The sequence below is a fragment of the Streptomyces sp. NPDC053750 genome (assembly GCF_044544295.1).
In the GTDB taxonomy this organism is placed as follows: domain Bacteria; phylum Actinomycetota; class Actinomycetes; order Streptomycetales; family Streptomycetaceae; genus Streptomyces.
Window position 1 is genome coordinate 1 of sequence record NZ_JBITXB010000013.1, and the last position, 57671, is coordinate 57671.

Here is a 57671-nt window from a genome sequence, read left to right on the forward strand (position 1 = left end):
GAACCGATCAGGTCGGGGTATCAACATATCTGGCGTTGACTTTTGGCACGCTGTTGAGTTCTCAAGGAACGGACGCTTCCTTTGTACTCACCCGACCTCTCGGGCTTTCCTCCGGGCGCTTCCCTTCGGTCTTGCTTTTCCGACTCTATCAGATCCTTTTCCGATCCGATTTCCTCGGTGCTTTCCAGGTTCCCGCCTTCGCGTTTCCCTTTCCGGCGGTTCCGACTTTATCAGAGATTCTGAGTCGGAATTTCCACCCCCCGGGGCCGACTCCGAACCACGATGTGGTCGGGTGCCCGTCCGAGCGGAGATGTAAACGTACTGGAGCGGGGCGCCCCGATGCAAATCGAGGCGCCCCGCTCCGGTTTGGCGCTGCCGCAGGCCCGACGGGTCGTCAGACCTCCACCACCACAGGGAGGATCATCGGCCGACGCCGGTAGGTGTCCGAGACCCACTTGCCGATGGTCCGGCGCACCAGCTGCTGGAGCTGGTGGGGTTCGACGACCCCGTCCTGGGCCGAGCGTTCCAGTGCTTCGACGACCTTGGGGAGCACCGCGGCGAAGGCCGAGTCCTCGATGCCCGAGCCCCGGGCCTGGACATGGGGCCCGCCGGTGATCTTGCCGGTGGAGGAGTCGATGACCACGAAGACCGAGATGATGCCCTCGTCACCGAGGATCTTGCGGTCCTTGAGGGCCGGCTCGCCCACGTCGCCGACGGAGAGGCCGTCGACATAGACGTAGCCCGCCTGGACCTTGCCGGAGATCTTGGCCTTGCCCTCGACGAGGTCGACGACGACGCCGTCCTCGGCGATGACGATGCGGTCGTGCGGGACTCCGGTCAGGGCGCCCAGTTCGGCGTTGGCGCGCAGGTGGCGCCATTCGCCGTGGACCGGCATCAGGTTCCTGGGCCGGCAGATGTTGTAGAAGTACAGCAGTTCGCCGGCCGAGGCGTGGCCCGAGACGTGGACCTTGGCGTTGCCCTTGTGGACGACGTTCGCGCCCCAGCGGGTCAGGCCGTTGATCACGCGGTACACCGCGTTCTCGTTGCCCGGGATGAGGGACGAGGCCAGGATCACCGTGTCGCCGTCGACGATGCGGATCTGGTGGTCCCGGTTGGCCATGCGGGACAGGGCGGCCATCGGTTCGCCCTGGGAGCCCGTGCAGACCAGGACCACTTCGCTGTCCGGCAGGTCGTCGAGCGTCTTGACGTCCACGACGAGGCCCGGCGGGACCTTGAGGTAGCCCAGGTCACGCGCGATGCCCATGTTGCGGACCATGGAGCGGCCGACGAAGGCGACCCGGCGGCCGTACTCGTGGGCCGCGTCCAGGATCTGCTGGATGCGGTGGACGTGGCTGGCGAAGCTCGCCACGATGATCCGCTTGCGGGCGCCGGCGAAGACCTGCCGCAGGACGTTGGAGATGTCCCGCTCCGGCGGAACGAAGCCCGGGACCTCTGCGTTCGTCGAGTCGGCGAGGAGCAGGTCGATGCCCTCCTCGCTGAGCCGCGCGAAGGCGTGGAGGTCCGTGAGGCGGTTGTCCAGCGGAAGCTGGTCCATCTTGAAGTCGCCCGTGTGGACGGCCATGCCCGCGGGGGTGCGGATGGCGACGGCCAGCGCGTCCGGGATGGAGTGGTTGACCGCGATGAACTCGCAGTCGAAGGGGCCGATGCGTTCTCGGTTCCCCTCCGCCACCTCGAGGGTGTACGGACGGATGCGGTGCTCCTGGAGCTTGGCCTCGATGAGCGCGAGGGTCAGCTTGGAGCCGATCAGCGGGATGTCCGGCTTCTCGCGGAGGAGGAAGGGGACGCCACCGATGTGGTCCTCGTGGCCATGGGTGAGGACGATGCCCTCGATGTCGTCGAGGCGGTCCCGGATGGACGAGAAGTCCGGCAGGATCAGGTCGATTCCGGGCTGCTCCTCCTCGGGGAAGAGCACTCCGCAGTCGACGATCAGCAGGCGGCCGCCGTACTCGAAGACCGTCATGTTGCGGCCGATTTCGCCCAGGCCGCCGAGGGGGGTGACCCGGAGGCCGCCCTTGGGGAGCGCCGGGGGCCGGCCCAGTTCAGGATGCGGATGACTCAAAAGACTCTCCTCACCACACACGCCACGTACCGGTGGGCACGTGGCGCGCGTGACGTTCGTGCAGAAGCAGTTGTCGTAGTGGGGTGCGGGCACCGGTGGCCCGCGTATTCAGTTGTGAAGTCCGGTCGCGCGGTGGTGCGGTCGTGCGAAGTCTGTTGTCAGAGCTGTACCCCGCCGGCGGCAAGATCGATCTTGAGCTGCTCGGTTTCCTCGGGCGTGAGGCCGACCATGGGCGCGCGCAGCGGTCCGGCGGGCAGTCCCTGGAGGGCGAGCGCGGCCTTGGTGGTCATGACGCCCTGGGTGCGGAACATGCCGGTGAAGACCGGGAGCAGCTTCTGGTGGATCTCCAACGCCTTCTGTACGTCACCGGCGACGTGCGCGTCGACCATGGCGCGCAGCTCGGGGGTGACGACATGGCCGACGACGGAGACGAAGCCGACCGCGCCCACGGAGAGCAGCGGCAGGTTCAGCATGTCGTCGCCCGAGTACCAGGCGAGTCCGGAACGCGCGATGGCCCAGCTCGCGCGGCCGAGGTCGCCCTTGGCGTCCTTGTTGGCGACGATCCGCGGGTGCTCGGCGAGGCGGACCAGCGTCTCGGTGTTGATCGGGACGCCGCTGCGGCCGGGGATGTCGTAGAGCATGACCGGCAGCTCGGCGGCGTCGGCGATGGCCGTGAAGTGCTGGTACAGGCCCTCCTGCGGGGGCTTGTTGTAGTACGGCGTGACGAGCAGCAGGCCGTGCGCGCCGGTGCGTTCGGCGGCGCGGGCCAGCTCGATGCTGTGCTGCGTGTTGTTCGTGCCGACTCCCGCGACGACATGGGCCCGGTCGCCGACGGCCTCCAGGACGGCTCGTACGAGGTCCGCTTTCTCCGCGTCGCTGGTGGTGGGGGACTCGCCGGTGGTGCCGTTGATGATCAGGCCGTCGTTGCCTGCGTCCACCAGGTGGGCGGCGAGCCGCTGCGCGCCGTCGAGGTCGAGTGCGCCGTCCGCCCGGAAGGGCGTGACCATGGCGGTGAGGACCCGCCCGAAGGGGGTCTGCGGAGTGGAGGTCGGAGCCATGGGTTACACGCTACTCGTTGCTCAGGGCGGGGTCTGCCCTCGGGGGAGGCGGCAGACCGGGAGAAGGGTGGAGCCCGGCACTGCCTGCTCGGGGGTTCAAGCAGTGCCGGGTCCCTTTGATCAGGCTAGATGAAGTTCACAGAACGCCGCAATCCGGACACTTCGGGCGGTGGATGCGCACATCTGTGCCGGGCCGGGCGCCATGGACGCCCTACGGCGCCACGCGTCCGTTCGCGTTGAAGGCGGCGTAGGTGAGCGGCATGAGCTCGGCCCAGGCGGCCTCCATCTTCTCGCCGACCATTTCGATCTCGCGCTGCGGGAAGGAGGGGACCTTGGCCAGCTCGTGCTGGGTGCGCAGGCCGAGGAAGTGCATCAGAGAGCGGGCGTTGCAGGTGGCGTACATCGAGGAGTACAGGCCGACGGGGAGCACCGCGCGGGCCACCTCGCGGGCGACGCCTGCGGCGAGCATCTCGCGGTACGTCGCGTACGCCTGGCGGTAGGAGTCCTCCATGGCGCCGCCCACCAGCGCGTACTGGTCCGGGGTGCCCTCGACGAAGACGTACTTGCCGGGCCGGCCCTGCTGGACCAGCTTGCGGGAGGTGTCCGGCACGTAGAAGACCGGCTGGAGCTCCCGGTAGCGGCCCGATTCCTCGTTGTAGGACCAGCCGACGCGGTGCCGCATGAACTCGCGGAAGACGAAGATCGGCGCGCTGATGAAGAAGGTCATCGAGTTGTGTTCGAACGGGCTGCCGTGCCGGTCCCGCATGAGGTAGTTGATCAGGCCCTTGGAGCGCTCCGGGTCCTTCTTCAGCTCGTCCAGGGACTGCTCCCCCACGGTCGAGACGCGGGCGGCGAACAGCACGTCGGAGTCGGTTGCGCTGCTCTTGACCAGCTCGACGGTGACGTCGCTGCGGAGGTCGATCTTGAAATCGTCGGCGGGGGTGTCGGTCACGGTGTGGTGGGCCTTCCCATCTCGTCACTTGGCGGAGCCACTCTACGGCCGCCGGGTCACGGCCCGCCGAATCGGGCGATCGGGGCGGTGCCGCAATGAAGACGGCGAAACAGGGCACCTGGAGGGGCGTTCGTTCGTCTGTATGAGTAACAGCACTTCATTCCAGTCCCTGAAGGGAGACGCAGTCCCTATGATCCGCCGGCGTGAACCCGTACCGTTCGCCTTCGTCGCCGAGGCCGACAGGTTCCGCAGCAATGTCGCACCCCCGCCCCGCGAGCGGGCGTCCTTCGGCCAGTTGGCCGGACGCTGGCTGCTGGGCCTCACCGTCGTCGCAGGACTCGTGGGCTCCCTGGTGATCGGGATGCCCGCCCTGTCGGCCGACCAGCCCTCCTCGCACAAGCAGCCGTCACAGGCCTCCGAGGGGCACTAGGCGCGTCGGGCACGGTCGGCCCGACTCCGTCCGGACCCCCGAGGGTGGTGACCGGAGACACAGGTCGGTAGCCTCACCGGGCACAGCACATGCCATGGAACGAGTGAGGACCAGCCGTGCCCCTGCCCTTCCTGACGGCCGACCGCGCCTTCGACGCCACCGACGACGTCGCGCTGCCGTACGACGATCGCGACCTCTGGCGCCGGCCCTACCGACCGGGGCCGTGGCGCGTGGGGGTGGCGGCGCTCTTGCTGCTGCTCGCCTCGTTCGTCCTGTTCGCGGCCGTCATCATCGCGGCGACGGACTCGCTGTCCGCCGCCGGTGTGGTCTTCGGCGTGGCGCTGGTCGTGATCGTGTGCGCCTTGCGGCTGCTGCGCATGGGCGCGTGGGTGAGCGCGCACGGGGTCCGGCAGGTGAGCTTCCTCAGCACGCGCACGGTGGACTGGCAGCAGGTCGCCAGCGTGCGGACGGTGCAGCAGCCGGTGCGTTGGCTCGGGCTGCCGCGGACGGTGCAGGGGCAGGCGCTGCTCCTCGTCCGGCAGGGGCGGTCCGCCGAGGGCATGCCTCCGCTGCTGACCACCCACAACGCCGACTTCCTCGCCAGGGAGGACGCCTTCGACCGGGCGGCCGACGCCGTGGAGGCGTGGGCCGGCGAGTACCGGCGGGGCTGAGCGCCGTGGGCAGACGCCGGGGCCCGGACCGCAGTGCGGTCCGGGCCCCGGCGTTTCGGTCTGTGGCGTCTCGGTCAGTTCAGGCGGCCTCGACGTGCTTGCCGTCGTGCAGGGCGATCGCCCGCTGCATCGCCTTGCGGGCGCGCGGCGTGTCGCGGGCGTCGTGGTAGGCGACGGCGAGGCGGAACCAGCTGCGCCAGTCGCCGGGGGCGTCCTCCGTCTCGGCCTTGCGCAGGGCGAAGACCGCGTCGGCCGAGTCCCGGTCGACCCGGCCGCTCGGGGTGCGCTTCAGCTCGTCGATGGGCAGCCCGCCCTCGGCGTCGAGTTCGGCGGCGAGCTGGTTGGCCCTGCGGACGAACTGGGTGTTCTTCCAGAGGAACCACACGCCGATCACCGGCAGGATCAGCACCGCGACGCCGAAGGTGACGGTGAGAAGTGTGCCGGTCTTGATGAGCAGCACGCCGCGGCTGCCGACCAGGGCGAAGTAGAAGACCAGGACGGCGGCCGTGACGGCGTAGGAGATTTTCGCGCGCATGAGGGTCAGGGGCTCGGTTCGAGTCTCGGTGCCGGGCTCAGTTCAGGTCCAGGAAGTGTTCCAGGCCGAAGGTGAGGCCCGGGGTGCTCACCACCCGGCGGGCGCCCAGCAGGATGCCCGGCATGAAGCTGCTGTGGTGCAGGGAGTCGTGCCGGACGGTGAGGGTCTCGCCCTCGCCGCCCAGCAGGACCTCCTGGTGGGCGAGCAGGCCGCGCAGGCGGATCGCGTGGACCGGGATCCCGTCGACGTTCGCGCCGCGGGCGCCGTCCAGGGCGGTGGCAGTGGCGTCGGGCGCCGGAGCGGAGCCTGCCTTCTGCCGGGCCTGGGCGATCAGCTGGGCGGTGCGGGTGGCGGTGCCGCTGGGGGCGTCGACCTTGTTCGGGTGGTGCAGCTCGACGACCTCGACGGACTCGAAGTACGGGGCAGCGATCTGCGCGAACTTCATGGTCAGTACGGCGCCGATGGAGAAGTTGGGCGCGATGAGCACGCCCGTCTCCGGCGACTTCGCGAGCCAGCCGGTCAGCTGCGCGAGGCGCTCCTCGGTCCAGCCGGTGGTGCCGACGACGGCGTGGATGCCGTGGCCCACGCAGTAGTCGAGGTTGTCCATCACCGAGTCGGGGGTGGTCAGCTCGACGGCGACCTGGGCGCCGGACCCGGCCAGCACCTCCAGGCTGTCGCCCCGGCCGAGGGCGGCGACCAGCTCCATGTCCTCGGCGGCCTCGACCGCCCGTACCGCCTCGGAGCCGATCCGGCCCTTGGCACCGAGGACGGCCACGCGCAGCTTGCTCATGTTCTTCGCTTCCTTACCGGGAGGGTTAGGCGACGGCGTCGTGCAGCCGGGACGCCTGCTTGTCCTTCAGCGGGCCGATGACCGACAGGGACGGTCGTCGGCCGAGGACGTCGCGGGCGACCGCGCGGACGTCGTCCGGCGTGACCGAGGCTATCCGGGCCAGCATGTCGTCGACGGACATCTGCTCGCCCCAGCACAGCTCGCTCTTGCCGATACGGTTCATCAGCGCGCCGGTGTCCTCCAGGCCGAGGACCGTGGAGCCCTGGAGCTGGCCGACGGCGCGGCCGATCTCTTCGTCGCTCAGGCCGTGCTCGGCGACGTGGTCGAGCTCGTCGCGGCAGATCTTCAGCACGTCGTGCACCTGGGAGGGCCTGCAGCCCGCGTAGACGCCGAAGAGGCCGCAGTCGGCGAAGCCCGAGGTGTACGAGTACACGCTGTAGGCCAGGCCGCGCTTCTCCCGGACCTCCTGGAACAGGCGCGAGGACATGCCGCCGCCGAGTGCGGTGTTGAGGACGCCCATCGCCCAGCGCCGCTCGTCGGTGCGGGCCAGGCCCGGCATGCCGAGGATGACGTGGGCCTGCTCGGTCTTGCGGCCGATCAGCTCGACGCGGCCGGCGGCGCGGATGGTGCGCCGTCCGTCGCGCGGGGCGATGGGCGCGGCCACCGGGTCCCGGAAGGCGCCGGCCTTCTCGAAGGCGGCGCGGACCTGGCGTACGACCTTGTTGTGGTCGACGTTGCCGGCGGCGGCGACCACCAGGTGCGTGGGGTCGTAGTGCTTCCTGTAGAAGCGACGGATGCGGTCGGCGGTGAGGGCGTTGACCGTGTCGACCGTGCCGAGGACGGGGCGGCCCAGCGCGTTGTCGCCGAACATGGTGTGCGCGAAGAGGTCGTGCACGCAGTCGCCGGCGTCGTCCTCGGTCATCGCGATCTCTTCGAGGATCGCGCCGCGCTCGACGTCCACGTCCTCCTCGCGGATGAGCGAGCCGGTCAGCATGTCGCAGACGACGTCGATGGCGAGCGGCAGGTCGGTGTCGAGCACGCGCGCGTAGTAGCACGTGTACTCCTTCGCCGTGAACGCGTTCATCTCGCCGCCGACCGCGTCGATGGCGGAGGAGATGTCCAGGGCGCTGCGCCTGCGGGTGCCCTTGAAGAGCAGGTGCTCCAGGTAGTGGGTGGCGCCGTTCAGGGCCGGGGTCTCGTCGCGGGAGCCGACGTGCGCCCAGATGCCGAAGGTCGCCGAGCGGACCGAGGGCAGGGTCTCGGTGACGATGCGCAGGCCGCCCGGGAGGGTCGTCTTGCGCACCGTGCCGATGCCGTGCTCGCCCTTGATCAGGGTTTGGGTACGGGCGACGGCCCGCGCCTCCGAGGAGGTGCGGGCCGTCGCCTTGGAGCTACGGGACGTCACTGGTCGGCGTCGTCCTTCTTCTCTTCGCTGCCCTCTTCGCCCTCGACCACGGGGATCAGGGAGAGCTTGCCGCGGGAGTCGATCTCGGCGATCTCGACCTGGACCTTCTGGCCCACACCGAGGACGTCCTCGACGTTCTCCACGCGCTTGCCGCCGGCGAGCTTGCGGATCTGCGAGATGTGCAGCAGACCGTCCTTGCCGGGCAGCAGGGAGACGAACGCGCCGAAGGTGGTCGTCTTGACGACCGTACCCAGGTAGCGCTCGCCGACCTCGGGCATGGTCGGGTTGGCGATGCCGTTGATCGTGGCGCGGGCGGCCTCGGCGGCCGGGCCGTCGGCGGCACCGATGTAGATGGTGCCGTCGTCCTCGATCGTGATGTCGGCGCCCGTGTCCTCCTGGATCTGGTTGATCATCTTGCCCTTGGGGCCGATGACCTCACCGATCTTGTCGACGGGGATCTTCACGGTGATGATCCGCGGCGCGTTCGGGGACATCTCGTCCGGCGTGTCGATCGCTTCCATCATCACGTCGAGGATGTGGAGGCGGGCGTCACGGGCCTGCTTGAGGGCCGCGGCCAGGACGGAGGCGGGAATGCCGTCCAGCTTGGTGTCGAGCTGGAGGGCGGTCACGAACTCCTTGGTGCCGGCGACCTTGAAGTCCATGTCGCCGAAGGCGTCCTCCGCACCGAGGATGTCGGTGAGGGCGACGTAGTGCGTCTCGCCGTTGATCTCCTGGGAGATCAGGCCCATGGCGATACCGGCGACGGGGGCCTTCAGCGGCACACCGGCGTTCAGCAGCGACATGGTGGAGGCGCAGACGGAGCCCATCGAGGTCGAGCCGTTGGAGCCGAGGGCCTCGGACACCTGACGGATCGCGTACGGGAACTCCTCGCGCGTCGGCAGCACCGGCACGATGGCGCGCTCGGCGAGGGCGCCGTGGCCGATCTCGCGGCGCTTCGGGGAGCCGACGCGGCCGGTCTCACCGACGGAGTACGGCGGGAAGTTGTAGTTGTGCATGTAGCGCTTGCGGGTCACCGGGGAGAGGGTGTCCAGCTGCTGCTCCATGCGGAGCATGTTGAGGGTGGTGACGCCCAGGATCTGGGTCTCGCCACGCTCGAACAGCGCGGAACCGTGCACGCGCGGGATGGCCTCGACCTCGGCGGCCAGGGTGCGGATGTCGGTGACACCGCGGCCGTCGATGCGCTTCTTCTCCTTGATGACGCGCTCACGGACCAGGGACTTGGTCAGCGAACGGTACGCGGCGGAGATCTCCTTCTCGCGGCCCTCGAACTCCGGCAGGAGCTTCTCGGCGGCGAGCGCCTTGACGCGGTCCAGCTCGGCCTCGCGCTCCTGCTTGCCGGCGATGGTGAGCGCCTGGCTGAGCTCGGGGCGGACGGCGGCGCTGAGCGCCTCGAGGACGTCGTCCTGGTGGTCCAGGAAGATCGGGAACTCGCCGGTCGGCTTGGCGGCCTTCGCGGCGAGGTCGGCCTGGGCGCGGCACAGCACCTTGATGAAGGGCTTCGCGGCCTCCAGACCGGCGGCAACGACCTCCTCGGTGGGCGCCTCGGCGCCGCCCTCGACCAGCTTGACGGTCTTCTCGGTGGCCTCGGCCTCGACCATCATGATCGCGACGTCGCCGTCCTCCAGGACGCGGCCCGCGACGACCATGTCGAAGACGGCGTCCTCGAGCTCGGTGTGCGTCGGGAAGGCCACCCACTGGCCGCGGATCAGCGCGACGCGGACGCCGCCGATCGGGCCGGAGAAGGGCAGGCCGGCCAGCTGCGTGGACGCGGAGGCGGCGTTGATCGCCACGACGTCGTACAGGTGGTCGGGGTTGAGGGCCATGACCGTCGCGACGACCTGGATCTCGTTGCGCAGGCCCTTCTTGAAGGACGGGCGCAGCGGGCGGTCGATCAGGCGGCAGGTGAGGACGGCGTCCTCGGAGGGCCGGCCCTCACGGCGGAAGAAGCTGCCGGGGATCTTGCCGGCGGCGTACATCCGCTCCTCGACGTCCACCGTCAGCGGGAAGAAGTCGAGCTGGTCCTTGGGGTTCTTGGAGGCGCTCGTGGCCGACAGCACCATGGTGTCGTCGTCCAGGTACGCCACGGCGGAACCGGCGGCCTGACGGGCCAGGCGGCCCGTCTCGAAGCGGATGGTGCGGGTACCGAAGGCGCCGTTGTCGATGACGGCCTCGGCGTAGTGGGTCTCGTTCTCCACTAGCGTTTTCTCCATTGCTTGTCGTCTTTTGTCCCTCCTCGCCCGTGTGGCGGGGGGACGGGGGTGGAGAAGCGCTGCGTCCTGTGCGGGCCGGTCTTCGATCGAAGCACCCGGGATCCTCTCCCGGGGGCCACTACCGAGGACCGGCGGCGAGGCGCGCTCCTCCTCGTTCGTCTGTGTGCGTCTGTTTCGTTCGGTTTTGTGCGTCGTGCTTCTCGTGTTCGGTTACCACACTACAAAGGGGTGGCGACACCGCGCACGTACAGCAAAGGGAGCGGCCCCCGAACGATGGGAACCGCTCCCTTCACGGCGTCTTACTTGGCGCCCGCCGCACCGCGGCGGATGCCGAGGCGCTCGACCAGCGCACGGAAGCGCTGGATGTCCTTCTTGGCGAGGTACTGCAGCAGCCGGCGGCGCTGACCGACCAGGATCAGCAGACCACGACGGGAGTGGTGGTCGTGCTTGTGGGTCTTGAGGTGCTCGGTCAGGTCGGAGATCCGACGGGACAGCAGCGCGACCTGGACCTCGGGGGAACCGGTGTCGCCCTCCTTGGTACCGAACTCGGAGATGATCTGCTTCTTCACTGCGGCGTCGAGCGACACGCGTACTCCTCTTGGTCTGTGAGTGGCCACCGAGTGCCCCCGGTCTACGTCTCGGGGGATCTTCCTTGACTCGGAAGGCGGGGATCCGCTGGGCGCGGCCACCAGAGCTCCAGGCTCCGGGGGCGCGTACACATACGGCCGTCACACAGAGTACCAGCCGGGCCGGACGGCCCCGTGCGCAGGCCGGAGACCGGACCGTCACTCCTGCCGGTCACGGACATCGGCAAACCGCTGAGCAGGGAGAACCCCGGCCAGTAGGGTGGCCGCACAGATCGCCCGCAGCACAGGAAGGACCGAGCCACGATGGCCGATGCCGAGGACCTGGAACTCAAGGCCCGTAAGGAACGGGAGCGAGACGAGCTCTACTCCCTCGACATCTCCGGCGTCGAATGGCACAGCGCGCCCGGCACCGAGGAGCACGAGGAGCGGGTCGAGATCGCCTACCTTCCCGCGGGTGCCGTGGCCATGCGGTCGTCGCTCGACCCGGACACCGTGCTGCGGTACACGGAGGCGGAGTGGCGGGCCTTCGTGCTGGGCGCCCGGGACGGGGAGTTCGACCTGGAGCCGGCGCCGGGCGGCGGGGGGAACAAGGCGGGATGACGCGGAAGGGGCGGCAGCGCCTGTCGGCCTGCCGCCCCGGACCGTGCCCAGGAGGGCCGGCGGTCAGTCGCCCGTCATCGACCGTGCCGAGGCATAGACGTCGAACACCGCGAGTGCCAGAGGGATCAGGGTCAGGAGAACGAAGGCTTCGGCGATCTCCATGAAGCGGCCCCAGAAAGGCGTGACGCCACGCCGGGAGGTGATCAGGCCGATCGCCGTGACCAGGACGACAGCCGCGGCCACGGCCGCCGCCAGCCACACGCTGCGGATGTCGAGGGCCGCGGTGTCACCCTGGAGGGCGTCACGCCAGTACTCCGTCGGCGGGTTCATGGCGAGCCCGAGTCCGAGGAAGACGAGCGAGCCGAGTCCGGCCGCCAGCGTCGCGGCGACCTGGACGGTGTAGCGGAACAGGTGGGCCCGCATCAGCATGGCGATCCCGGTGGCCAGCGCGAGGAGCTGGGCCCACACGTTGGTGGAGAAGCTGAGGACGATCGCCGCACCGACGGAGACGAGCCCGCAGCCGCCGACCAGTCCTGCGAGGAGTTCGTGACCGCGGCGCGCCTGGGCGGCGACGCGCTCCGCGTCGACGGGCTCCGAGGAGACCGTCTCGTCCGTCGTGTAGGAACCGCGCGAGCCGTTGGGCAGTTCGAAGCCGATGGGCAGTCGGGCGAAGCGCACGGACAGACCGGGCAGGAAGGCCAGGGCGCACACCGAAAGAGGCGCGCAGATCGCGGCCGTCTCCATGGGCTGCAGATGCGTCAGCATCGCGATGAACGTCGTGATCAGGCCGATCGTGGCGGCGAAGACGAACGCCACGAAGGGGCTGTCGCCGCCCGGTGACACCAGCATCAACAGCACGGAGGCGACCAGCACCGCCGCGCAGGCGAGGAGGAACTGAAGCCGTCCGATGCCCTGGCCGTCGGCGAGCGGCACCAGCCCCGAGCCCGCCACGGCGATGTTCGGGAGAGCTCCCAGCCCCAGGGCGATCGCCGCGCCGCGGTCGTCGTACACGCGGGCGCGGACGCAGGCGAACGTGGTGAGCAGGACGCCGGCGACCGCGGCGATGATGCCCTGGAGGCCGTGCATGTCGTGGCGGACCTGGGAACTCCAGGCCACGAACGCGAGCAGCACCGGGAGGACGCCCGCACCGATCAGACCGGCGGTGCGCGTGAGCTCGCCGTCCCACAGGGAGCGGTCGCGGGTGACGGCCGAGGCGACCGCCTCCGAGACGTCGTCGATCACGGCGGGGGGCAGTGATGCCGCGAAGGGCCGCAGCGTGAGCAGTTCCCCGTCGAGGATGCGCTGGGCCGCGAAGGACCGGGCGCTGTCGAGTACGGTGCCGTCGCGGCGCACGAGGTGGTAGCCGACCGGCGCGCCCTCCGCGGGGCTCTGCTGGGAGAACCGCAGGATCTCCGGGTAGAGGTCGGCGACCGGTACGTCGTCGGGCAGTGCCACGTCGATGCGGCTGTCGGGTGCCACGATGGTGACCCGGCTAAAGCCGAGCCCCGCACCTGGCCCCGCCGGGACTGTGCTGCCCGGTCCACCGGCCGCGCCGGCCGGCGCGGAGGCCGTCATGCTCACCTGCTGTTCCCCCTCGTCGGTAATGCGGGCAGGGCACGGTACCGTTGCGCCTCGCCCTCCGGTAGCCGTCGTGTCCGGCCGTTCCGCGACGCCCGCACTCCCCGGCCGATTCGCAACTGTTCACACGTCTTACGGGCACCCTATCGTCCGCCGTCGGCAGGTGGAGTCAGTAGGATCGCCCTTCGCGATCGACGTGCGCCGGACACGGGGCGGCGGACGGAACGGATCGGCCGGGCAAGGGAATTGGTGCGAAGTGAGCCACATCGTCGTCAAGCGCCCACCGCGGGCACTGCCGAAGGACGTGCCCACGCAAGAAGTCGTGCTGCAGCCACCGCCCGAACTTCCGCGGGGGCAGCAGGAAGGCGCCTTGATGCAACTCCTGCCCATGCTCGGCATGGGCGGGTCCGTGGTCTTCTTCTTCAATCCCCAGGCCCAGCCGTTCATGAAGATCATGGGCATGGTGATGGTGGCCTCGACGATCGCCATGGGCATCGCGATGCTGATCCGCTACCGCCGGGGCAACCAGGGGCAGATGGCCGACATGCGCCGGGACTACCTGCGCTACCTGTCCCAGACCCGGCGATCCGCCCAGAAGACCGCACAGGCCCAGCGCGACGCGCAGTACTACCTCCATCCTTCACCGGAGCAACTGTGGGCGTTGGTCGCCGAGGGCAGCCGGGTCTGGGAACGGCGCAGCGGCGACGACGACTTCGGTCAGGTACGAGTGGGCCTCGGCCCGCAGGCCCTCGCCACGCCCCTGATTCCGCCGGAGACGGCTCCGGTCGACCAGTTGGAGCCGCTGACCACCGGCGCCATGCAGCGCTTCCTTGCCACGCACAGCGCCCTCGACGGCCTGCCGATGGCGATCTCGCTGCGTGCCTTCTACCACGTGACCGTCAGCGGTGAACCCGGCACCGTGCGCGCCACCGCCCGCGCCGTCACCGCCTCGCTCGCCTCACTGCACTCCCCCGACGACCTGGTCATCGCCGTCGCCACCGGCCGCGACTCCGCGCAGGAATGGGAGTGGAGCAAGTGGCTGCCGCACGTCCAGTCCCGGGGCGCCGCGGACGGTGCGGGCAGCATCCGGCTGATCACGAACGATCCGGTGGAACTGGAGGACCTGCTCGGCGACCGGCTGCAGGGGCGTCCCCGCTTCCACCCCGACGGCCAGCCCGTGCCCGACCAGCCGCATCTGGTCGTCGTACTCGACGGGATCTCCCTGCCGCCGACGTCGCTGCTGGCGAGCCCGGAGGGCCTGCAGGGTGTCACGGTGCTGGAGGTCATGCCCGGAAACCTCACCAGCGGGCGCGGCGACCTCTCGGTCGTCGTTCACCCGAAGGAGCTGCGGCTGGAATCGGCCCACGGCATGGTGTACGAGGGCACGCCGGACGGCCTGTCGTACGAGGCCGCCGAGGCCCTGGCGCGGCAACTGGCGCCGCTGCGGATGGCGTCGGGCGGGGACGACGACGAGCCGCTGCTCGCCAACCTGGAGTTCACCGATCTGCTGAACCTCGGGGACGCTGCGTCCGTGGACACGAGGCGCACCTGGCGGCCCCGTTCGCAGTCGGAGCGGCTGCGGGTGCCGATCGGTGTCGGCGAGGACGGCCGGCCGGTGATGCTCGACCTGAAGGAGGCGGCACAGGAGGGCATGGGCCCGCACGGCCTGTGCGTCGGTGCGACCGGTTCCGGTAAGTCGGAGCTGCTGCGCACACTGGTCCTCGGCCTCGCTGTCACGCACTCCTCCGAAACCCTCAACTTCGTGCTGGCCGACTTCAAGGGCGGTGCCACCTTCGCGGGCATGGCCCAGATGCCCCACGTGGCGGCCGTCATCACCAACCTCGCGGACGACCTGACCCTGGTCGACCGGATGGGCGACTCGATCCGCGGCGAGCTCAACCGCCGCCAGGAGATGCTCCGCGACGCGGGCAACTACGCCAACATCCACGCCTACGAGAAGGCCCGCGCCGCCGGTGCCGCGCTGCAGCCGATCCCGTCCCTCGTGCTGGTGATCGACGAGTTCAGCGAACTGCTCACGGCGAAGCCCGACTTCATCGAGATGTTCGTGCAGATCGGCCGTATCGGCCGATCGCTGGGCGTGCACCTGCTCCTCGCCTCGCAGCGACTGGAGGAGGGCCGCCTGCGCGGCCTCGAGACCTACCTGTCGTACCGGATCGGTCTGCGCACCTTCTCGGCGGCGGAGTCGCGGGCCGCGCTCGGTGTCCCCGACGCCTACGAACTGCCGAACGTCCCCGGCTCCGGTTTCCTGAAGTTCGGTACCGACGAGATGCTCCGCTTCAAGGCGGCGTACGTGTCGGGTGTGTACCGTACGAGCGCCCAGCGGACGGCGTCCTACGGCGGTCCTCTTCCCGTCGACCGCCGACCCGTGCTGTTCACCGCTGCCCAGGTCCCGGTGCAGTACCTGGCGGTCCCCGCACAGCGCTCGGAGGCAGGGGACGACGCGCCCGACGACGCACTCGCCGACACCGTCCTCGACGTCATCGTGCGGCGCCTGGAGGCACAGGGGCCGGCCGCCCACCAGGTATGGCTGCCGCCGCTGGACAGCCCTCCGTCGCTCGACACGCTCCTGCCGGGCCTCGCGGAGGTGCCGGGCCGTGGCCTGACCCAGCCCGGTTACGAGGGCGCGGGCCGGCTGGTGGTGCCCGTCGGTCTCGTCGACAAGCCGTACGAGCAGCGTCGTGACCCCCTGTGGGTGGACTTCAGCGGCGCGGCGGGTCACATGCAGATCCTCGGTGGACCGCAGTCCGGCAAGTCGACGCTGCTCCGCTCGATCATCGCGTCCTTCGCCCTCACCCACACCCCGCACGAAGTGCAGTTCTACGGGCTGGACTTCGGCGGTGGCGGCCTGTCGGCCGTGGCGGGCCTTCCGCACGTGGGAGGCGTGGCCTCACGCCTCGACCCCGAACAGGTACGGCGCACGGCTGCCGAGGTGTACGGCGTCATGACGCGCCGCGAGGAGTACTTCCGCACCGCCGGCATCTCCTCCGTCGCGGAGTTCCGCAGCCGCCGCGCGCGGGGCGACATCTCCGTGACCGATCAGCCCTGGGGTGACGTCTTCCTGGTCATCGACGGCTGGGGCAGTTTCCGTACGGACTACGACGCCCTGGAGCCGTACGTCCTCGACATCGCGGCGCGCGGTCTCGGCTACGGCATCCACCTGATCATCACGGCGTCCCGCTCCATGGAGGTTCGCAGCAACCTCAAGGACCAGCTGATGAACCGCCTCGAACTGCGGCTCGGCGACCACATGGACTCCGAGTTCGACCGCAAGGTCGCGGCCAACGTCCCGACGGGCGTGCCCGGCCGTGGCCAGACCCCGCAGAAGCAGCACTTCATGGCGGCGGTGCCGCGCATCGACGGCCTGTCCTCCGACACGGACCTGGCGGAGGCGACGCAGGCACTCGGCACCGAGGTGTCCCGGCACTGGCAGCAGCCCGGTGCCCCCGCAGTACGCCTGCTGCCGAGGGAGTTCCCGGCGCACCAGCTTCCGCCCGGCGACCGGTTCCCCCGCCGCGGGGTCTCCTTCGCGCTCGACGAGGACAACCTCGAGCCGGTGTTCGTGGACTTCGAACAGGACCCGTTCCTCCTGGTGTTCGGCGAGAGCGAGTCCGGCAAGTCGAATCTGCTGAAGCTGCTCATCCAGCGCATCACCGAGCGCTATGACGGGGACAACTGCAAGCTGTTCGTCGTCGACAACCGGCGCTCGCTGCTGGGCGTGACACCGTCCTCGCACCTGGCGGAGTACGTTCCGATGTCGAACCAGATGCAGCACCACATGGACGCCCTCGCCGAACTGATGCAACGCCGCACCCCGACGGCCGACGTCACGCCGGAGCAGTTGCGCAACCGCAGTTGGTGGAACGGCCCGACGATCTACATCGTCATCGACGACTACGACCTGGTGGCCACGTCGAGCGGCAATCCCCTGGCGGTGCTGACGGAAATGCTGCCCTTCGCCCGGGACGTCGGCGTGCGCTTCATCATCGCCCGCTCCACCGCGGGCGCGGGCCGGTCCGGATACGAGGCCTTCATGCAGCGCATCAAGGAACTCGGCGCCCAGGGCATCGTCCTCAGCGGCGACCCGGCCGAGGGCGACCTGATCGGCGGGGTACGTCCACGCCAGATGCCGCCGGGGCGGGGCGTGTTCGTGTCGCGGCGCCGGGGGAAGCCGCTGGTTCAGGTGGGGTTGGTGGAGGACGGCAGCGGGCGGTGACCGCCTGAAAAACAAAGGAGGGTGGGCGTCTCCCGCGCACGCCCACCCTCGTCACCGCGCCGGCTCCTGCCGCATGCGGTTGCTACAGCTACAACACCTGCGACTACTGCAGGTACCTGGACGCAGCCAGGTCACCCTCCATGTACGTACCGCCGGAGGAGCCGACGACATGTCCGATGCCCATGAGGGCCTGGTGGATGTCGCTGGTTTCCTTGCGCCAGGCCTCCAGCTTCAGCGCGAAGGCGCCCTGGGCCTTGCCCTCCCAGTACTGCCTGCTGCCTTCCACCATCTTGGTGAGGTGCTGAATGTCCTCGTCGAGCAGCTTCGCCTCGTTGGCGAGGTTGGTCGCCGCGAAGTCGAGTCCGTCGTACGTTACCTGCAGACCGTCCGCGTTACGGCTCATCCCTGCCTACCTCGTCTCTTCCGCCTGTGATTGATGTTCGCGCATCGACGCCCTCGTGTCTCATGTCCGCCAGGCCCGTCGACACCACGGATTCCGTTATGGATTCCGTTCAGGTCATCGAGCTGAACGGCGACGACTGCACCGTGGGGGCACCATCGTTGACGTTGATCTTGTTCACGGCCGCGCGGATTTCGTCTTCCTTGCTGTCCTTGATGTTGCGCGTCGAGGTCATCGCATCGACGACGTCAGCGAGGATGCGGCCCATGTTCTGCAGCGAAGTGTTGATCTCGTGCTGCTTGGTGTCGAACGCGGCACGGCCGATGCCCTGCCACTGGCCCTCGAGGCTGTCGATCACACCCTGCAGGTTGTGCACCCGCTTCCGAATGCTCTCGAACTTCTCGTACATGTCCTTCTGCAGCTTGATTACTGCTGCATCTTCGAGCTTCTGGTCGACGGCCATGTTCCGCCTGCCCTCCCTCTTTCCGTTCTGGGGTCCAACTGTGCGGCTCAACGCCCTACAGCGGTGAGCACGTTCTCCATGCCCTGGCCGCGCAGCGCGGGCTCAGGCGGCCGACGTCACGTGGCGCGGCGCGATCGCAGCAGGGCGAAGGCGCCGCCTCCGAGCACGACCACTGCCGCGGCAGCGCCGAGCGCGATCCACAGCGTGCTGTTGTCGTCGCTCGACGACGCCGCTGCCGCCTTCTCCGACTTCTCTGCCTTCGATCCTGCTGCCGCCTTGTCGACGCCAGAAGAGTCTTCCGGGGCTTGTGACGAGGCTGATGCAGAGGGGGAGGCAGCAGAGGCGGGAGGAATCTCCGTCACCAGCTTCTTCCCCTCTTCCTTGTTCCACTTGGCGAGGGGGTCGGAGTAGGGGGCGCCGGCGTCGTAATTCGGGTCCTCAAGCACCGTGCGGGGCCGGACAGTCCCGTAGCCGGCGTACTGGGTCGGCTCGTCCTTCGGCCACTTGCGGCTCGCGGTGTCGATCAGCGCCCGGGTGACCTGGTTCGCCGTCCAGTCGGGGTGGGCGGACCAGATGAGGGCTGCGGAGGCGGAGGCTATTGCAGTGGAAGCGCTTGTTCCCTCAAGGCCAGGGCAGTACGAGTCAAAACTGGGTTGACAGTAGCCAGGGATGTCCTCGCCCGGTGCCACCAGGTCGACGTAGTTCCCGTGCGACGAGAACTTGGAGATGTTGTTGTCCTTGTCCATCGACGAAACACCCAGCACGTACGGAGCCGAAGCCGGGTATCCGATGACGTCTTTGCCGGTGTTTCCTACACCTGCGATCAGCATCTTGCCCTTCGACGCGGCATAGATGACCGCTTCCTCTACATCCAGGTCAAGGTACGGAATACTGAAAGACATGCTTATGATCTTGGCGTCGGTGTCAGCCGCAGCTTTGATCGCCTCGGCAGGCTCGGCCGTCCTCTTCTTGGCCTCAGCCCCTGTCAAGCCGTTCAGGGAAATGCGGTAGGGGACGATCTTCGCGCCAGGTGCGAGCCCCTGCACGCCGCCGTTTGCCCCAGTACCTGCGATGAGCTCGGCCATGCTCGTGCCATGGCCTGTGTAATCGTTCGCAGCTCCGTAAGCAACAGCCTTGGGAACCTCGTCCACCAGAACCTGGCCCTCAAGGGAAGCGGTGTGGGGATTCACGCCCGTGTCGATAACAGCGACTTTAACGCCTTTGCCCGTGCTCTGCTTCCACATCTGCTCTGCCTGCATCGGCTGCAGATACCACTGTTCCGACTGAGCATCGAACGCCGCAGCCTGCGGAGCGAACCCCACGCTCACAGCTGCCAAGGCGCCGACCCCCGCGCTCACGGCACGCACTCGTCGCCTGCAACGTGTCTTGCGGAGGGCGCTCCGCTCGGCAGGACGGCTGGTCCCTGGCTCCATGGCGTTGTGAGTCCTCGCTAGCGCTTAGTTGACGACCGGCGGCACGCCGCGTCGCTGCTGAGTGGGCAGGTGGGTCTCTTCGTCTTCGGTCATGTGGGTGGCCCGCGGTGTCTCTTCCCTGTCCGAAGCCCTCTCCGGCTTTCTGCGGCTGCCAGGCCCACGCACAAGCCCGGCACCTCCGCGGGTCATGCCGTTACGCTCTGCACTGGATGCGGAGTTACGTGCGGCGGGGCTGCCGGTGATGGACGCGGGCGTCCCCGGGCCGACACGAGGCCTGTTGGGCGCGGGAGCGGATTTACCGGCGGCCGGTCCGCCAAATACACCGCTCTGACCAGGTCGCCGCTCGGCCGGCCGGGAACCGCCTGTGGCCTCGGCACCAACCACTGTGCCACGAGGAACCTTCGGCCCGTTCTTCGCGGGCGTTGCACCCATCATGGGTCGCCCTCCCACCACGCCGTTCGCTTGCCCGGCGCCGGTTACTCCGCCACCGCGCGGCCTTGCCACGGACGCGCCGGTCGGCCTTGCCGTACCGCCTGTCACTCCAGGGCCCATGGGCAAGGACTTCGCTCCGGAAGAAAGGCCCTTGGCGACCGTTTGCCCGGTCGCCGCCGTGCGCCCCATCGGACCAACGGGTCCATTTCCAGTGCGCCCCGAGCCCCCACCGGCAACGTCGGCCGCGCGTGCTCGACCTGGGGTGGACACGGGGCCCCGGAGACCACTTGACCTGGCCGTACCTTTGCTCGAGCCCATGTTGGTGACCGGCGTTCCATAGCCGCTCCCGAACCCGTTGTTGGCACCACCGTTTCCGCCGGGAACTCCGGCGGTTGGGGCGATTTCTCCGGGAGTGGGTGACACCAGGGGTGGCAGAGTACCGACGCTGTCGATCGCCGTTCCGACCTCGACATCGGGCTCCACAGGGGGTAGCGCGGTGTCCACGGTGCGCAATCGAGCATCACTGGAGCCGCGCATTTCGAACTGTCCCGCTGGGGTGTCCGTCGGCTGCTGACTCGTCATGTCTGTCGCAGTACTTGTCCGGTGCGCAGCCGACGTGCCACTACCCTGGGTCCAAATCGGGTCGCCAGTGCTTAGCACAGGCTTGGGAACCCCTACGTCCGGCATGGTCTCGAACTTCGGAGGCTCCAGCGCGATGAGTTGCTCGTTGGCCACCGCGTAGTAGGACGACAACCGGTTCATCTGGTTGATCGCCTCCTGACGGTCCTTCTCCACGCGGACCGCTTCGGCGTACTCGGCGTTGCCCTCGACCTGCTTGGGCGTTGGAAGCTTATCGGGCTTCAACGCCTGACTTTCCGGCCTCGTGTCGCGGGGCGGCATGGCCTTGCGCACAGCTGCCAGGCCCACGGCGGCAGCGGTGATCTGGTCCCCCGCCCCACCGGCGAAGTCACTCAGTCCGTACGTGCTGGTGACGAGCGAACGACCCCACTTACGAAAAGCCTCGCCCGACTCTCCGACCCAGTGAACGTTCTCGATGTGGCCGTCCAGTTCCTTGGCGGCCTCGGTGATGGCGTCCCGTGCGTCCCACAGGGCCTTGCCCGACGACTCGAGGTCCTCCGGGTTGGTCTGCTCGACCAGGTCGATCATGTCGTTCAGACGGTGGTTGTCGAAGTCCGTGCGACCGTGAACCCCTCGCGCGTACGGCGTCCCCTCTGCCGCCGAACGCACCATGCTGTCGATGGCTCCGCGGAGGAAGCCACCGCTCGGGTGCTCCTCGGCATGCCGCGTGAGATCCGTGAACATGTTCTGCCCAGAGACCCGCTCCAGGTCCTGCTCATGCTGCTTGTCGGTCATCACAGGCCCCCGGTGGTGTTGTCGCCCTGAGCGCGCTGCTTGCCTTCTCCTGCGTCCTGAATGCCCTTGATCTGCATCTGGATCGCATAGAAGCGACGCCGCTGCTCCTCTTCGAGGTTGTCGAAGCCCACATGCGCGCCCCGGACGGCGATGCCGATCGCCTCGATCTGCAGGTGCAGGGTCTTGGAAAGAGAGGTGAGCTTCTCGTGCACCTGGTTGTACTGCAAGTACAGGGCATGCGCCTCGGGAAAGGCGGACGGGTTCCCTGCCAGCGACCCCGGCGTGATCGTCTGGGCCCCGACGCGCGTCGGGTTGCCGGGTGACTTCTCCAGTCCCGTCAGGACACCGTCCACACGCTTCACGAACGCGCTCAGCGCCTCACCGGTAACCTCCAGGTTCGCCGCCCTGGCGGCCGACACGCCCCCCACCATGTCTGCTGGAAGCACTCCGCTCCCTCCCCGTTTCCCCGTAGAACCATGGCCGTGGCCGACTGACCACCTGCCCCCGCGATCGCAAACCAAGTCGCGCGCACCATGCGATCACCACTGTAGTCAACTGGTACGGCGGGGCCAACCGTGATGTGTGCTAGCCGAGTTACAAAGCCGTCCGGGGCATGTCACTTTGACCGATTTGGCGAACAGTGTCGGTCGATGCTCGCATCACAAGGGTCAGCAAGTGCTGGACAGGTTGTGTCCACCGTCACGTGACGCAAACGAAAAGATCGCGCCACTCTGACACCACCTCGAACGCCAACTGTGCACCACTCGAAGTAGTGCACCGCGCTGTAGTTGCTAACACCCCGTCGTCATGCCGTTCCGCACGTCACCGGTCCGTCGCATGTGAAGCCCATACGTCGCTGCACTCACTCGGCCTCGGTGAAACTCTCCAAGGACTTCACCTGTGCAATCACTTCACCGTCGGGAGTCCAGTCTCCGACAGGACGGCCGTCCTCACGACGCGGGCCACAGCGGTAACGACTCGCCGGGCGCCGGCTCAGCAATCGCCTGTCCGGCTCGACACGGCGAACGTGTACTTCGGAAGCTTTACCGCCGCCGCGTCGCCCGAGAGCCCGGGGGCTACTGTCTCGATGTACCCAGCGTGAGTACGTTTGACGTCCATGCAGAAGGCCGTGTCCGCCCCGTCTGCCGTGATGCGGTATTGGGCTCGGTCGGACTCCACCGGACGGACCGATGCGGCGTCGACCCCCAGTTGTGGGGCATCTCCACCGCCGTGCTCAACTACCTCCTGCTCGACCTTCCTGGCGTATTCACCGTCGAAGTCGGCCGGAGCGTCCCCCTCCAGGGGGCCACCGTAGGTGAAGCTGCCGTCCAGGGCTCGAGTGGCGCCCTCGACCGCGCTCGTCAGTTCGTCGTCGCTCCACTTCCCGTCGTCCTGCACAGCCAGCCCCTGGAAACCGACGACGACACAGGTGACGGCCATGGCGACCAGGATGACGCGGCCAACGACGAAGGCAGCGTCCGGAAGCTCCGGGGCGGAGGGATTCAACGACTCGCGCCAGGAACGGACTCGGTCCGCCTTGATACAGGCCATGAGTACCAGCAAGGCAGCGAGCACGAACAGGAAGACCGTCAGTCCTGTCATATCCGGCTCTCCCTCCCGCAACTCTGCCGTCGTGCATCGTGCTGCAGCACCGCCGAGACCCACCTTCGAGGCGATCGCAGGCAATGTGGGGCGCGGCCCCCCTCCGCGCTGCTGCCGACAGTGCCTTGTTCCGTCCGTGACTGCCCCGGAGCACATGCATCGCCCCGTCATGCCGTTGCTAGGTTAGGGCAGAGTCCGGTCTCCACATGACGCCATCCGGCCGGCGATGGCGTCGAGGGTCCTGCACACGGGGAAGGTAGCCGTCCATGGCATGGGACGAGTGGGAACAGCTCAAGGCAGATGCGCTGGAGCGGCAGCAGGGCTCCGCGCACATGCAGTTGAACCAACTGGACGGCGGCGGGCCGGTCTCCCCACCGAGCCAGTACGGGGATCTGAGGGTCAAGAACGACGCGCTCACCAAGGTCGGCAAGGAGGCCCACTCCCTGTACAACCAGCTGTGGGACAGGGCCCGGGTCCACATCGCCAGCAGCGACAGCGCCGCAGGCGATCTGTCGAAGCAGGGCTTCGCGCTTGGCGCCGGGCTGAAGCACGCGTCGACTCGGTGGGACGAGCAGCTAAAGTCCCTGATGGACGCCTGCGCCCAGATCTCCAACCACATGCAGGTCACCAAGAAGACCCATGACGGTGACGAGGGTTACATCCTGCGGCAGATGAGCAGCATCGCGACGTTGGACGCCGGTTTCGACGAACGGGTCGGGCCGCCTGGAAAGCAGAACGAGATCTACGGCGAGAAGCCTCAGAAGAAGGACGACTGACGCCACTCGTACGCGTCGGCCCCCGCACCAGGCCCCACGCCTTGGGCGGTGACCCTCCGACCGATCCTTCCCTCTTCACCGACTCGCGAGGAACGACCCCCCATGGAACTCGAAGCGCTGCGAGACGCCAACTTCAAGCTGATCGACGACGCCGTGACGGACTGGTCGACTCTCGTCGACAATCTCGCGGACATGGCGGAGGACGCCGAGAAGCAACTGCACCAGGGTGCCAACAAGGCTGATTGGGCCGGCGTGAACGCCAAGGTGTCCAAGGAGTTCATCGGGAAGACGGCGGGCGAGTTCGCTGACGCCCACACCCAGGCAAGAAGCATCCACAGGATCCTCAACGACACAGTGGGCGAGCTGAAGGGCTACCATCAGCAGCTTCTCGATGCCCTTGAAGGCGGTCGCAAGAAGAACCTCACGGTCATCGCCTACGAGGGTGGCTTCACCGTCACCACGAATGTCCCGCCCGAGGCCCGTAGCAAGATGGACCAGGACAACAAGGGCGACATCACCGCGTTGCGTGACGAGATTCAGGGAATTCTGAACAAGGCCACCGAGAGCGACAATTCCGCCAAGACTGTTCTGCAGGCCATCGCCGACCAGAGCAAACTGGGGTTCGCCGACGCGGACTACGCGGACCGGGACTCCGCCGTCGAAGCGGTCAAGAAGGCCGACGAGCTGGCTGCGCTCGCCAAGAAGAACCCGGACGACCTGAGTGTCAAGGACTTCGACAGGCTCAACGCCGGGTTGAAGAAGTATGCCGGCGATGACCTGTTCGCCGAGCGGTTCGCCACCGCGCTCGGGCCGAAGAAGACGCTGGAATTCTGGACGGGGATCAGCGACCCGCAGCGGGGGAACTGGGACCTGGGGCGTGAGCGCCTGGAGCAGTTCGACGACTTGCAGCGCAGCCTGGGCATGACCCTCGCCAACGCCACACAGAGCGACTCGACGGCTATGACCGACTGGAAGCGCACGATGATCGACATCGGCGACAAGCCGCTGTATGGCGACCGGGGCGGGCCGATGGGCTTCCAGGTCATGAGCAACCTCATGCGGACCGGTGACTACGACGACCGGTTCCTCACGGACTACGGCACGAAGCTCATGGCCACCGAGCGCAAGCTGACCGGTAACGGGGAGCACCGGAACCTCGCATGGGGTCCGGGGGGCATGAATCCGGTGCTGAACCGGATCGGAGACGACAGCGGTTCGGATCCGCTCACGGGCTACCTGAAAGGGCTGTCCAACAGCCCGGACGCAGCCACCGACTTCTTCAACCAGCAGTTCGTGTCCAAGGACGACCCGGACAACCCGTTCGAGCGCGACACAGACGACGACGGCAAGAACGGCAAAGTCTCGCTGTCCAACTTCCAGTATCTGTTCGAGGAGCGGGACTGGCCGCAGGAGAGGAACCTCAAGGGGGAGGATCTTCACACCGGGCAGAACAATCTTGCGCTTGCACTAGAGGCAGCGACCACGGGTCACCCGGCAGGTGAGATGCCGACGGTGGACACGCCCGCACACAATGACGGGCAGGCCAAGCTCATGCAGAACCTGGTCTCGTCGGTCGCGGACGACCCGTCCCGTCTCACCAAGAACGGTTACATGTCCGACAGCATGGGGCAGATCGCTGCCGAATACATGCCGGACATCCACCGTGCACTGCACCCCGGTGTGGAAGGCGAGGACAAACTCTTCCCCGTCGCGGGTACGGCAGCCCAACTCAGCGAGACCGACACCACCCGCTTCCTGTACTCCGTGGGCCGTAATCCGGAGGGCTACGCGGCCGTCAACCTCGGTCAGCACAGTTACACGACGAGCCTGATGCAGTACCACTTCCAGCACCCTGACGCATACCTCAACGACCAGAGTTTCTCCCAGGAAGAAAACCTGAAGAAGACCATCGAGGACATTGCCCGTGTGGGCGGTGAGGTCGAGGGCACCATTGGGGCCGGACGGGCCTACGAGGGCGAGATCGAAGGCGGCAAGAAGGATGCCGACTACAACTCTGTCATCGAAAAAATCGGCACCTGGGGAGGTACTGCAGTCGGGATCGGTGTCGGCCTCGGTACGGCCCCGTTCGTCGGACCGGGGGGCGTTGTCGCCGGTGGAGTGGCCGGCACGGCGGCGGATGAGATCATCGGGGCGATCACCGAAGGCGCCATGAAGGACAGCTCCGGCGAGGTCATCTATCGCAACGGGCAAGACCTGGAAGGCACCAAGGATTCGACATACACGCTCGTCGAGACGGCCGCCAAGAAGGCCGGAGAGAGCGTCGGCCATCCCTCTCCCATGATTGTCTCCGCAGCCGCGACAGCGGCCGAACAGGGCTTCAACAATGCCGGAAAGAACGTACATGACGCGCTCGACGGTGAGGGCGTGCCGCGACAGTTGGAAAAGGAAGACTGAGTCGTGAAGTCCAGACGGAATGGCTACGTGATCACGGCGGTCGCCGTCGCGCTCGCGGCCATATGCGGTGCTGCGTATCTGCTCAAGGTCCCTCCGTTCGCCGAAGAGACGGGAGATATCGCTGCGGGCGCCGTGTGTGACTCACTCGGGTTGGCGTCTCAGGCCGCCGACGCCCTCGAGTCTGTGCTTCCTGCGGAAACTTCATACGCGTTCAACGACGAAGTGCACCTTCGCGTGGACGATCAGGATGACAGCTATCGCTCTTACTGCTCCGTCTCAGGGGATGGCGATCAGCTCATGTCTGTCCGGACCGAGATGATGCGCGACGAGCCGTTGAAAAGTTGGATTGACAGCGAAGTGGCGGAATTCGCGAGCCGGGAGCAGTTGACGCCTTTTACGGCGAACGACAAGAGCGCGGCCTCACCGTCCGTGGCCGCCATCTTCATGCCCTGTGCATCGCCTGGGAAGATTCCCGGTGGCCAGTACAACATCAGTGTGGTCGTTCATCTCGAAAAGGCCGGAAAGGTAAGCGACGCCGATAGGCGAGCGACCCTGATCGAGCTGGCGACAAGCACTGCCACTTACGCGTACGGCAAGGCGAAGTGCGACGCGTCCTCCGAACTGAGCCCGTAACGGAACATCAGGAAACGCCATCAGGCGTTGCCCCCTCGCCCCCCACCCCGCCGTCGCGAGTCCCGTACCGCCACTGCCGTGCCGGCCAGGCCTGCTGCCAGTACCAGGCCGCCGACGACGACGTACGTGCCCACGCGGGTGTTGCGTTCCTGGGCCGTCTCGCCGAAGTGGACCGGTGCCACTGAGGGGGCCTCGGCCGGGAGTGCGCCCTTGTCGGGGGCCGGGGACTCCACGGGGTGGGCCGGGTCCACGTTGGTGAGGGCCTTGACCGGGTCGATCACGCCCCAGCCGACGAGGCGGTCGTGGCCGGGGATGGAGCGTTCGGCCGTCTGCTCGATCTGGGCGACGATCTGAGCCGCCGTCCACTTCGGGTACTTGGCCTTGAGAAGAGCCGCCACCCCGGCCACGTACGGCGCCGAGAAGCTGGTTCCGTTGTCCGAGCAGTGGCCGCCGCCAGGGACCGTGGAGACCATGTCGACGCCGGGAGCCGCCACGCCCACGAACTCGCCCGACTGGGAGAAGGGCGCACGTTCGTTGTTGCGGTCGGAGGACGCCACGGCCAGGACGCCGTCGTAGGAGGCCGGGTAGGTGACCTTGACGTTACCGCCGAGGCCGTCGTTGCCGGCCGACGCGACGACCACGACCTGCCGGCCCAGGGCGTAGTCCACCGCGTCCTTCAGGCTCTGGGCGGGCTCGACGGCGTTGGCGGTGTCCTGGGAGATGTTGATGACGTCGGCGCCCGCGTCGACGGCGTGCCGGATCGACAACGCGAGTGTGTCCGCGGTGCCGTTGCCCTCCGCGTCGTTCTGCTTGACGGGGATGATCGTGGCCTCGGGGGCCACGCCCACGAAGCCGGTTCCCTTGGCGGGGCGGGCGGCGATGATGCCGGCCACGCGGGTTCCGTGGCCGACGGTGTCGGTGGTGCCCTGCGCGTTGCCCCGCTCGATCTCCTCGCCCTTGCGGTTCTTGAGGGGCAGGTAGTTCTTGCCCTTGGACGCGTCGACGGCATCGGTGAGTTGCGGGTTCTTGACGTCGACGCCCGTGTCGATCACCGCGACCCGCACGCCGGCGCCCTTCGACTGCGCCCACAGTTCGTCGAGGTTGACGCGCTGCAACGACCACGGCCGGCCTTCGTACTTCTTCGACGGGAACGTGCACTGTCCGCCGTCGTCGGCCCTGGCCTCGGGCGCGGGAGAGGCCCACACGGTCGTCCCCGCGAGGACCGTTGCCGCGAGGACGGTCGTCGCCGTACGGGGGATTCTGCTGAAGCGGCTTTCCTGCAGCATGCCTTCGCTCTCCTGTGGGGCCACGACCGCTACGAACCCTGCGGCTGTCGGGCCGCCGCCTCCGACAGGCGGGGACCGGTGGGCAGGAACGTCGACCAGTTCACCGGAACGGGGGACGGTTTCACCTTCTCGTACCCCAGGCGGGTCTGGGCGATCCGAGCCTCGTTGAGCTGCTGCTCACGCTGTTTGTCGGAGGTTCCGATGCCCTTGTCGTCCGTGGCGCTGTCGTTGTTGGACTGCAGGGCGTAGCGCAGCCCCGTGTCGGTGACCAGGAAGACCCCGCCCGCCTCGGTCTCGGTGCCCTGGAACTGTCGGTAGAGCTGGCCGGAGCCCGGGGTCACGTACGCGCTGGAGGAGCCGGTGGGCAGCTGTTCGGGGAAGTCGGTGCCCGCCCAGGTGGACAGGGTGGTCTCGCCGTTCTTGGCGTTCACCGAGCGCAGAACGTTGCAGACGGTGTTGCGGCCGGCGGTGGCGGACGAACCGTCGTTGACCGTCTTGGGCCGGTACGCCGGCCAGTTCCGCTGTCCGTCGAACTCGGTGCTGTCGACGACCGCGCCGGGGCTGACCTGCTGGGCCTCACCGGCCTGTCCGACGCCGACGAGGTCCCCGCTGTTGAGGAGCAGGGTGGCGGTGAACTCCGAGATGCGCGCCACGCCGCCCTTGAGAACCACGTAGTACTGCATGCGCTGACCGTCATAGGCCTTGATGACCATGCCGACCTTGTCGTACTCCCGGAGCATGTCGGAGGCGCCCGCGTCCTCGCCCGGCGTGCCCTCGATCTCGGGGATCGCGATCGGGTCGCCCTTGTGGAGGGTGTCCAGCCACTCCTGGGACACGCGCTGCGGGGCACGGCCCTGCGTGTCGAGGGCCTTGAGGAGCTCCTTGTCCGTCGGATCGGCCAGCGGGTAGGCGTAGCCGCGTGAGTCGGCCACGTACTGGCTCTTGCCGTCCGGGCCGACGACGTACATCAGCTCGCCCCCGACGAGCTTGTCCGAGCCGTCGGTCCTGGACCAGTCCTTTTCGGCGAGGACGAACGCCGCCTTCTGGATGGCCCGGCCACCAGGACCGGGACGTTCGCAGACGGCCCATCGCATGGCCTTCTCCGCCTCCGCGGGCGACGGCAGGCGGTCGGGTGCGTAGGGAATGCCGATCGTGGCTCCGTGCGGGGGTTCGCCGCTGTCCAGTACCTCTTCGTCGACCGTGATGACGCTGTCCTTGTCGGGGTCCAGGAGGAGCTTGGCGGAGGCCATGTTGAGGACCGGATGCAGCTGCTTCTCTCCGCCCGTCTTCAGTACGACGTACCGGGTGGTGGAATCGCTCGCCACGATCACGTGCGCACCCGTCTCGTCCCACCCCTTCGGCGCCTTCGGACTGAACATGCCGATCGCGCCGAACACGGCCAGGACGACCACCCCGACGATGAGGCCGGGCACGACCGCTCTGAGCGGCTTGGGGGCTCCCTCCTCCGAACCGGACGGAGAAGGTTGCAGGAAGGACGCGAGAGTGCGGCGCTTCGCGAAGGTGTAGGCGTTCAGTTCATCGCGCCGTGATGCCATCTGTGTTCGTTCTCTCCCCGTACGAAGCCATGGAGGACCGGCGGGGCAGCAGTGCGGGCCACTGGCGCCCACCCCGTCCCGGTCGCCCTCTGGAACCTCGGCTGTCAGACCCGGCACCTACTATGCCTGTTGCACAGTGGTGGGCGTGGCACGGGTAGGGTGCTGAAGCCTTGCCGCCTGCTGAGTGCGGTGTTTTTCGGGATAGTTCGGGGGTTTTGCAGTGATGGCTTCCGCACCGCGAACCCGGTCGCGATCGCAATCCGCGGCGCGGCGGGCCGACGCGGCGCCGACCACCGGTGGTTCTGCGGCTTCTCACGGTTCCGCGACCGCGCGCGGCGCCGCGACCGCGCGGCCTTCCGCCACTCCACACCTGCAGACGCGTTCGGGGCGCGGTGGCTCATTCGCGTTGCAACGGCTGGTGATGCTGGAAACGGCCGGAGCGCTGGTGGTGTGCGGTTGGCTCATCGGTCCCGTCGCCCTGGTGCCGGCGGGTGTGGTGGCCGGCATCCTGGCGCTGCTCGCCCTCGTGCGCCGGCGAGGGCGCTCCCTGCCCGAGTGGCTGGGCAGCCAGCTCGCCCTGCGGGCCCGCCTGCGCAGAGCGCCCGGAACTCCGCTGCCCCCGGGGGTGGACTCCACCCTGGCCCCCGCCGTGGAGTGCGAGCCGAACCTGCGGACCTACCAGTACAGCCACCGTGACGACCACGAGCGTCGGCCCATGGGCATGGTGGGTGACGGTGGCTTCCTCACCGCGGTCCTCCAGGTGGAGGCCGAGGCGGGCGCCCTGCGCGCCGAGCGCGGCCGCACGCCGCTCCCTCTCGCCCTGGTACGGGACGTCCTCGACGTGGACGGGATCCGGCTGGAGTCGGCGCAGGTCGTCCTGCACACGCAGCCCGCGCCCGCCCCTCACCTGCCGCAGCAGTCGGTCGTGGTGACGAACTACACGCAGCTCCAGGCGGACACGGTCTCCCCCGCGATCCGCATCATGTGGATCGCGCTGAAGCTCGATCCGGAGCTGTGCCCGGAAGCGGTGGCCGCGCGGGGCGGTGGCCTGCTCGGAGCGCAGAAGTGTCTGGTGCGCTCGGCGGAGCATCTGTCCAGCAGGCTGACCGGCGCCGGGTTCCGGGCGCACGTGCTCACGGAGGAGGAGCTGTGCGCCGCGATCGCCACGTCGGCGTGCGCCAACCCGATGGTGACCTCCCAGCCGGAACAGGGCGACTCTCCGCGGCGCCGGACCGAGGAGTCGAGCCGCAGTTGGCGCTGCGACAACCGGCGACACACCACGTACTGGGTCCGGCGCTGGCCGCAGCTCGGCGGGTCCGGCATCACGCTGCCCCAGTTGGTGGCCCAGTTGACGGCGGTTCCCGCATTGGCGACGACGTTCAGTCTGACGCTGGCCCGCAGTGGACAGCAGGACGTGGCGATCACCGGGCATGTGCGGGTCACCGGCCGCAGCAGCACCGAGCTGTCCGATGCGCGCCGTGCTCTGGAGCGGGCCGCGCGTCAGGCGCGGGCCGGGATCGTCCGTCTCGACCGTGAGCAACTGCCCGGTGTGCTCGCCACTCTGCCGCTCGGAGGTGCCCGCTGATGGCCGTGACCACATCGACGCCGCCCGCCGACCCCGCCGTCGGCGGGCGGCCGGACGCCGGTTTCGGCGAGCGGCTGCGTACCGGTTTCGGGCTGCTCGGACCCCGGCACCCGCGGCACACGCTGTCCCTCTCCCAGGCCGACACGCTCGCCCTGCCGGTCGGGGACGACGGTGTCGTCGTCGGGGTGGACGCCCAGGGACAGCCCGCCGTCCTCGGAGTCAACCGACCGACGCCGTTCGACATTCTGTTCATCGGCGGACTGTGGACGGCACAGGTGCTGGCGCTGCGGGCGGCTGCGACGGGTGCGCGGGTCGCGGTGGAGACCGGCAGACCCGGGCACTGGGCGCAGGTCGTGCAAGCGGTCGGTGGTGGCCAATCGGGGATGACGGTCCACGACGTGGGCCAGGTGCCGCCGCAGGGCGCCTCGGCGATGGGGCCGGTTCTGGTGATCCGGGACTGCGGCATGCGGCCGCCGCGTGGACGGGTGACGTCGGGGCCCTGGCAGTCGGTGCTCACGCTCCTGCCGTACCTGAGCCCGGTGGCGCCGCGGTTGATGCGGCAGGCGCGCCTGGTGGGTGTCCAGCGGGTCTCACCGGACGAAGCGGTGGAGATCGGACGCGCGACACGGCTGCCCCGCGCCGAGTACGAGGCCCTGCCCACGCTCGCCGACGGCGTCACGTTGTGGTGTACGGAACGGGACCGGCAGTACGTGATGACTCAGCCGACCGATACGGAGATCGGTCTTCTGGGTACGCCGCGGCGCATGGACTGACCCGCCCGAGTTGACCGGATCACCCGATGGTGACCGATACAGGCATGAAAGACCTCCACTTTTGGGCGGTTTGTGGCTTCGGATGCTGAGGTGGACAAGGGGACGGGGCCTGACGGGGCCGGGTCGCTCGTGATTAGGCTGGTGTCGGGCGCGACGCCAGAACCCGTGGAGTGGGTGTCGGCGTCCTTCGGGGGAGGCCGGGGGAACAGACCACTTCCTTCCCCTCTCGTCAGTCTCGGACAACGTCGGACGGAATCGGTCACCCCAGCACGGCATGCGGGTGCTCGACCACACCAGGAGGAACTGTGAGCAGCGATCGGGACGGGATCCGCGGGGGCTGGGCGACACCCGGCGATGACCAACCCGACGCGGAGTCCGCAATCGAGACGACGGGTGAGTTCACCATCGACTACGCGCCGCCTGCCTGGTACATGCAGAACGCGTCCGGTGATGCCGGTCAGGGGGCCGGCTCGTCGAGTGCCGGCGTTTCCCCTCCCGTGCCACCTGCTTCCCAGCCTCCGTCTCATGGGACCGCGCCCTTCGCACCGCCGCCTCCGCCGCCGTCGAGTACGCCGTACAGTCCGCCCGTGCCGTCCTCGCCTCCGAGCACCGGGTCGACCGCGGTGCCCGGCCTTCCCGTGGGGAGCGGATTCGAGCCACAGCAGCCCCAGGCGCAGCCCCGTCCCGAGCCGGAGCCGGAAGTTCAGCGGCCGGCGCCGTCACAGTCGCGGGTCGAGCCCGAGACCGACAATGGCGATCTCGAGAGCGGTGCCACCATGCGGTTCTCCGCCGCCGCCCTGAAGCGGGAGTTCGCGGAGCTCGCCGCCGCGGACGAAGCGCGGCAGGACGCATCACGGCAAGAGGAACAGCAGGAGTCCACCGCCGACGCCACGGAGGGCGCGGCCGGGGAAACGGCCGACGGTGACCCGACCGCTTCCGACACCTCCGCTTCCGACGAGGTCGACGGTACGGGTGCGAGCGACTCGCCGGCGGATACCGCCGTGGTGGACGACGACGCCGTGGAGCCGGAGCACACCGACGGCGACGACGACGTGACGGGAGAGGACGACGCGGCCGGGGAGAACGGCCCTTCCGCCGGTGACTCCGACACCCCGGACGCTGCCGGTGACGTCGGTCCGGACCCGGAGCCCGATCCGGCCCAGGCCGCCGAGCCCGGCCCCACGGCGGCGGCCGACGCGGCGTCACAGAACATCGCGCCACAGAACATCGCGCCACAGGACGTCGCGCCACAGGACATCGCGCCGCCGCACACAGCGCCGGAGGACGCACCGCCGCAGGACACCGCACAACAGAACACCGCTCCCGCCGACGCACCACCCGCCGCACCGGTCGGGGTGCCGCCGTTGCCTCCGTCGTACCCTCCCGCCGCGCCCGCTGCGGCGAGTCAGTGGCCCGCGCAGCCGGCGCCCGTCGCACCGGGGCAGCCGGACGTACCGGCTCATCAACCTCCCTTCCAGCCGCAGGCCCCCCAGCCGGCGCCCGCCCCGTGGAACGCGCAGCCCGACGCGCCGATGCCTCCCCACCAGGCACCGGCGCAGCCCGCGCCCCCGGCGGGACACGGCTTCCCGCCGCAGGACGCCACTCCCCCGGCGGTGCCTCAGCCCCCGGTGCCACAGCAAGGGGGCCCGGGTGCCATGCCCGCCGCTGCCGGCTACGGCTTCCCGCAGCCGGGGGGTACGGCTCCGCAGCCACAGCCCGGCGGTTACGGCTTCCCCCAGCCACCCTCGCCGCAGGGACAGCAACCGCCCGGTGTGCCCCATCAGGCGCACCCGTTGCCGCCGCAGGCTCAGGCCGATCAGGTACCGCAGCCGCAGCCCGCCGCGCAGTCCGATCAGCAGCAGTTCCCTCTGCCGCCTCCCCAGCCCCAGCCCCACCAGCCTCAGCAGCCCAACGACCCCCGACTCGGGGCCGCTTGGCCGCAGCCCATGCAGCACGATCAGCGTCAGCCCACCAACCCGGGGGCCGCGCCGCTCGGTTACACGGCGGCCGTGGAGCTGTCGTCGGACCGGCTGCTCAACAACAAGAGGCAGAAGGCGAAGAGCAGCCGCCCGGCGGCCGGCGGTTCGCGGTTCAAGCTGGGCGGGAAGAAGGAGGAAGCCGAGCGGCAGCGGAAGTTGGACCTGATCCGCACCCCGGTGCTGTCGTGCTACCGCATCGCCGTCATCAGCCTCAAGGGCGGTGTCGGCAAGACGACCACCACCACCGCCCTCGGCTCCACGCTGGCCACCGAGCGGCAGGACAAGATCCTCGCGATCGACGCCAACCCGGACGCCGGTACGCTCGGCCGCCGGGTGCGCCGGGAGACCGGGGCCACCATCCGTGACCTCGTCCAGGCGATCCCGCACCTCAACTCGTACATGGACATCCGGCGGTTCACCTCCCAGGCCCCGTCCGGGCTGGAGATCATCGCCAACGACGTCGACCCGGCCGTGTCCACGACGTTCAACGACGAGGACTACCGGCGCGCGATCGACGTGCTCGGCAAGCAGTACCCGATCATCCTCACCGACTCGGGCACCGGCCTGCTCTACAGCGCCATGCGCGGGGTGCTCGACCTCGCCGACCAGCTCATCATCATCTCGACGCCCTCCGTGGACGGTGCGAGCAGCGCCAGTACGACACTGGACTGGCTGTCCGCGCACGGGTACGCCGACCTCGTCTCCCGGTCGATCACGGTCATCTCCGGGGTCCGCGAGACCGGCAAGATGATCAAGGTCGACGACATCGTCGGGCACTTCCAGACCCGGTGCCGAGGCGTCGTCGTGGTCCCCTTCGACGAGCACCTGGCCGCCGGTGCCGAGGTCGACCTCGACATGATGCGGCCGAAGGTGCGGGAGGCGTACTTCAACCTCTCGGCGATGGTCGCCGAGGACTTCGTCCGCCACCAGCAGGCGCACGGCCTGTGGACGTCCGACGGCAACCCGCCGCCGGTCGCCGCCCCGCCGATGCCGGGCCAGCAGATGCCGGGGCAGCCGATCCCCGGCCAGCAGATGCCCGGGCAGCCGATGCCCGGGCAGCCGATGCCCGGCCAGCCGAGTCCCGGGCAGCCGATGCCGCCGCAGCCGGGGCAGCCGTACCCGCCGCAGCCCGGGCCCGGACAGCACCAGCAGCCGTATCCCCAGCCCGGTTACGGTCAGCCGTACGCCCCGCCCGGTTACGGGTATCCGCAGCAGGGACAGCAGGGGCAGACGCCCCCTCCCCCTCCGCCCCAGCAGTAGCTCCACCCACCTCCGCACCACCTCCGAAGGCCCGCGCCGTCCCCGACGGCGCGGGCCTTCGGGCGTGTGCGAACGACAACGTCCGCCTCAGCCGTCACGCTCTCACCAGGAAGGCGCCAGTGGTCTGCGCCAATGAGAGCGACGTCTTGGCCAACTGGCCGTTTCCGCAGGCCACATGGGGTTTGACACACCGTTGACGCGCGCAGACTGCCGCTGGTAGACACACACTTCATTCGGCGTTCACCACTGTTCAAGCCCGCCTCACGCGAGGGCGCCCGGCGTCTGCGCGTGCGATGACGCGAGGTCAGGTAGCCATGAGCACACACGATCAGAACGGCAGCGGACGTACCGCCCACCGGCCGTGGAGAACCCGCCTCCTCGCCACAGCAGGCGCCGGCGCGCTGCTCCTCGCGTCGGGGGCGGTCACCCCCTCGGCCTCGGCGAAGGAGGGCGACGGGGGCGACGGGGGCAACAAGGTGCTCACCGTCGCCGTGGCGCAGAGCGTCGACTCGCTCAGCCCGTTCCTGGCGGTGCGGCTGCTCAGTACGAGCATCCACCGGCTGACCTACGAGTACCTGACCAACTACGACCCCAAGGACAACCACGTCATCCCGGGTCTGGCCACCAAGTGGGAGTCGTCGCCGGACAAGTTGACCTGGACGTACACGATCCGCTCCGACTCCAAGTGGTCGGACGGGCAGCAGGCCACCGCCGAGGACGCGGCGTGGACGTTCAACAAGATGATGACCGACGAGGGTGCCGCCACCGCCAACGGCAGCTTCGTCGGCAACTTCGAGAAGGTCACGGCCCCCAGCCCGACCGAGCTGGTGATCCGGCTGAAGAAGCCGCAGGCCACGATGACCGCGCTCGACGTGCCGATCGCGCCCAAGCACGTCTGGGAGAAGGTCGACGACTTCTCGGAGTTCAACAACGACAAGGACTTCCCGGTCGTCGGCAACGGGCCGTTCGTCCTCACGGACTACAAGCCGGACAGCTATGTGCGGCTGAAGGCCAACAAGGACTTCTGGCGGGGCGCGCCGAAGTTCGACGAGCTGGTCTTCCGGTACTACAAGGACCAGGACGCCGCCGTCGCCGCCCTGCGCAAGGGCGAGGTGTCCTTCGTGGCCGGGTCGCCGTCGCTGACGCCCGCGCAGGCCGACTCGCTCAAGAGCGAGGAGAACATCCGCGTCAACGACGCACCCGGACGCCGCTTCTACGCCCTGGCCACCAACCCGGGCGCCCAGGCGAAGGACGGCACGAAGTTCGGCAACGGCGACCCCTCGTTGCTGGACCAGCGGGTGCGGCACGCGCTGTTCATGGCAGTGGACCGCAAGGCGATAGTCGACAAGGTGTTCCAGGGGCACGCGGTCGAGGGCGCGGGTTACATCCCGCCGCGCTTCTCGCAGTACTTCTACGAGCCGACGGCCGAGCAGAAGCTGGCGTACGACCCGACGCGCGCGGCCCGGCTGCTCGACGAGGCGGGCTACCGGACGAACGCCGAGGGCAAGCGCCTGGGCAAGGACGGCAAGCCGCTGAACTACCGCGTCCTGTGCCACGCCACCGACCCGAACGACAAGGCGGTCGGCAAGTACCTGCAGGAGTGGTGGGGCGAGCTCGGCATCTCGATCACCCTGGACTGCCTGGACAACGTGACCGACCCGTGGCTGGCCGGTGAGTACGACCTCGCCTTCGACGGCTGGTCCGTCAACCCCGACCCGGACTTCGTGCTCTCCATCCACACCTGCGCGGCGCTCCCGGCGACGCCGAAGGACACCGGGGCCACGGACAACTTCATCTGCGACAAGACGTTCGACGAGCTGTACGCCAAGCAGCTCGGGGAGTACGACGCCGCCAAGCGGGCGGACATCGTCAAGCAGATGCAGTCCCGGCTGTACGACACGGGGTACATGAACGTCATGGCGTATCCGAACGCGGTCGAGGCCTACCGCACGGACCAGATCGAGTCGATCACCACGATGCCGTCCGCCGCGGGCAACATCTACGGACAGGACGGCTACTGGAGCTGGTGGTCGGCGGTTCCCGCCGACTCCGGTGACTCCTCCGGTGGTTCGTCGTCGACCGGGACCTTGATCGGGATCGCCGCGGGCGCCGTCGTCCTCGTCGGCCTCGGGGTCCTCTTCGCCGTCCGCCGCCGGGCGACGGCGGACGACCGTGAGTAGGACGACCGCGAGCGGGACGACCGTGAGCGGTGTTGCCGGTGACGCGATCCGGAAGCGGCCGGCCGCGGCACCGCGGGGGCGCGCCGGCAGTGCGTATCCCCGGTACGTGGCCGGCAAGCTCGCCGGAGCGGTCGTCTCCCTGTTCGCCGTCCTCGTCACCAGCTTCTTCCTCTTCCGGCTGATCCCCGGCGACCCGGTGAAGTTCATGACCGGTGGCCGTCAGGTATCGGCCGAGCAACTCGCCGTCTACCGACGAGAGTTCGGGCTCGACCTGCCCCTGTGGCAGCAGTTCACGGACTACTGCCTCAAGGCGCTGACCGGGGACCTGGGCACGTCGTACCAGTTCCACGCGCCCGTCGTCGAGAAGATCACCGAGGCACTGCCGAACACCCTGCTGCTCACCGGCACGGCCTTCGTGCTCTACACCGCGCTGGGCGCCTTCCTCGGCACCCGCTCGGCGTGGCGGCACGGCGGGCTGGGCGACCGGCTCAACACCGGGCTGGCGCTGACGCTGTACTCCATCCCGTCCTTCTGGCTGGGGCTGCTGCTCATCATCGTGCTGTCGGTCGGTGTGGACCCGATCCCCGGCCTCTTCCCGACCGGCGGCATGGAGACGGGCGGCAAGGAGGGCTTCGCCCACGTCGTCGACGTCGCCCACCATCTCGTCCTCCCCGTGGTGACGCTGGTCGCCGTGGAGTACGGGCAGACGCTGCTGGTCACCCGGTCGGCGCTGCTGGACGAGATGGGCAGCGACTATCTGACGACCGCGCGGGCCAAGGGCCTCAGGGACGACCTCGTGCGGCGTCGGCACGCCGTGCCCAACGCGCTGCTGCCGACCGTGACGCTGGTCTTCGTCAACCTGGGGCGGACCGTGGCGGGAGTCATCCTCGTCGAGACGGTCTTCTCCTGGCCGGGGCTCGGCGGGCTGTTCTACCAGGCACTCAGCGTGCCCGATCTTCCGTTGGTGCAGGGGCTGTTCTTCGTCTTCGCCGCCGCGGTGATCCTGATGAACACCCTGGCCGACCTTCTGTATCCGATGCTCGATCCAAGGGTGGGCCGATGACGAGCGCCGAGACCACCGGGTCCCCCGAGGCCCCCGGGTCCTCCGAGACCCCCGAGTCCTCCGAGTCGCCGGAGTCCCCTGCGAAGCCCTCCGCACCCGGTCCTCGCGCTCTGGCCCGGCGGCGGCGCCGCGCCTCCGTCGCCCGCTTCTGGAAGGAGTACCGCAGGCACCGCGCGGGCGTGTTCGGGCTGGCCGCGCTGGGACTGTTCGTGCTCGTGGCGCTGACCGCGCCGCTGACCGTCGGGTCGGACGTGGAGAGTGTGACCGATGCGCCGGGGCAGCCGCTGGAGAGCCCGAGCGGGCGGTTCCCGCTGGGCACCGACCAGTTCGGGCGGGATCTGCTGGGCCTGCTGATCTGGGGCTCGCGCGTGTCGCTGCTCGTCGGGCTGCTCGCTGCCGCGCTGTCGGTGGCGATCGGCGCGCTCATCGGGATCACGGCCGGGCACTTCCGCGGCTGGTACGCCACGGTGATGATGCGGATCACGGACTGGTTCCTGGTGATGCCGACGCTGGTGCTCGCCATCGTGCTGGCCACGGTCCTGTCCCGGTCGCTCGGCACGATCGTGCTGGCGATCGGCGTGACCACCTGGCCGACCACGGCCCGTCTGGTGCGGGCGCAGACGCTGGCGGTGGAGTCACGCCCGTACATCGAACGCGCGAAGGCGCTCGGGGGTGGGCACTGGCACATCATGTCCCGGCACGTGCTGCCCAACGTCATGCCGCTGGTCCTCGCGCAGACGACCCTGATCATCTCCTCCGCGATCCTGGCCGAGGCGACCCTGGCCTTCCTCGGGCTCGGGGATCCGATGGTGGTGTCCTGGGGCGGGCTGCTGCAGGACGCGCGGGAGGCGGGGTCGGTGAGTTCCGGCGACTGGTGGTACCTGGTGCCGCCGGGCGTCGGGATCGCGGTCGTGGCCCTGGCGTTCACGCTGTGCGGGCGTGCGGTGGAGGCCGTTCTCAATCCCAGACTGGGGGTGTCCCGTTGAGTCTGCTCGAGGTCCGCGACCTGGAGGTGACCTATCCCGGCGGTGCGGCCGCCGTGCGCGGGGTGGACCTGACCCTGGAGGCGGGCGAGAAGCTCGGCATCGCGGGCGAGTCCGGCTGCGGCAAGTCCACCCTGGCCCTGGCGCTGCTGCGGCTGCTGCCGGCCGGGGCCCGGATCGGCGGGGAGGTCCTGCTGGACGGCGAGGACGTGCTGACGATGAAGTGGGGCCGGGTGCGGGCGGTGCGCTGGGCGGGGGCGTCGATCGTCTTCCAGGGCGCGATGCACTCCCTGAACGCCGTGCACCGCATCGGTGACCAGATCGCCGAGCCCGTCCTGGTGCACCGCAGGGCCACGCCGGCCGGCGCGCGCAAGCGGGCCGGTGAGCTGCTGGAGCAGGTGGGGCTGCCGGCGGCCCGGGCGAGCGCCTACCCGCACGAACTGTCCGGGGGCCAGCGGCAGCGCGTGATGATCGCGATGGCGCTGGCCTGCGACCCGCGTCTGATCATCGCCGACGAACCGACCACGGCACTCGACGTGATGATCCAGGCGCAGATCCTGCGGCTGGTCGAGGGCCTGGTGGGCGAGCAGGACGTCGGCCTGATCATGATCAGCCACGACCTCGCCGTACTGGCCGACACCTGCGACCGGCTGGCGGTGATGTACGCGGGCCGCGTGGTGGAGCACGGGCCGGCGCGGCAGGTCTACGAGGACGCCCGGCATCCGTACGGCCGGGCGCTGTCGAGGGCGTTCCCGAGGATCGGGGACCCGGGCTCGCGGTTCGCGCCCCGCGGACTGCCGGGTGATCCGCCCGACCCGGCGGCGGTGCCGCCCGGCTGCGCGTTCCATCCGAGGTGTCCGGTCGCGCTGGACGTCTGCGCCACCGAGGACCAGGCGTTGCGGGTGGCCGGCACGGACCGGCGGGCGGCGTGTGTGCACGTGGGGGCCGATGTGCCCGGGACACCGCGGGCCGGCGACGGGGCGTCCGGCGGCACACCGTCGGCGCCGGGCCAGGGAGAGAGGAGCAGTACCCCATGACGACGAGCACCACGAGCGAGCCGACGAGCACCGCGACCGAGCTGCTGAGCGTCCGGGGGCTGCACGTCGCCTTCCCCGGCAGGCGCGGCGCACCCGCCGCCCGGGCCGTGGACGGGGTCGATCTCGACATCCGGCGGGGTGAGATCGTCGCGCTGGTCGGCGAGTCGGGCTGCGGCAAGACGACACTCGCCCGCTGCCTGCTCGGTCTCGTCCGGCCCACCGAGGGCCGCATCACCTTCGACGGGGCGCCGCTCGAGCACTCCGCCCGCGCGCTGAAGGCGTACCGCAGGCGGGCCCAACTGGTCCTCCAGGACCCGAGCGGCTCGCTGAACCCGCGGCACACCGTGTACGACATCGTCGCCGAGGGCCTGCGCATCCACCGCCATGCGGGAGACGAGCGGGCGGCGGTCGCCGAGGCGCTGTCCCGTGCCGGGCTGCGACCGCCGGAGCGCTTCTTCCTGCGCTACCCGCACGAGCTCTCCGGCGGCCAGCGCCAGCGGGTCGTCATCGCGGGTGCGCTGGTCCTCGCACCGGAACTCCTCGTCGCCGACGAACCGGTGGCCTCCCTCGACGCGTCGGTGCGCGGCGAGATCCTCGCGCTGCTGCTGCGGCTGCGCACCGAGCTCGGCCTGTCCGCGCTGGTGGTCACCCATGACCTGGGTCTGGCCTGGAACATCGCCGACCGGGTCGCGGTGATGTACCTCGGTCGGATCGTCGAGACGGGCGCGGTGGAGCAGGTGCTGACGGCGCCCAGACATCCGTACACCCAGGCCCTGCTGTCCGTCCTGCCGGAGGCGCCCGGCACTCCGGTGGTGCTCTCCGGAGAGCCCCCGGACCCGTCGCACGTCCCCGACGGCTGCCGGTTCCACGTCCGTTGCCAGGTCCTGGCCGGTGGTGAGGCCGAACGCGCCGGCGTCGCCGACGCGTGCCGGAACCAGGAGCTGGAGATCCTGCACGGCGGCGACGCGTCCCAGGTCGCCTGCCACTGGGCCCGCGCGCGGGCGGAGCAGCCGACGGCCGGCGGCAAGGACGGGGCGGCCGTGCGGCCGAGCTGACGCGCGCGGGGCGCGCAGAAGGACTGCCTGCCGCACCCGGCGGGCGCCGCGCGGGTACGGCCCCGGTGGCGGCCCGGCCCGGGGCCACCGGGGCCGTCAGGCCTGCCGCACGTCCCCCGCGATGATCTCCCGGCACTTGTCGACGTCCGCGGCCATCTGCTCCAGGAGCGCGTCCAGCGTCTCGAACTTCGCCTGTCCCCGGACGAAGGCCACGAAGTCCACGGCGACGTGCAGCCCGTACAGGTCGAGGCCCACCCGGTCGATGGCGTACGCCTCCACCGTGCGCTCGGTGCCCTCGAACTGCGGGTTGGTGCCGACGGAGATCGCCGCCGGCATCGCCTCGCCCTGGGCGTGCAGCCACCCCGCGTAGACGCCGTCGGCCGGGACGGCGGTGTGCGGGAGGGTCTCGACGTTGGCCGTGGGGAAGCCCATCTCGCGGCCGCGCTGCGCGCCCCGGACGACGACGCCCTCGACGCGGTGCGGGCGGCCCAGGATCTCCGCGGCGCCCCGGACGTCGCCGTCGGCGACGAGGCGGCGGGTCAGGGTCGAGGAGAACGGCTCACCGCCGCCCGCGTCACCGGTCACGTACAGGTCGACGACCTCGACCTCGAAGTCGTAGATCTTGCCCTGCTCGGTCAGGAACTCCACGTTCCCGGCGGCCTTGTGGCCGAAGCGGAAGTTGGGGCCCTCGACGACGGCCTTGGCGCGCAGCCGGTCGACCAGGACCTTCACGACGAAGTCGGCCGCGGACAGCTTCGAGAACTCCGTCGTGAACGGCAGGATCAGCACCGCGTCCACGCCCAGGTCCGCCATCAGCTCGGCGCGGCGGTGGTGCGGGGCGAGCAGCGGCGGGTGGCTGCCGGGGCGGACGACCTCGCTGGGGTGCGGGTCGAAGGTGACGACGACCGCGGGCACGCCCAGCTCGCGGGCGCGGTCCACGGCGTGCTTGATGATCAGCTGGTGCCCGCGGTGGACACCGTCGTAGGAGCCGATGGTGACGACGCTGCGTCCCCAGTCCTCGGGGATGTCCTCCAAGCCACGCCAGCGCTGCACTGTGTCTGCTCCTTGGTGGTTTCCGGTGCCTCTTACGCAGGTCTAAGGGTGCCATGCCGTCCGGCTCCCGCCCGCATCGGCATCGGCGCTGTGACCGGCTGCACGCCGGGCGGGCCGGGTCGCCGTCACGCGGGGACCCGCGCCCCCGCCAGGTTCTCGATCGTGCGGCGGGCGCTGGGGCCCACGAGGGCGGCCCAGTCCCGGGGGGCGTCGGCCAGCCAGCCGGTCACGCGGGTGGCGAAGCCGGGGAGGTGACGGGCCAGGTCGACCAGGCCGCGGTCGAAGCGGGTGGCGCCGTCCGGGGTGCGGACGAGGAGCAGGCCGGTGCGGTGCACCAGGGCGCGCAGGCTCTCGCCGTCGCAGTGGGCGGCCGCGTGCAGCAGCGCGTCCAGGACCGCGGGGGCCTGTTCGTGGGTCAGGAGGTGTTCGCGCAGCTCGCGGCGGAGCGGGCCGTGACCGGGGCCGTCTGCGGCGGCGAGCACGCCCGCGAGGGCGGCCCGCACCGGCTCGGGGCCGTCGTCCAGGAGGCCGGTGACCAGGGGACGGAGTACGGCGCGGGCCGCGGGGCCCTGGTCGAGGCGCCGGTCGACGTACGCGGCGACGTGCCCGGCGGTCTCCGGGCGCTCGGCCACGGCCTCCCCGACGAGTGCGGCGACCCGGCGGGCCAGCGCGGGCGGGGTCGCGTCGACGAGTCTGCGCAGCGCCTCCCCGGCATCCGGGCCGCGCAGCCGGGCCCGGAAGGCGTCGAGGACGGGGTCGGGGTGGGTCGGCAGGGCGGCGGCCACCGCGCTCGGCGGGAGGTACGGATCGCCGGCCGCGAAGTGGTCCAGCGCCCGTGGGAGGTGGCGCTCGCGGCTGTCCGGGTCGCGCACGAGCAGGGCGAGTGCTCCACCGTGGAGGGGGTTGCCGGTGGGGCGGGTGAGCAGGACCAGGGCGGCGTGGCGGAGCAGGGTGCGGTCGGCGGCGGTGCGTGCGTGCGGGGCGGTGCGCAGACCGTGGGTCACGGCCGCCGTCTGCCGCTGGGGCCGTTCGTCGCGCGCCCACCGTTCGACGGCGCGGCAGAGGGCGGACGGCTCGTCCTCGGCGAGGACGGCGAGCAGTTCGTCGGCCCGCCGGTGCGCGCTCGCGACGAGCACCTCGGTGAGGCCGTCCAGGCCGCGGTGGCGGTGGGTGTGCAGCAGCGCCTGCGCGGCCGTGGCGACGGTGGCGTGCGGGGTGGCGGGCAGCGGCCGTTCGTCGTCGAACCAGCGGACGAGGAGCGGCTGCACCGTGGCGGGGTCGGCGGTGAGCAGGGCGGCGACGGAGTCGAGGTGGCGGGGGCCGGGCTCGTGCGGGGGGCCGTCGGCGAGGACGAGGCGGCGCAACAGGTCGAGGCGCGTGGCCTCGGGCAGTCGCAGGGCCGTCCAGAAGGCGGGCCCGAACTCCGCGGGCGCCGCCCGCCCTTCGCCCCTGCGTTCGGCGATGCCGTCGGCGAGCAGGCGCAGGACCTCCGTGTACGGCGTCGCGTCGGGTACGCGGTGCAGCACCTCGGCGAGCAGGCGGGCCGCCCACCAGGAGTGCGGGTCGGCGTCGAGGGCGGTCACCAACTCTTCGAGAGTGAGCGCGAGTTGTAGCGTGCCGTGCTGGCGGGCCAGGAGCAGTACGGCCTCGGCGACGGGGCCGATGCGGTGGTGCGGCACGGGGAGGGTGGGGGTGTCGTGCGGGGTGGTGTCGCGACGGTGGACGAGGGCGCGCAGGGCCCCGTCCAGGTCGAGATGCGTGCCCTGGATCCAGTCGGCGAGCTCCTCGTGCGCGAAGCGGTAGCCGCTTCCGGCCGGTACGAGGAGGCCCTCGGCGAGCACGGCGGTCGCCCAGCCGGTGCCGCCGCCGAGCCGGGCGGGGGCCGGCCCGCTCGGGAACACCGCCTCGAACGACTCCTGGTCCAGCTCGCCCTGTCCCGGGCCGAGGCTGCGCCGGGCCGCCTCGTGGACCTGCCCGGAGACCTTGGCCGCGAGTCGGCGCACGGCGGTGCCGCGCACTCCGTTCTCCTCGGCCAGCCGGGTCGCGACGCGCAGGCACACCAGGTCGAGGTAGGCCGCGAAGACGGCGTCCCGGTCGACGCGGACGGCAGACGGCGGGCCGGGGAGGGCCGCGTGGACCTCCGAGAGGAGACGGAGGGTGAGGGGGTGCCGGTCGTCCGGGTCCGCCAGAGCGCCGTCGGGCACGCGGTAGCGGGCGCGCGCCTCGCCGGCCTCGTCGTCGGCCAGGTCGCCGAGCCGGACGCAGGGAGGCAGCCCCGCGCCGGGGCCCGCCCCGTACAACAGCTCCCGCGGGAACTCCGCGCCTGCCCGCTCCCAGTACTCCGCCCGGCATGCCACCACGAGCCGTGCCCCCGTCTCCCGCAGCCACGCCGCCGTGGCCTCGGTCCACTCGGGGAGCCGGTGGGCCAGGACGGGCGGCATCTCCTCGGGACCGTCGAGGAGGAGCAGGAGGGGCCGCCCCGCGGTGCGGGCGAGGCGGGCGAGGCGCTCCGGTGTGAGGTCGCCGAGGCCGGCGGGGCGGGCAGGGCCGGAGGCGGCCACGGTGCGGGCGGCCCGGGCGAGCGCCCTGTGCGCCGCGTCCGCCAGCGACAGGTCGTCGTCACTCAGGTCGGCGCCGCGCAGCCACAGCGTGGGCGCCGGTTCCGCGCCCCGGGAGCGGCGGGCGGCGAGGGCCGCCAGCTCGGTCGTGCGGCCGCTGCCGGGCGCGCCCACCAGGCCCAGAACGCCGGCGCGACTGTCGGCGAAGGCTGCGAACTCCCGTGTCACGGAGGGTCGTTCGACCGGCTCCCGCGCACCGGAGGCGGCGCCCCCGCCTTCCGCCGTCGCCCTCTGCGGAGCGCCCTGCCCCACCGAGGCCGCCGTGAGGGCGAGTGCGCCGGCCAGGTTGAGGTCGGCTCCGTAGGCCGGGACCCGCGCCGCGTTCTCGGCGAGCAGGTCGGCGAGGGGGCCGGGAGCGGGGGGCAGCGGCACGGCGAAGCCCACGTCGCTGTGGCCCGAGCTCAGGGCGGTGCCGAGCACCCCCAGGACGGCACCGGTGGCCGGGTCGAGCACGGGGCCGCCCGCCGCGCCACCGCCCAGCCGCAGCGCGTCCCGCCCCGACATGCCGAGTGCCAGCTCCATGGCACCGGCGAGGAGGTGGAAACGGTCGACGGCCGTGTAGGTGACGTCGGTGGAGCCCAGCACACGGGCCTCGCGCCAGCCACCGGCGGCGATCCGGACGTACGTCCCGGCCTCGATCCGGTCCCGCGCGGCGACCGGCAGCGGGTCGAGGTCAAGGCCCTCGGTGCGTACGAGTGCCAGGCCGAGGGCGGGCAGCGGGGTCACGTCGGCGGCGGCCACGACGAGGCGACGGTCCCCGGCGGTGCGCAGGACGAGTCGGGGCAGGCCGTCGACCGCTTCGTGGCTGGTGATCACCGTGCCGTGCCGGTCGGCGGCGAAGCCCGTGCCCCGGGGGCGGCCGGCCAGGTCGTGGATGCGGACGAGGGCGCCGTCGGGTGCCTGCCCCGTCGGATCGTCGTCCGCGCGGTCCGTCGGCGGCCCCACGCGCGGGTCCGGGAAGCCGCTCCCGGACCGCCGTCCCGCCCTGCCGTCCGCCGCCTCCCGGGACCGGTTCCGCGACGCCATCGTCGAACCTCCCCGCCGTACACCCGTGCTGTGTGTTCGACGGTAGGCACGTGATGATCAGCAGGACAGATCCCCTGGCGAACGCGCCCCCTTCCACTCCCCCGGTTCACTCCGAGCGCCTGCCCGGACGGGTGAACAGGTGGGGAGGGTTGGATACACCCTAGGGGTGGGGGAACCGAGGGGGGCCGTGGAGCGGCGACGACGGAAGTCCTTGTGGTCGCCGCTCCACGGACGGAGCACGTCGGCCGGCCGGTCAGCCGAAGACGGCCAGGCTCTTGGCCTTGCCCCGGTGTTCCTCCACGAGCGCGAGGAAGCGGCCCTCGGGGTCGAAGACGGCGACCGCACCGGCGCCCGCGTAGGTCTCGGGCATCTCCAGGCGCACACCGTTGGTGAGCAGCCGGGCCCGCCTGGCGTCCACGTCCCAGCGCGGGAAGGCGGCAGCGGCCGCGTCCGCGACGGGCATGACCGTGAGCTCCTGCTGGAGCTGGTCCAGCGTCCTGGCCGCGTCCAGCTTGTACGGCCCGACACGGGTGCGGCGCAGGGCGGTGAGGTGGCCGCCCACGCCGAGGTCCGCACCCAGGTCACGGGCCAGGGCCCGGATGTAGGTGCCGGAGGAGCAGACCACCGAGACCACCAGGTCCAGCACCGGGGTGCCGTCCTCGGCGACGGCGTCCCGGACGTCGTACACCGCGAAGGAGGAGACGGTGACGGGGCGGGCGGGGATGTCGAAGTCCTCGCCCTCGCGCGCCCGCTTGTAGGAGCGCACGCCGTTGATCTTGATGGCGCTGACCTTGGACGGCACCTGCATGATGTCGCCGGTCAGCCTCCCGACGGCCGCGTCGATGGCTTCCCGGGTGACCTTCGAGGCGTCGACCGACCCCGTGATCTCGCCCTCGGCATCGTCGGTCGGCGTCGTCTGCCCGAGCCTGATGGTGCCCAGGTACTCCTTCTCGGTGAGGGCGAGGTGCCCGAGGAGCTTGGTCGCCCGCTCCACGCCGAGGACCAGGACGCCCGTCGCCATCGGGTCGAGCGTGCCGGCGTGCCCGACGCGCCGGGTGCGGGCGATGCCCCGCATCTTGGCGACGACGTCGTGCGAAGTGAAGCCCGACGGCTTGTCGACGATGACAAGGCCGTCGGGCGTGGTGTGCTTCTCGGTCATTTAGCGGTGTCGTCCGTCTCGTCGGCCTCGTCGTCAGCCTCGCCCGGCTTGCGGTACGGGTCCGCCTCACCGGCGTACGCGGCGCCCGCGGAGGCCTCGCGCACCTTGGCGTCGGACTGGCGCGCCTTGTCGAGGAGGTCCTCGATGTTGCGGGCGGTGTCCGGGAGGGCGTCCATGACGAAGGCCAGGGTCGGCGTGAACTTCACACCCGCCGCCTTGCCGACCTCGGAGCGCAGGATGCCCTTGGCGCTCTCCAGGCCCGCTGCGGCCGCCGCCCGCTCCTCGTCGTCCCCGTACACCGTGTAGAAGACGGTCGCCTCCCGCAGGTCACCCGTGACCCGGGTGTCCGTGATGGTGACGTGCGAGCCGAGCCGCGGGTCCTTGATCCCGCGCTGCAGCTTCTGGGCCACCACCTCTCGGATGAGGTCCGCCAGCCTTTTCGCCCGCGCGTTGTCGGCCACTGGTCCGTCTCCCGTTCTTTCTTCTCTGCGTTGTGTGGGTCTGTCGTGTTCGCGGTCTGTCGTGTCCGCAGTCCGCCGGCTTCACGGTCAGTCGTCTTCGCCGTGGAAGCGCCGCCTGACGGACAGCAGTTCCACCTCGGGCCGGCCGGCCACCAGCCGTTCGCACCGGTCGAGTACGTCGCCGAGGTGCCCCGCGTCGCCGGACACCATGGCCAGACCGATGACGGCCCGGCGATGGAGGTTCATGTGATCCACCTCCGCCGCGCTCACCGCGTACTTCCGCTGGAGTTCGGCGACGATCGGGCGGACGACGGAGCGCTTCTCCTTCAGCGAATGTACGTCGCCGAGGAGGAGGTCGAAGGACAGCGTCCCCACATACATGTATGCAACCGGTTCACCCGCCGGCTCGGGATCGATGGCCCCGCCATCCACAGGGCGGGGACATCAGAACCGTACAACGAACGGCCGGGGCCGATCGACGGATATTACTCTCCGCCGACCGGCCCCGGACCGGACCGCCTCGGAAGTCGGGGGTGTTACACCCGCGGCTTCTCGCGCATCTCGTACGTCGCGATGACGTCGTCGACCTTGATGTCGTTGAAGTTTCCGAGGTTGATACCGCCCTCGAAGCCTTCGCGGATCTCGGTGACGTCGTCCTTGAAGCGACGCAGACCCTCGATGTTGAGGTTCTCCGCGATGACCTTGCCATCGCGCAGGAGGCGCGCCTTGGTGTTGCGCTTGACCTCGCCGGAGCGGATGAGAACACCCGCGATGTTGCCCAGCTTGGACGAGCGGAAGACCTCTCGGATCTCCGCCGTGCCGAGCTCGACCTCTTCGTACTCCGGCTTGAGCATGCCCTTGAGGGCCGCCTCGATCTCCTCGATCGCCTGGTAGATGACCGAGTAGTACCGGACGTCCACACCCTCGCGCTCGGCCATCTGCTGCGCACGCCCGGCGGCGCGCACGTTGAAGCCGATCACGATGGCGTCGGAGCCCATGGCCAGGTCGATGTCGGACTCCGTGACCGCACCGACGCCGCGGTGCAGGACGCGGATGTCGACCTCTTCGCCGACGTCCAGCTGGAGCAGCGAGGACTCGAGGGCCTCGACCGAACCGGAAGCGTCACCCTTGATGATCAGGTTCAGCTGCTGGACCTCGCCGGCCTTGAGCACCTTGTCCAGGTCCTCGAGCGAGACGCGGCGCGTGCGCTTGGCGAACGCGGCGTTCCGCTCGCGGGCGGCGCGCTTCTCCGCGATCTGGCGGGCCGTACGGTCCTCCTCGACCACGATGAAGTTGTCACCGGCGCCCGGGACGTTGGTCAGGCCCAGGACCTGGACCGGCGTCGACGGACCGGCCTCGGCGACGTTGTTGCCGTTGTCGTCGAGCATGGCGCGGACGCGGCCGTAGGCGTCGCCCACCACCATCGTGTCGCCGACCCGCAGGGTGCCTCGCTGCACGAGGACCGTCGCCACGGCACCGCGGCCGCGGTCGAGACGGGACTCGATCGAGATGCCCTGCGCGTCCTGGTTCGGGTTGGCCCGCAGGTCGAGCGAGGCGTCCGCGGTGAGGACCACGGCCTCCAGCAGGGAGTCGATGTGCAGACCCTGCTTGGCGGAGATGTCGACGAACATGGTGTCGCCGCCGTACTCCTCGGCCACCAGGCCGTACTCGGTCAGCTGACCGCGCACCTTGGTCGGGTCGGCACCCTCGACGTCGATCTTGTTGACCGCGACGACGATCGGGACCTCGGCCGCCTTGGCGTGGTTGAGCGCCTCGACCGTCTGCGGCATGACGCCGTCGTTGGCCGCGACGACCAGGATCGCGATGTCGGTCGACCGGGCACCACGGGCACGCATGGCGGTGAACGCCTCGTGACCCGGGGTGTCGATGAAGGTGATCTTGCGCTCTTCGTCGTTGACCTCGGTCGCGACCTGGTAGGCACCGATGTGCTGGGTGATGCCGCCGGCCTCGCCCGCGATGACGTTCGTCTTGCGGATGGCGTCGAGCAGTCGGGTCTTACCGTGGTCGACGTGACCCATGACGGTCACGACCGGCGGACGGACGACCAGGTCCTCCTCGGAGCCCTCGTCCTCGCCGAACTCCAGGTCGAAGGACTCGAGCAGCTCGCGGTCCTCCTCCTCCGGGCTGACGATCTGAACCGTGTAGTTCATCTCGTCGGCGAGGAGCTGGAGCGTCTCGTCGGAGACGGACTGGGTCGCGGTGACCATCTCGCCGAGGTTCATCATGACCGCGACGAGCGACGCCGGGTTGGCGTTGATCTTCTCCGCGAAGTCGGTGAGCGACGCACCGCGCGACAGGCGAATGGTCTCGCCGTTGCCGCGAGGCAGCATCACGCCGCCGACCGACGGGGCCTGCATGGCCTCGTACTCCTGGCGCCTCTGCCGCTTCGACTTGCGACCGCGACGCGCGGGACCGCCGGGACGACCGAAGGCGCCCTGCGTGCCACCACGGCCACCGGGACCGCCGGGACGACCACCGAAGCCGGGACGGCCACCGCCGCCACCGAAGCCGCCGCCACCACCGGGACGACCGGCGAAGCCGCCGCCACCACCGGGACGACCGCCGCCACCGCCACCACCGGGACGACCGGCGAAGCCGCCGCCACCACCGGGACGACCGCCGCCGGGACGACCGGCACCGGCCGGACCGCGACCGCCGGGGCCACCGCCGGGACGGGGACCGGCAGCGGGACGCTGCGGCATCATGCCGGGGTTCGGACGAGGGCCGCCGCCGGGACGGGGACCCGCGCCGCCGCCCTGCGGACGCGGCATCGAGCCCGGGGTCGGGCGGTTGCCGCCCGGAGCCTGGGGACGGGGACCGCCCTGGCCACCGGGAGCCTGCGGACGGGGACCGGCGCCGGGGGCACCGGGGCCGCCATGGCCACCAGGTCGGGGCCCGCCCTGCGGGCGGGGCGCCTGCGGGCGCGCCATGCCGGCGTTGCCGCCGGAGGTGAAGGGGTTGTTGCCCGGACGCGGGCCGCCGGGGCGGCCGCCGGGACGCTGCGCCGGAGCGCCGGGACGCTGGCCACCGGGACGGCCCTGGCCGCCCTGCTGACCGCGGTCCTGACCCGGACCGGACGGACGGGCGCCACCGGGCTTGGGGGCGCCGGGACGGGTGCCACCGGGCTTCGGGCCGGCCGGAGCCGGGGTCGAAGCGGCCGGGGCCGCCGGCGGAGCGGTGAACTCCGGCGCGGCCGGGGCCGGACGCGGCGCGGGCTTCGGGCCCGGCGTGGGACGCGGGCCCGGCGCCGGGGCGGACGGGGCCGCGGGCTGCTGGGCGGCCGGAGGCTTGGGAGCCGCCGGACCCGGACGGGGCGCAGCCGGGCGGGCCGCCTGCGCCGGGGCGGACGGCGCCGACGGCCTGGGGGCAGCCTTCTTCGGGGCCGCAGGACGACCGGCGGACCGGCCGTTGCCGCCACCCTGCTGGAAGGCGTCTGTCAGCTTGCGTACTACGGGCGCTTCGATCGTCGAAGACGCCGAACGGACGAATTCACCGAGTTCCTGGAGCTTGGCCATGACGACCTTGCTCTCGACACCGAACTCCTTGGCGAGTTCGTAGACCCGGACCTTAGCCACTTCGCTCCTCTGAGGTCCGGGTTGCGTCCGGACCGTCGCTAGTTCATGGGCGTACTCATCGCGTACTCATCGAGTGCTCATCGCAATCTCGACCTGCTTTCGACTCGCGAGGTACCAGACCGCGCGGGGTTCCGTGCGGCATGTCTTCCTTACCACGTTGCTCACATGCTGCTTTCAGCAACCGTGTTGCAACCTTGTGCCTGCTCGACGTAGTGGCGCAACGCCTTTACGTCGAGCGGACCCGGGACGCGGAGCGCCCGGGGGAACGCCTTGCGGCGCACCGCCTGGTCGACACAGACCGGTGCGGGGTGCACATAGGCACCCCGGCCGGGCAGCGTACCGCGTGGATCGGGGGCGCATTCACCCTCGACCGCCACGGTCCGCAGCAGCTCGCTCTTGACCGCTCGCTCCCGGCACCCCACGCAGGTGCGCTCAGGGCGTGCTCGGTTACGTGTCCGGCCAGACACTCCTAAGTCTACCTCCCCGGACCGACCTCACCCCTTTGGGGCAAGAATCGAACACATGCCGCACGCAAAGCTGTCGTGATCTCAGCGCCGTGCGGCCTGGATCTATTCCCGTGCCGGGTCGCGTCCCGGACCGCCCTATTCGGACGGCCGCTCGGACGGCTGCTCCGTGTCCGGCCGGATGTCGATCCGCCAGCCGGTCAGCCGGGCGGCGAGCCGGGCGTTCTGGCCTTCCTTGCCGATCGCCAGCGACAGCTGGTAGTCGGGCACGATCACCCGCGCGGAGCGGGCCGCCAGGTCCACGATCTCCACCTTGGAGACGCGGGCCGGGGAGAGCGCGTTCGCCACCATCTCGGCCGGGTCGTCCGACCAGTCGACGATGTCGATCTTCTCGCCGTTCAGCTCGCCCATGACATTGCGCACCCGGCCGCCCATCGGGCCGATGCAGGCGCCCTTGGCGTTCAGGCCCGAGCGGGTGGAGCGCACGGCGATCTTCGTGCGGTGGCCGGCCTCGCGGGCGATCGCGGAGATCTCCACGGACCCGTCGGCGATCTCCGGCACCTCCAGGGCGAAGAGCTTCTTCACCAGGTTGGGGTGCGTGCGGGAGAGCGTCACGGACGGGCCGCGCACGCCCTTGGCCACGCGGACGACGTACGAACGCAGGCGCATGCCGTGCGGGTAGGTCTCGCCCGGCACCTGCTCCTGCACCGGCAGGATGGCCTCGAGCTTGCCGATGTCGACCAGCACGTTCTTCGGGTCGCGGCCCTGCTGGACCACACCGGTGACGATGTCGCCCTCGCGGCCGGCGTACTCACCGAGCGTCGCGTCGTCCTCGGCGTCGCGCAGCCGCTGCAGGATGACCTGCTTGGCGGTGGTGGCGGCGATACGGCCGAAGTCGGACGGGGTGTCGTCGAACTCGCGGGGCGCCTGGCCCTCTTCGAGGTCGTCGGGGTCCTCCTTCGCCCACACGGTCACATGTCCGGTGTCCCGCTTGAGCTCCACGCGCGCGTGCCGGCGGCTTCCCTCGGTGCGGTGGTAGGCGATGAGGAGGGCCGACTCGATCGCTTCGACCAGCAGGTCGAAGGAGATCTCCTTCTCCCGCACCAAGCCCCGCAGGGCGCTCATGTCGATGTCCACGGCTACGCCTCCTCCTCTTCCGTTGTGTTCTCGCTGTGCTTGGTGTGCTTGGTGTTTTTGGGGGGCTTGTCGCCGCTGTCGTCCTTGCGGTTGAACTCGACCTGGACGCGTGCCTTGTCGATGTCGCCGAAGGCGAGTCTGCGGGCGGTGGGCTTGCGGCCCTTGACCCCTGGTACTTCCAGGTCGAGTCCGTCCTCGTCCACGCCGAGGATGCGGGCGACCAACTCGCCGCCCTCGTGCAGCTGGAACCGCACCAGGCGGTCCGTGGCGCGCACGTAGTGGCGGTGCTCGGTGAGGGCGCGCTCCGCGCCCGGGGTGCCGACCTCGAGGGTGTACTCCCCCTCGCCCATCGCGTCGCTCTCGTCGAGCTTCGCCGAGAGCGCGCGGCTCACATCGGCGATCCGGTCCAGGTCCGCGCCGGTGTCGGAGTCGACGACGACGCGCAGCACACGCTTGCGGCCGACCGAGTCCACCGCGATCTCTTCGAGGTCCAGGCCCTGGGAGGCGACGAGCGGCTCCAGCAGCTCTCGCAGCCTCTCGCTGTGGGTGGTGCTCATCCGGGTGACTCCTCGGCCGCGTGTGCTGTTGTGGGATGGGTCGCGTGTCTGGTCAAAGGGTATCCGGTCCCGGAGGGTGTTGCCGTCCACCCGGGGCCGAGCGGTGCCGAGGGGTGGTGCCGATGAGTGGTGGCCGGGCGGGGCCCGGGTACCGTGATCACGGCAGGCCTCACCGCGGCTTTCCGCCGCGTCGCCCGTCGCTTTGCCGTCGCTTCCGTTTGTCGTCGCTTCCGTTGTCGTCGCTTCCGTACGAGCCTGTCGAGGACGTCTGCCGTGTCGTTTCCCGCATCGCCGCGCCTGCCCTCGGGGCCGCGCAGAAGGAGCCTGCTCGCGTCGGCCGCCGGGGCCGCGCTGCTCGTCGGCTGTTCCGGCGGCTCGAACTCCGGCGACTCGGGCGGCAGTCCGTCGGTCGCCGACCGGGCACGCGCGCGTGCGGCCCGGGACAGCGAGGGGCTGGCCGGACGGTACGCGGCGGTGATCGCCGCCCATCCCGGGCTGGCGGAGCGGCTGCGGCCGCTGCACGAGGAAGTCGTACGCCATGCGGAGGCCTTCGGCGCCGTACGGGCGGCCTCGCCGACGGCGTCGCCCTCGGTCTCCGCCTCCGCCTCCGCGCGGGCCGCCGGACCCGGGGACGGTTCCGGGGCCGTACCGGCGACCGAGAAGGACGCCCTGGCCCTGCTCGTCGCCGCCGAGCGGGAGCTGGCCGACCGGCGGGCCGGGGAGCTGCTGACGGTGCCGGGCGAGCTGGCGCGGCTGCTGGCCTCGGTGGCGGCGGCCGGGGCGGCGCACGTGTATCTGCTGACGGAGGGTGACGGGTGAGCGAGGCGGAGGACCGGGAGTTGGACGCCCTCCAGGCGGCACTGGCCGCGGAGCACGCGGCGGTGTACGGCTACGGCGTCGTCGGCGGGCGCATCGGCGAGGAACGGCGCGCCGAGGCGCGGACGGCGTACGACGCGCACCGGGCCCGGCGGGATGCGTTGGCGCGCGAGGTGCGCGACCGGGGCGGCGAGCCCGTCGCCGCGGCGGCCGGCTACGCGCTGCCCTTCGCGGTGCCGGACTCGGTGGCCGCGGTGCGGCTGGCGGCCGAGCTGGAGGACCGGGTGGCCGGGGTCTACTCCGACCTGGTGCGGGCTGCCGGGGGTGACCGGCGGGCCACTGCCGCCGGGGCGCTGCGGGAGGCGGCGGTCCGGGCGGTGCGCTGGCGGGGCGGGAGCGTAGCCTTCCCTGGGCTTGCCGAGCGGGGCGGCGGGGCGGGCGCGCCTGATGCGACGGATACGCCGGGTGCGGCGGATACGCCGGGTGCGGCGGATACGCCGGATACTGCGTCGGGCTCGGCTTCTGGTTCGGCGGCACCTACCGCGTAACACGTACGGCTGCCCGTACGGGAAGGGAACGGCTCGCGCATGGCTTTCGAACCGCCGCGGCGTCTGGTCAGGGCGCTCGGTGAGACGGCACCGGACGGTGACGACTGGTTGGAGAAGCTGCCCGGAGCGGCCGAGCGGGCCGTGGCGCTGCGCGAGTTGACCGTGGAGCGGGTGCAGGTGCCCGGTGGGCGCAGCAGTCTGGTGGTCCTGGTGCGGACGGCCGACGGGACGCCCGCGGTGCTGAAGCTGGCGCCGCGCCGGGCGCGTCCGGAGAGCGAGCGGGCCGCGCTCGCCCACTGGGGCGGGCTGGGCGCCGTGCAGCTGCTCGGCGACGATGCCGCGGAGGTCATGGAGGGTGTGCTGCTGCTGGAGCGGCTGCATCCGGACGTGTCGGTGCGGTCGCTGCCGGAGTCGAAGGCGTTGCTGGAGGCCGCGGGCACGCTGCGGCGGCTGTGGGTCGAGCCGCCCGCCGGGCACCCGTTCGAGACCGTGGCGGAACGGACCGGGCGGCAGGCCGAGGCGATGCGGGCGGGCGCGGTGGCCGAGCCCGAGGTGGCGCCGCTGGTCGACGCGGCGCTCGCGGCTCGTGAGGAGTTGGTGGGTGCGCCGCCCGAACAGCGGCTTCTGCACGGTACGTTCCGGCAGAGCAAGGTGCTCGCCGGGGACCGGATGCCGTGGCTGGCAGTGGGTCCCGATCCGGTGGTCGGCGAGAGCGCCTTCGACCTCGCACGGCTGGTGCGGGACCGGGTGGAGGACCTCATCGCCCAGCCGTCGGGCGCCTCGACGACCCGGCGCCGGGTCAAGAGGCTCGCGGAGTCGCTGGAGGTCGACCAGGAGCGGCTGCGGGGGTGGACGCTGTTCCGTGCGGTGGAGTCGGGCGTGCGGGCGCGGCGGGTGGGCCGGGAGAAGGACGCGGAGCTGCTGCTGGAGTTCGCGAGCTGGCTGTGAGGCGGTGCCTGCGGCGGGCGGTGCGGGTGCGGTGGGGGTGCGCGTTGCGCGGTCGGTTCGGTTGTGGGTCGGGGCCGCGCCGGGGGGTGTCCGTCCTCGGAACGGCGCGGAATCGGTCGGGCACAGAAGTGGCCTCCGTTGACGCGCCAACCGCTGCGGGCGGACACCCCCCGACACGGCCCCTTCTCGCCGTACGCGGCTCTCCGTTCGCGTTGCTACGGGCAGTCGTGCCGCGTAGCTGCGGGCAGTCGTGCCGCTGGGGGGGCATGGGTGGGCGCAGCGGCACCCGGCCAGTGCCGGGTCGCGGCGCCCACCCCCCGGTCGGTCAGCTGGTGAGGCGGGTGATGGCCTCTTCCACCGTTACTTCCTCGCGCTCGCCCGTGCGGCGGTCCTTCAGTTCGACCACGCCTTCGGCGGAGCGGCGGCCGGCGACCAGGATCTGGGGTACGCCGATCAGCTCCGCGTCGGTGAACTTGACGCCCGGGGAGACGCCCGCCCGGTCGTCCACCAGGACGCGGACGCCGGCGGCCGCCAGCTTGTCGGAGACCTCCAGGGCCAGCTCGGTCTGCAGGGCCTTGCCGGCGGCGACGACGTGGACGTCGGCCGGGGCGACCTCCTTGGACCAGACGAGGCCCTTCTCGTCGGCGTGCTGCTCGGCGAGGGCGGCCACCGCGCGGGAGACGCCGATGCCGTAGGAGCCCATGGTGACGCGGGCCGGCTTGCCGTTCTGGCCGAGGACGTCGAGCTTGAGGGCGTCGGCGTACTTGCGGCCCAGCTGGAAGATGTGGCCGATCTCGATCGCGCGGTCCAGCTTGAGGCCGGTGCCGCAGTTCGGGCAGGGGTCGCCCTCGCGGACCACGACGACGTCGACGTACTCGTCCACCTCGAAGTCACGGCCTGCGACGACGTTCTTCGCGTGGGTGTGCTCCTTGTTGGCACCCGTGATCCAGGCCGTGCCCGGCGCCACCCGGGGGTCGGCGATGTACTTCACCTTCTCGCCCAGGCCCTGCGGGCCCACGTAGCCGCGGACCAGGTCGGGGCGGCCGACGAAGTCCTCGGCGGTGACCAGTTCGACGGCCGCGGGGGCGAAGTGGGCCTCGACCTTGTCCAGGTCGACCTCGCGGTCCCCGGGGACTCCCACGGCGACGATCTCGCCGTCCACCTTGACGAGGAGGTTCTTCAGGGTGGCGGACGCCTCTACGCCGAGGGACGCGGCCAGGGTCTCGATGGTGGGGGTGTCGGGCGTGGGGATGTCCTCGGCCGCGGGGGTGTTCGTGGCGTCCGTGGGGCTGAGGGCGTAGGTGATCGCCTCCGTGTTGGCGGCGAAGTCGCAGTTCGGGCAGTCGGCGAAGGTGTCCTCGCCGGCCTCGGCGGGGGCCAGGAACTCCTCCGACTTCGAGCCGCCCATCGCGCCGGCGGTGGCCGCGCAGATGCGGTAGTCGAGGCCCAGGCGCTCGAAGATGCGCTGGTAGGCGGCGCGGTGCAGGGCGTAGGACTCGGCGAGGCCCTCGTCGGCGACGTCGAAGGAGTAGGAGTCCTTCATGAGGAACTCGCGGCCGCGCAGGATGCCGGCCCGGGGGCGGGCCTCGTCGCGGTACTTGTTCTGGATCTGGTAGAGGATGACCGGCAGGTCCTTGTAGGACGATGCCTGGTCCTTGACCAGGAGGGTGAAGATCTCCTCGTGGGTGGGGCCCAGGAGGTAGTCGCCGCCCTTGCGGTCCTGGAGGCGGAAGAGCTCGGGGCCGTACTCGTCCCAACGGCCGGTGGCCTCGTACGGCTCGCGCGGCAGCAGGGCGGGGAGCTGGACCTCCTGGGCGCCGATGGCGTCCATCTCCTCGCGGACGATGCGCTC

45 protein-coding genes (1 of these 45 running past the window's edge) are annotated in these 57671 nt (G+C 70.4%); 18 read left to right on the plus strand and 27 right to left on the minus strand.

Annotated features, from left to right (window positions below):
- Positions 1-394 precede the first annotated feature (394 nt).
- From ACIGO6_RS30270 to thyX, 3 genes are all read right to left on the minus strand, one after another.
- A complete protein-coding gene (locus tag ACIGO6_RS30270; RefSeq protein ID WP_399881904.1) occupies positions 395-2080 on the minus strand; it encodes a ribonuclease J in 1686 nt (561 codons plus the stop codon).
- Between the two features lie 158 nt (positions 2081-2238).
- On the minus strand, positions 2239-3138 hold the full coding sequence (gene dapA, locus ACIGO6_RS30275) for a 4-hydroxy-tetrahydrodipicolinate synthase (protein ID WP_399881906.1): 900 nt from the start codon (positions 3136-3138) through the stop codon (positions 2239-2241).
- 211 nt (positions 3139-3349) lie between these two features.
- On the minus strand, positions 3350-4090 hold the full coding sequence (gene thyX, locus ACIGO6_RS30280) for an FAD-dependent thymidylate synthase (RefSeq protein WP_399881907.1): 741 nt from the start codon (positions 4088-4090) through the stop codon (positions 3350-3352).
- Between the two features lie 190 nt (positions 4091-4280).
- Here thyX and ACIGO6_RS30285 point away from each other — a divergent pair, with 190 nt between their 5' ends.
- Together ACIGO6_RS30285 and ACIGO6_RS30290 are read left to right on the plus strand one after the other, a co-directional pair.
- A complete protein-coding gene (locus ACIGO6_RS30285; RefSeq protein WP_399881909.1) occupies positions 4281-4520 on the plus strand; it encodes a hypothetical protein in 240 nt (79 codons plus the stop codon).
- Between the two features lie 116 nt (positions 4521-4636).
- A complete protein-coding gene (locus ACIGO6_RS30290) occupies positions 4637-5191 on the plus strand; it encodes a hypothetical protein (protein WP_399881911.1) in 555 nt (184 codons plus the stop codon).
- A 79-nt stretch (positions 5192-5270) separates the two neighbouring features.
- Here ACIGO6_RS30290 and ACIGO6_RS30295 read toward each other — a convergent pair whose 3' ends face one another.
- The 5 genes from ACIGO6_RS30295 to rpsO form a co-directional block, all read right to left on the minus strand.
- Positions 5271-5726, minus strand: a complete 456-nt coding sequence (locus ACIGO6_RS30295) for a hypothetical protein (protein ID WP_399881913.1) — start codon at positions 5724-5726, stop codon at positions 5271-5273.
- A 37-nt stretch (positions 5727-5763) separates the two neighbouring features.
- A complete protein-coding gene (gene dapB, locus ACIGO6_RS30300) occupies positions 5764-6516 on the minus strand; it encodes a 4-hydroxy-tetrahydrodipicolinate reductase (protein ID WP_399881915.1) in 753 nt (250 codons plus the stop codon).
- A gap of 25 nt (positions 6517-6541) precedes the next feature.
- Positions 6542-7921, minus strand: a complete 1380-nt coding sequence (locus ACIGO6_RS30305) for a M16 family metallopeptidase (RefSeq protein WP_399881917.1) — start codon at positions 7919-7921, stop codon at positions 6542-6544.
- Complete coding sequence (locus tag ACIGO6_RS30310; RefSeq protein WP_399881919.1) at positions 7918-10137, minus strand: polyribonucleotide nucleotidyltransferase; 2220 nt, start codon at positions 10135-10137, stop codon at positions 7918-7920. Before ACIGO6_RS30310 ends, ACIGO6_RS30305 begins: the two co-directional genes overlap by 4 nt.
- 314 nt (positions 10138-10451) lie before the next feature.
- Positions 10452-10739, minus strand: coding sequence for a 30S ribosomal protein S15 (gene rpsO, locus ACIGO6_RS30315; RefSeq protein ID WP_006130415.1), 288 nt, complete (start codon positions 10737-10739; stop codon positions 10452-10454).
- A 303-nt stretch (positions 10740-11042) separates the two neighbouring features.
- Here rpsO and ACIGO6_RS30320 point away from each other — a divergent pair, with 303 nt between their 5' ends.
- Positions 11043-11339 (plus strand): DUF397 domain-containing protein, encoded by a 297-nt coding sequence (locus ACIGO6_RS30320; RefSeq protein WP_399881922.1) that lies wholly within the window; start codon positions 11043-11045, stop codon positions 11337-11339.
- A gap of 63 nt (positions 11340-11402) precedes the next feature.
- On the opposite strand, the gene eccD is transcribed toward ACIGO6_RS30320, so the two are convergent.
- Positions 11403-12914, minus strand: a complete 1512-nt coding sequence (gene eccD, locus ACIGO6_RS30325; protein ID WP_399882199.1) for a type VII secretion integral membrane protein EccD — start codon at positions 12912-12914, stop codon at positions 11403-11405.
- Between the two features lie 259 nt (positions 12915-13173).
- Here eccD and eccCa point away from each other — a divergent pair, with 259 nt between their 5' ends.
- Positions 13174-17151, plus strand: coding sequence for a type VII secretion protein EccCa (gene eccCa, locus ACIGO6_RS30330; RefSeq protein ID WP_399881924.1), 3978 nt, complete (start codon positions 13174-13176; stop codon positions 17149-17151).
- A gap of 103 nt (positions 17152-17254) precedes the next feature.
- Here the strand turns inward: eccCa and ACIGO6_RS30335 are convergent, their stop codons facing one another.
- From ACIGO6_RS30335 to ACIGO6_RS30360, 6 genes are all read right to left on the minus strand, one after another.
- Complete coding sequence (locus tag ACIGO6_RS30335; RefSeq protein WP_399881926.1) at positions 17255-17554, minus strand: WXG100 family type VII secretion target; 300 nt, start codon at positions 17552-17554, stop codon at positions 17255-17257.
- A gap of 109 nt (positions 17555-17663) precedes the next feature.
- Complete coding sequence (locus ACIGO6_RS30340) at positions 17664-18014, minus strand: WXG100 family type VII secretion target (RefSeq protein WP_399881928.1); 351 nt, start codon at positions 18012-18014, stop codon at positions 17664-17666.
- A gap of 116 nt (positions 18015-18130) precedes the next feature.
- A complete protein-coding gene (locus tag ACIGO6_RS30345) occupies positions 18131-19381 on the minus strand; it encodes a S8 family serine peptidase (RefSeq protein ID WP_399881930.1) in 1251 nt (416 codons plus the stop codon).
- Positions 19382-19471: 90 nt separating this feature from the next.
- The gene (locus tag ACIGO6_RS30350; protein WP_399881932.1) at positions 19472-21253 is read right to left on the minus strand and encodes a hypothetical protein; all 1782 of its coding nucleotides are present in this window, start codon (positions 21251-21253) and stop codon (positions 19472-19474) included.
- Positions 21253-21672, minus strand: coding sequence for a hypothetical protein (locus ACIGO6_RS30355; RefSeq protein ID WP_399881934.1), 420 nt, complete (start codon positions 21670-21672; stop codon positions 21253-21255). The genes ACIGO6_RS30350 and ACIGO6_RS30355 overlap by 1 nt, the downstream gene beginning before the upstream one ends.
- 574 nt (positions 21673-22246) lie before the next feature.
- On the minus strand, positions 22247-22855 hold the full coding sequence (locus ACIGO6_RS30360) for a hypothetical protein (protein WP_399881936.1): 609 nt from the start codon (positions 22853-22855) through the stop codon (positions 22247-22249).
- Between the two features lie 266 nt (positions 22856-23121).
- Here ACIGO6_RS30360 and ACIGO6_RS30365 point away from each other — a divergent pair, with 266 nt between their 5' ends.
- From ACIGO6_RS30365 to ACIGO6_RS30375, 3 genes are all read left to right on the plus strand, one after another.
- Positions 23122-23631 (plus strand): hypothetical protein, encoded by a 510-nt coding sequence (locus tag ACIGO6_RS30365; protein WP_399881938.1) that lies wholly within the window; start codon positions 23122-23124, stop codon positions 23629-23631.
- A gap of 102 nt (positions 23632-23733) precedes the next feature.
- Positions 23734-26046, plus strand: a complete 2313-nt coding sequence (locus tag ACIGO6_RS30370; RefSeq protein WP_399881940.1) for a hypothetical protein — start codon at positions 23734-23736, stop codon at positions 26044-26046.
- Between the two features lie 3 nt (positions 26047-26049).
- On the plus strand, positions 26050-26679 hold the full coding sequence (locus ACIGO6_RS30375; RefSeq protein WP_399881942.1) for a hypothetical protein: 630 nt from the start codon (positions 26050-26052) through the stop codon (positions 26677-26679).
- Positions 26680-26699: 20 nt separating this feature from the next.
- Here the strand turns inward: ACIGO6_RS30375 and mycP are convergent, their stop codons facing one another.
- Positions 26700-27965 (minus strand): type VII secretion-associated serine protease mycosin, encoded by a 1266-nt coding sequence (gene mycP / locus ACIGO6_RS30380; RefSeq protein ID WP_399881944.1) that lies wholly within the window; start codon positions 27963-27965, stop codon positions 26700-26702.
- A 29-nt stretch (positions 27966-27994) separates the two neighbouring features.
- The gene (gene eccB / locus ACIGO6_RS30385; RefSeq protein ID WP_399881946.1) at positions 27995-29521 is read right to left on the minus strand and encodes a type VII secretion protein EccB; all 1527 of its coding nucleotides are present in this window, start codon (positions 29519-29521) and stop codon (positions 27995-27997) included.
- A 223-nt stretch (positions 29522-29744) separates the two neighbouring features.
- Here eccB and eccE point away from each other — a divergent pair, with 223 nt between their 5' ends.
- The 8 genes from eccE to ACIGO6_RS30425 all read left to right on the plus strand — a co-directional run bounded on the left by eccE (position 29745) and on the right by ACIGO6_RS30425 (position 41436).
- Positions 29745-31106 (plus strand): type VII secretion protein EccE, encoded by a 1362-nt coding sequence (gene eccE, locus ACIGO6_RS30390; RefSeq protein ID WP_399881948.1) that lies wholly within the window; start codon positions 29745-29747, stop codon positions 31104-31106.
- Positions 31106-31879, plus strand: a complete 774-nt coding sequence (locus ACIGO6_RS30395) for a hypothetical protein (RefSeq protein ID WP_399881950.1) — start codon at positions 31106-31108, stop codon at positions 31877-31879. The genes eccE and ACIGO6_RS30395 overlap by 1 nt, the downstream gene beginning before the upstream one ends.
- A gap of 305 nt (positions 31880-32184) precedes the next feature.
- Positions 32185-35118: an SCO5717 family growth-regulating ATPase gene (locus ACIGO6_RS30400; RefSeq protein WP_399881952.1), complete on the plus strand. Its 2934-nt coding sequence runs from the start codon at positions 32185-32187 to the stop codon at positions 35116-35118.
- 314 nt (positions 35119-35432) lie between these two features.
- Complete coding sequence (locus tag ACIGO6_RS30405) at positions 35433-37298, plus strand: ABC transporter substrate-binding protein (protein WP_399881954.1); 1866 nt, start codon at positions 35433-35435, stop codon at positions 37296-37298.
- Between the two features lie 46 nt (positions 37299-37344).
- Positions 37345-38361, plus strand: coding sequence for an ABC transporter permease (locus tag ACIGO6_RS30410; RefSeq protein ID WP_399882201.1), 1017 nt, complete (start codon positions 37345-37347; stop codon positions 38359-38361).
- Positions 38358-39347 carry an ABC transporter permease gene (locus ACIGO6_RS30415; RefSeq protein ID WP_399881956.1) on the plus strand — a complete coding sequence of 330 codons (990 nt, stop codon included), beginning with the start codon at positions 38358-38360 and terminating at the stop codon, positions 39345-39347. Before ACIGO6_RS30410 ends, ACIGO6_RS30415 begins: the two co-directional genes overlap by 4 nt.
- Entirely contained in the window at positions 39344-40381 is a 1038-nt protein-coding gene (locus tag ACIGO6_RS30420; protein WP_399881958.1) for an ABC transporter ATP-binding protein, read from the plus strand. Before ACIGO6_RS30415 ends, ACIGO6_RS30420 begins: the two co-directional genes overlap by 4 nt.
- Positions 40378-41436: an ABC transporter ATP-binding protein gene (locus ACIGO6_RS30425; RefSeq protein ID WP_399881960.1), complete on the plus strand. Its 1059-nt coding sequence runs from the start codon at positions 40378-40380 to the stop codon at positions 41434-41436. Before ACIGO6_RS30420 ends, ACIGO6_RS30425 begins: the two co-directional genes overlap by 4 nt.
- Positions 41437-41532: 96 nt before the next feature.
- Here ACIGO6_RS30425 and ACIGO6_RS30430 read toward each other — a convergent pair whose 3' ends face one another.
- The 9 genes from ACIGO6_RS30430 to rimP all read right to left on the minus strand — a co-directional run bounded on the left by ACIGO6_RS30430 (position 41533) and on the right by rimP (position 53507).
- On the minus strand, positions 41533-42489 hold the full coding sequence (locus tag ACIGO6_RS30430; protein ID WP_399881962.1) for a bifunctional riboflavin kinase/FAD synthetase: 957 nt from the start codon (positions 42487-42489) through the stop codon (positions 41533-41535).
- Between the two features lie 125 nt (positions 42490-42614).
- Positions 42615-46133 (minus strand): trypsin-like peptidase domain-containing protein, encoded by a 3519-nt coding sequence (locus ACIGO6_RS30435; protein ID WP_399881964.1) that lies wholly within the window; start codon positions 46131-46133, stop codon positions 42615-42617.
- A 253-nt stretch (positions 46134-46386) separates the two neighbouring features.
- Positions 46387-47292: a tRNA pseudouridine(55) synthase TruB gene (gene truB, locus ACIGO6_RS30440; protein ID WP_399881966.1), complete on the minus strand. Its 906-nt coding sequence runs from the start codon at positions 47290-47292 to the stop codon at positions 46387-46389.
- Complete coding sequence (gene rbfA / locus ACIGO6_RS30445) at positions 47289-47753, minus strand: 30S ribosome-binding factor RbfA (protein ID WP_399881968.1); 465 nt, start codon at positions 47751-47753, stop codon at positions 47289-47291. The genes truB and rbfA overlap by 4 nt, the downstream gene beginning before the upstream one ends.
- 87 nt (positions 47754-47840) lie before the next feature.
- Complete coding sequence (locus ACIGO6_RS30450) at positions 47841-48134, minus strand: DUF503 domain-containing protein (RefSeq protein ID WP_217250894.1); 294 nt, start codon at positions 48132-48134, stop codon at positions 47841-47843.
- Between the two features lie 155 nt (positions 48135-48289).
- Positions 48290-51349 carry a translation initiation factor IF-2 gene (gene infB / locus ACIGO6_RS30455; protein ID WP_399881970.1) on the minus strand — a complete coding sequence of 1020 codons (3060 nt, stop codon included), beginning with the start codon at positions 51347-51349 and terminating at the stop codon, positions 48290-48292.
- A 161-nt stretch (positions 51350-51510) separates the two neighbouring features.
- A complete protein-coding gene (locus tag ACIGO6_RS30460) occupies positions 51511-51816 on the minus strand; it encodes a YlxR family protein (protein ID WP_399881972.1) in 306 nt (101 codons plus the stop codon).
- 135 nt (positions 51817-51951) lie between these two features.
- Positions 51952-52950, minus strand: coding sequence for a transcription termination factor NusA (gene nusA, locus ACIGO6_RS30465; protein ID WP_399881974.1), 999 nt, complete (start codon positions 52948-52950; stop codon positions 51952-51954).
- 2 nt (positions 52951-52952) lie between these two features.
- Positions 52953-53507 carry a ribosome maturation factor RimP gene (gene rimP / locus ACIGO6_RS30470; protein ID WP_399881976.1) on the minus strand — a complete coding sequence of 185 codons (555 nt, stop codon included), beginning with the start codon at positions 53505-53507 and terminating at the stop codon, positions 52953-52955.
- A gap of 273 nt (positions 53508-53780) precedes the next feature.
- On the opposite strand from rimP, the gene ACIGO6_RS30475 reads away from it, so the two are divergent.
- The 3 genes from ACIGO6_RS30475 to ACIGO6_RS30485 are packed head-to-tail and all read left to right on the plus strand — an operon-like array spanning position 53781 to position 55819.
- Complete coding sequence (locus ACIGO6_RS30475) at positions 53781-54326, plus strand: hypothetical protein (protein WP_399881978.1); 546 nt, start codon at positions 53781-53783, stop codon at positions 54324-54326.
- Positions 54323-54871 (plus strand): ferritin-like domain-containing protein, encoded by a 549-nt coding sequence (locus tag ACIGO6_RS30480; protein ID WP_399881980.1) that lies wholly within the window; start codon positions 54323-54325, stop codon positions 54869-54871. Before ACIGO6_RS30475 ends, ACIGO6_RS30480 begins: the two co-directional genes overlap by 4 nt.
- A gap of 39 nt (positions 54872-54910) precedes the next feature.
- A complete protein-coding gene (locus tag ACIGO6_RS30485; protein WP_399881982.1) occupies positions 54911-55819 on the plus strand; it encodes an aminoglycoside phosphotransferase family protein in 909 nt (302 codons plus the stop codon).
- Positions 55820-56144: 325 nt separating this feature from the next.
- On the opposite strand, the gene ACIGO6_RS30490 is transcribed toward ACIGO6_RS30485, so the two are convergent.
- A protein-coding gene (locus tag ACIGO6_RS30490; RefSeq protein WP_399881984.1) for a proline--tRNA ligase crosses the window boundary here: on the minus strand, positions 56145-57671 show its 3' portion. 177 nt of this gene lie beyond the right edge of the window; only the last 1527 of its 1704 coding nucleotides appear in the window; the start codon falls outside the window, past its right edge; it ends in the stop codon at positions 56145-56147.

Excerpts from the sequence above, each read along its gene's own strand:
- ACIGO6_RS30405 (WP_399881954.1), top strand. The coding sequence starts at position 35,433 with ATGAGCACACACGATCAGAACGGCAGCGGACGTACCGCCCACCGGCCG.
- dapB (WP_399881915.1), bottom strand. The coding sequence starts at position 6,516 with ATGAGCAAGCTGCGCGTGGCCGTCCTCGGTGCCAAGGGCCGGATCGGC.
- ACIGO6_RS30360 (WP_399881936.1), bottom strand. The coding sequence starts at position 22,855 with ATGACAGGACTGACGGTCTTCCTGTTCGTGCTCGCTGCCTTGCTGGTA.
- ACIGO6_RS30320 (WP_399881922.1), top strand. The coding sequence starts at position 11,043 with ATGGCCGATGCCGAGGACCTGGAACTCAAGGCCCGTAAGGAACGGGAG.
- mycP (WP_399881944.1), bottom strand. The coding sequence starts at position 27,965 with ATGCTGCAGGAAAGCCGCTTCAGCAGAATCCCCCGTACGGCGACGACC.
- ACIGO6_RS30285 (WP_399881909.1), top strand. The coding sequence starts at position 4,281 with ATGATCCGCCGGCGTGAACCCGTACCGTTCGCCTTCGTCGCCGAGGCC.
- ACIGO6_RS30395 (WP_399881950.1), top strand. The coding sequence starts at position 31,106 with ATGGCCGTGACCACATCGACGCCGCCCGCCGACCCCGCCGTCGGCGGG.
- dapA (WP_399881906.1), bottom strand. The coding sequence starts at position 3,138 with ATGGCTCCGACCTCCACTCCGCAGACCCCCTTCGGGCGGGTCCTCACC.
- ACIGO6_RS30370 (WP_399881940.1), top strand. The coding sequence starts at position 23,734 with ATGGAACTCGAAGCGCTGCGAGACGCCAACTTCAAGCTGATCGACGAC.
- ACIGO6_RS30365 (WP_399881938.1), top strand. The coding sequence starts at position 23,122 with ATGGCATGGGACGAGTGGGAACAGCTCAAGGCAGATGCGCTGGAGCGG.
- ACIGO6_RS30485 (WP_399881982.1), top strand. The coding sequence starts at position 54,911 with ATGGCTTTCGAACCGCCGCGGCGTCTGGTCAGGGCGCTCGGTGAGACG.
- eccD (WP_399882199.1), bottom strand. The coding sequence starts at position 12,914 with ATGACGGCCTCCGCGCCGGCCGGCGCGGCCGGTGGACCGGGCAGCACA.
- ACIGO6_RS30435 (WP_399881964.1), bottom strand. The coding sequence starts at position 46,133 with ATGGCGTCGCGGAACCGGTCCCGGGAGGCGGCGGACGGCAGGGCGGGA.
- ACIGO6_RS30425 (WP_399881960.1), top strand. The coding sequence starts at position 40,378 with ATGACGACGAGCACCACGAGCGAGCCGACGAGCACCGCGACCGAGCTG.
- ACIGO6_RS30295 (WP_399881913.1), bottom strand. The coding sequence starts at position 5,726 with ATGCGCGCGAAAATCTCCTACGCCGTCACGGCCGCCGTCCTGGTCTTC.
- rimP (WP_399881976.1), bottom strand. The coding sequence starts at position 53,507 with ATGAGCACCACCCACAGCGAGAGGCTGCGAGAGCTGCTGGAGCCGCTC.
- ACIGO6_RS30415 (WP_399881956.1), top strand. The coding sequence starts at position 38,358 with ATGACGAGCGCCGAGACCACCGGGTCCCCCGAGGCCCCCGGGTCCTCC.
- eccB (WP_399881946.1), bottom strand. The coding sequence starts at position 29,521 with ATGGCATCACGGCGCGATGAACTGAACGCCTACACCTTCGCGAAGCGC.
- ACIGO6_RS30450 (WP_217250894.1), bottom strand. The coding sequence starts at position 48,134 with ATGTATGTGGGGACGCTGTCCTTCGACCTCCTCCTCGGCGACGTACAT.
- eccE (WP_399881948.1), top strand. The coding sequence starts at position 29,745 with ATGGCTTCCGCACCGCGAACCCGGTCGCGATCGCAATCCGCGGCGCGG.
- ACIGO6_RS30335 (WP_399881926.1), bottom strand. The coding sequence starts at position 17,554 with ATGAGCCGTAACGCGGACGGTCTGCAGGTAACGTACGACGGACTCGAC.
- ACIGO6_RS30350 (WP_399881932.1), bottom strand. The coding sequence starts at position 21,253 with ATGACCGACAAGCAGCATGAGCAGGACCTGGAGCGGGTCTCTGGGCAG.
- ACIGO6_RS30340 (WP_399881928.1), bottom strand. The coding sequence starts at position 18,014 with ATGGCCGTCGACCAGAAGCTCGAAGATGCAGCAGTAATCAAGCTGCAG.
- truB (WP_399881966.1), bottom strand. The coding sequence starts at position 47,292 with ATGACCGAGAAGCACACCACGCCCGACGGCCTTGTCATCGTCGACAAG.